Source organism: Streptomyces sp. NPDC091287 (assembly GCF_044768525.1).
In the GTDB taxonomy this organism is placed as follows: domain Bacteria; phylum Actinomycetota; class Actinomycetes; order Streptomycetales; family Streptomycetaceae; genus Streptomyces.
Map to the genome: position 1 here is coordinate 402,404 of NZ_JBIVUV010000003.1, position 57,671 is coordinate 460,074.

The 57,671-nt window shown below is 71.9% G+C and carries 40 protein-coding genes (2 of these 40 running past the window's edge); 11 read left to right on the top strand and 29 right to left on the bottom strand.

The features are described 5' to 3' along the window. Positions 1-1,765, bottom strand: the 5' portion of a protein-coding gene (locus tag ACIQRW_RS06435; RefSeq protein ID WP_403755208.1) for a type IIA DNA topoisomerase subunit B. It extends 362 nt beyond the left edge of the window; only the first 1,765 of its 2,127 coding nucleotides appear in the window; its start codon is at positions 1,763-1,765; the stop codon falls past the left edge of the window. A gap of 446 nt (positions 1,766-2,211) precedes the next feature. Here ACIQRW_RS06435 and ACIQRW_RS06440 point away from each other — a divergent pair, with 446 nt between their 5' ends. Further along, on the top strand, positions 2,212-2,445 hold the full coding sequence (locus ACIQRW_RS06440) for a hypothetical protein (protein WP_365547082.1): 234 nt from the start codon (positions 2,212-2,214) through the stop codon (positions 2,443-2,445). Positions 2,446-2,592: 147 nt separating this feature from the next. Here ACIQRW_RS06440 and ACIQRW_RS06445 read toward each other — a convergent pair whose 3' ends face one another. From ACIQRW_RS06445 to ACIQRW_RS06470, 6 genes are all read right to left on the bottom strand, one after another. Next, positions 2,593-3,423, bottom strand: a complete 831-nt coding sequence (locus ACIQRW_RS06445) for a S1 family peptidase (protein WP_403755211.1) — start codon at positions 3,421-3,423, stop codon at positions 2,593-2,595. A gap of 135 nt (positions 3,424-3,558) precedes the next feature. After that, the gene (locus ACIQRW_RS06450) at positions 3,559-5,106 is read right to left on the bottom strand and encodes an RNA polymerase sigma factor (RefSeq protein ID WP_403755214.1); all 1,548 of its coding nucleotides are present in this window, start codon (positions 5,104-5,106) and stop codon (positions 3,559-3,561) included. A gap of 323 nt (positions 5,107-5,429) precedes the next feature. Next, positions 5,430-6,296 carry a FadR/GntR family transcriptional regulator gene (locus ACIQRW_RS06455; protein WP_403755362.1) on the bottom strand — a complete coding sequence of 289 codons (867 nt, stop codon included), beginning with the start codon at positions 6,294-6,296 and terminating at the stop codon, positions 5,430-5,432. 181 nt (positions 6,297-6,477) lie between these two features. Next, positions 6,478-8,214 carry an ATP-binding cassette domain-containing protein gene (locus tag ACIQRW_RS06460; RefSeq protein WP_403755217.1) on the bottom strand — a complete coding sequence of 579 codons (1,737 nt, stop codon included), beginning with the start codon at positions 8,212-8,214 and terminating at the stop codon, positions 6,478-6,480. Between the two features lie 143 nt (positions 8,215-8,357). Next, positions 8,358-9,116, bottom strand: a complete 759-nt coding sequence (locus ACIQRW_RS06465) for an NUDIX domain-containing protein (RefSeq protein WP_403755219.1) — start codon at positions 9,114-9,116, stop codon at positions 8,358-8,360. A 192-nt stretch (positions 9,117-9,308) separates the two neighbouring features. Then, complete coding sequence (locus tag ACIQRW_RS06470; protein ID WP_403755221.1) at positions 9,309-10,682, bottom strand: DUF4192 domain-containing protein; 1,374 nt, start codon at positions 10,680-10,682, stop codon at positions 9,309-9,311. A 228-nt stretch (positions 10,683-10,910) separates the two neighbouring features. On the opposite strand from ACIQRW_RS06470, the gene ACIQRW_RS06475 reads away from it, so the two are divergent. Then, positions 10,911-11,807: an alpha/beta fold hydrolase gene (locus tag ACIQRW_RS06475; protein ID WP_403755224.1), complete on the top strand. Its 897-nt coding sequence runs from the start codon at positions 10,911-10,913 to the stop codon at positions 11,805-11,807. A gap of 17 nt (positions 11,808-11,824) precedes the next feature. Here the strand turns inward: ACIQRW_RS06475 and ACIQRW_RS06480 are convergent, their stop codons facing one another. Next, positions 11,825-13,984 (bottom strand): RecQ family ATP-dependent DNA helicase, encoded by a 2,160-nt coding sequence (locus tag ACIQRW_RS06480; RefSeq protein WP_403755227.1) that lies wholly within the window; start codon positions 13,982-13,984, stop codon positions 11,825-11,827. Between the two features lie 305 nt (positions 13,985-14,289). Here ACIQRW_RS06480 and ACIQRW_RS06485 point away from each other — a divergent pair, with 305 nt between their 5' ends. Further along, a complete protein-coding gene (locus ACIQRW_RS06485; RefSeq protein WP_403755229.1) occupies positions 14,290-14,931 on the top strand; it encodes a hypothetical protein in 642 nt (213 codons plus the stop codon). Between the two features lie 100 nt (positions 14,932-15,031). On the opposite strand, the gene ACIQRW_RS06490 is transcribed toward ACIQRW_RS06485, so the two are convergent. The 6 genes from ACIQRW_RS06490 to ACIQRW_RS06515 all read right to left on the bottom strand — a co-directional run bounded on the left by ACIQRW_RS06490 (position 15,032) and on the right by ACIQRW_RS06515 (position 20,933). Further along, positions 15,032-15,676: a hypothetical protein gene (locus ACIQRW_RS06490; protein WP_403755232.1), complete on the bottom strand. Its 645-nt coding sequence runs from the start codon at positions 15,674-15,676 to the stop codon at positions 15,032-15,034. A gap of 62 nt (positions 15,677-15,738) precedes the next feature. Then, positions 15,739-16,449 carry a ribonuclease HII gene (locus ACIQRW_RS06495; protein WP_403755235.1) on the bottom strand — a complete coding sequence of 237 codons (711 nt, stop codon included), beginning with the start codon at positions 16,447-16,449 and terminating at the stop codon, positions 15,739-15,741. Positions 16,450-16,628: 179 nt separating this feature from the next. Beyond that, on the bottom strand, positions 16,629-18,452 hold the full coding sequence (locus ACIQRW_RS06500) for a DUF4153 domain-containing protein (protein WP_403755238.1): 1,824 nt from the start codon (positions 18,450-18,452) through the stop codon (positions 16,629-16,631). A gap of 225 nt (positions 18,453-18,677) precedes the next feature. Further along, complete coding sequence (locus tag ACIQRW_RS06505; RefSeq protein ID WP_403755241.1) at positions 18,678-19,586, bottom strand: ADP-ribosylglycohydrolase family protein; 909 nt, start codon at positions 19,584-19,586, stop codon at positions 18,678-18,680. A gap of 12 nt (positions 19,587-19,598) precedes the next feature. Further along, a complete protein-coding gene (locus ACIQRW_RS06510; protein ID WP_403755244.1) occupies positions 19,599-20,258 on the bottom strand; it encodes a histidine phosphatase family protein in 660 nt (219 codons plus the stop codon). 69 nt (positions 20,259-20,327) lie between these two features. Beyond that, positions 20,328-20,933: a YdbC family protein gene (locus ACIQRW_RS06515; protein ID WP_403755247.1), complete on the bottom strand. Its 606-nt coding sequence runs from the start codon at positions 20,931-20,933 to the stop codon at positions 20,328-20,330. Between the two features lie 257 nt (positions 20,934-21,190). Between ACIQRW_RS06515 and ACIQRW_RS06520 the strand changes: the two genes are divergently transcribed. Next, the gene (locus ACIQRW_RS06520; RefSeq protein ID WP_403755249.1) at positions 21,191-21,727 is read left to right on the top strand and encodes a TerD family protein; all 537 of its coding nucleotides are present in this window, start codon (positions 21,191-21,193) and stop codon (positions 21,725-21,727) included. 142 nt (positions 21,728-21,869) lie between these two features. Here the strand turns inward: ACIQRW_RS06520 and ACIQRW_RS06525 are convergent, their stop codons facing one another. Then, entirely contained in the window at positions 21,870-24,767 is a 2,898-nt protein-coding gene (locus ACIQRW_RS06525; protein WP_403755251.1) for a vitamin B12-dependent ribonucleotide reductase, read from the bottom strand. Positions 24,768-24,941: 174 nt separating this feature from the next. Further along, positions 24,942-25,454, bottom strand: a complete 513-nt coding sequence (gene nrdR / locus ACIQRW_RS06530) for a transcriptional regulator NrdR (protein WP_018962021.1) — start codon at positions 25,452-25,454, stop codon at positions 24,942-24,944. A gap of 489 nt (positions 25,455-25,943) precedes the next feature. Here nrdR and lexA point away from each other — a divergent pair, with 489 nt between their 5' ends. Beyond that, complete coding sequence (lexA, locus tag ACIQRW_RS06535; protein ID WP_403755254.1) at positions 25,944-26,741, top strand: transcriptional repressor LexA; 798 nt, start codon at positions 25,944-25,946, stop codon at positions 26,739-26,741. A 125-nt stretch (positions 26,742-26,866) separates the two neighbouring features. Here lexA and ACIQRW_RS06540 read toward each other — a convergent pair whose 3' ends face one another. The 5 genes from ACIQRW_RS06540 to ACIQRW_RS06560 all read right to left on the bottom strand — a co-directional run bounded on the left by ACIQRW_RS06540 (position 26,867) and on the right by ACIQRW_RS06560 (position 35,068). Then, a complete protein-coding gene (locus ACIQRW_RS06540; RefSeq protein WP_403755257.1) occupies positions 26,867-28,837 on the bottom strand; it encodes an ATP-dependent DNA helicase in 1,971 nt (656 codons plus the stop codon). A gap of 38 nt (positions 28,838-28,875) precedes the next feature. After that, positions 28,876-30,783, bottom strand: a complete 1,908-nt coding sequence (locus tag ACIQRW_RS06545; protein ID WP_403755260.1) for an IucA/IucC family protein — start codon at positions 30,781-30,783, stop codon at positions 28,876-28,878. A 60-nt stretch (positions 30,784-30,843) separates the two neighbouring features. Then, positions 30,844-31,653, bottom strand: coding sequence for a GNAT family N-acetyltransferase (locus tag ACIQRW_RS06550; protein WP_403755263.1), 810 nt, complete (start codon positions 31,651-31,653; stop codon positions 30,844-30,846). 87 nt (positions 31,654-31,740) lie between these two features. After that, positions 31,741-33,645 carry an IucA/IucC family protein gene (locus ACIQRW_RS06555; protein ID WP_403755266.1) on the bottom strand — a complete coding sequence of 635 codons (1,905 nt, stop codon included), beginning with the start codon at positions 33,643-33,645 and terminating at the stop codon, positions 31,741-31,743. Between the two features lie 28 nt (positions 33,646-33,673). After that, entirely contained in the window at positions 33,674-35,068 is a 1,395-nt protein-coding gene (locus ACIQRW_RS06560; RefSeq protein ID WP_403755269.1) for a diaminobutyrate--2-oxoglutarate transaminase family protein, read from the bottom strand. A gap of 355 nt (positions 35,069-35,423) precedes the next feature. On the opposite strand from ACIQRW_RS06560, the gene ACIQRW_RS06565 reads away from it, so the two are divergent. Beyond that, the gene (locus ACIQRW_RS06565; protein ID WP_403755272.1) at positions 35,424-36,593 is read left to right on the top strand and encodes a trypsin-like serine peptidase; all 1,170 of its coding nucleotides are present in this window, start codon (positions 35,424-35,426) and stop codon (positions 36,591-36,593) included. 258 nt (positions 36,594-36,851) lie between these two features. Continuing rightward, positions 36,852-38,024 carry a trypsin-like serine peptidase gene (locus ACIQRW_RS06570; RefSeq protein WP_403755275.1) on the top strand — a complete coding sequence of 391 codons (1,173 nt, stop codon included), beginning with the start codon at positions 36,852-36,854 and terminating at the stop codon, positions 38,022-38,024. Between the two features lie 90 nt (positions 38,025-38,114). Here the strand turns inward: ACIQRW_RS06570 and hflX are convergent, their stop codons facing one another. The 8 genes from hflX to ACIQRW_RS06610 form a co-directional block, all read right to left on the bottom strand. After that, the gene (hflX, locus tag ACIQRW_RS06575) at positions 38,115-39,635 is read right to left on the bottom strand and encodes a GTPase HflX (protein WP_403755278.1); all 1,521 of its coding nucleotides are present in this window, start codon (positions 39,633-39,635) and stop codon (positions 38,115-38,117) included. A gap of 131 nt (positions 39,636-39,766) precedes the next feature. Beyond that, positions 39,767-41,212: a M1 family metallopeptidase gene (locus tag ACIQRW_RS06580; RefSeq protein WP_403755281.1), complete on the bottom strand. Its 1,446-nt coding sequence runs from the start codon at positions 41,210-41,212 to the stop codon at positions 39,767-39,769. Between the two features lie 195 nt (positions 41,213-41,407). Next, positions 41,408-43,576: a RelA/SpoT family protein gene (locus ACIQRW_RS06585; protein ID WP_403755285.1), complete on the bottom strand. Its 2,169-nt coding sequence runs from the start codon at positions 43,574-43,576 to the stop codon at positions 41,408-41,410. 171 nt (positions 43,577-43,747) lie between these two features. Beyond that, positions 43,748-44,614: a diaminopimelate epimerase gene (gene dapF, locus ACIQRW_RS06590; RefSeq protein WP_403755287.1), complete on the bottom strand. Its 867-nt coding sequence runs from the start codon at positions 44,612-44,614 to the stop codon at positions 43,748-43,750. 136 nt (positions 44,615-44,750) lie between these two features. Then, positions 44,751-45,203 carry a hypothetical protein gene (locus tag ACIQRW_RS06595; protein WP_403755365.1) on the bottom strand — a complete coding sequence of 151 codons (453 nt, stop codon included), beginning with the start codon at positions 45,201-45,203 and terminating at the stop codon, positions 44,751-44,753. 431 nt (positions 45,204-45,634) lie between these two features. Beyond that, positions 45,635-46,987 carry a lanthionine synthetase C family protein gene (locus ACIQRW_RS06600; protein ID WP_403755290.1) on the bottom strand — a complete coding sequence of 451 codons (1,353 nt, stop codon included), beginning with the start codon at positions 46,985-46,987 and terminating at the stop codon, positions 45,635-45,637. After that, a complete protein-coding gene (locus ACIQRW_RS06605) occupies positions 46,984-50,250 on the bottom strand; it encodes a lantibiotic dehydratase (protein ID WP_403755293.1) in 3,267 nt (1,088 codons plus the stop codon). Before ACIQRW_RS06605 ends, ACIQRW_RS06600 begins: the two co-directional genes overlap by 4 nt. Positions 50,251-50,380: 130 nt before the next feature. Then, the gene (locus ACIQRW_RS06610; RefSeq protein ID WP_403755296.1) at positions 50,381-50,527 is read right to left on the bottom strand and encodes a hypothetical protein; all 147 of its coding nucleotides are present in this window, start codon (positions 50,525-50,527) and stop codon (positions 50,381-50,383) included. A gap of 462 nt (positions 50,528-50,989) precedes the next feature. Here ACIQRW_RS06610 and ACIQRW_RS06615 point away from each other — a divergent pair, with 462 nt between their 5' ends. The 4 genes from ACIQRW_RS06615 to ACIQRW_RS06630 form a co-directional block, all read left to right on the top strand. After that, a complete protein-coding gene (locus ACIQRW_RS06615) occupies positions 50,990-52,882 on the top strand; it encodes an HAD-IIIC family phosphatase (protein ID WP_403755299.1) in 1,893 nt (630 codons plus the stop codon). Next, positions 52,879-53,115, top strand: coding sequence for an acyl carrier protein (locus ACIQRW_RS06620; RefSeq protein WP_403755302.1), 237 nt, complete (start codon positions 52,879-52,881; stop codon positions 53,113-53,115). Before ACIQRW_RS06615 ends, ACIQRW_RS06620 begins: the two co-directional genes overlap by 4 nt. Further along, positions 53,112-54,032, top strand: coding sequence for a thioesterase II family protein (locus ACIQRW_RS06625; RefSeq protein WP_403755305.1), 921 nt, complete (start codon positions 53,112-53,114; stop codon positions 54,030-54,032). The genes ACIQRW_RS06620 and ACIQRW_RS06625 overlap by 4 nt, the downstream gene beginning before the upstream one ends. Before the next feature lie 136 nt (positions 54,033-54,168). Then, on the top strand, positions 54,169-57,671 hold part of the coding region annotated (locus ACIQRW_RS06630; protein WP_403755308.1) for an acyltransferase domain-containing protein (this coding region is incomplete at its 3' end). The annotated region continues 635 nt past the right edge of the window; 3,503 of 4,138 annotated nt are visible.

The following is a 57,671-nucleotide window of genomic DNA, read 5'->3' on the forward strand; positions in this document are numbered from 1 at the left end:
CCCGCCCCGCCTCGACCATCGGGCGCATGTAGCGCTGGAAGAGGGTCAGCAGCAGGCAGCGGATGTGGGCACCGTCGACGTCGGCGTCCACCAGCAGGACGATCTTCCCGTAACGCGCGGCGTCGATGTCGAAGGTCCGCCCGGACCCGGCTCCTATGACCTGGATGATCGCCCCGCACTCGGCGTTCTTCAACATGTCCGAGACGGACGACTTCTGTACGTTGAGGATCTTTCCGCGGATCGGCAGCAGCGCCTGGAACTCACTGTTCCGGGCCAGCTTGGCGGTGCCGAGCGCCGAGTCCCCCTCGACGATGAACAGCTCGCTGCGCTCGACGTCGTCGCTGCGGCAGTCGGCGAGCTTGGCGGGCAGCGAGGAGGACTCCAGCGCGGTCTTGCGGCGCTGGGCGTCCTTGTGCTGCCGGGCTGCGATCCGGGTGCGGGCGGCGGCGACGGCCTTCTCCAGCACCGCCCTGGCCTGGGCCTTGGCGTCCCGCTTCGTCGAGGTCAGGAAGGCCTTGAGCTCCTTGGCGACCACGCCTGCCACGATGCGGTTGGCCGCGGAGGTGCCGAGCACCTCCTTGGTCTGCCCCTCGAACTGCGGCTCGGCGAGCCGTACGGTGACGACGGCGGTGAGCCCTTCGAGGGCGTCGTCCTTGACGACGTCGTCCTCGGCGACCCGCAGCATCTTGGCGGAGCGCAGCGCCTCGTTCACGGTCTTGGTCAGGGAGCGCTCGAACCCGCTGACGTGGGTGCCGCCCTTGGGGGTGGCGATGATGTTCACGAACGACCGTACGGTCGTGTCGTAGCCCGTGCCCCAGCGCAGGGCGATGTCGACGGCCAGCTCGCGGGTGACCTCGGTGGCGGTCATGTGACCGCGGTCGTCGAGGACGGGCACGGTCTCCTTGAAGGTGCCGGTGCCGCTGAGGCGCTGGACGTCGCAGACGGCCTTGTCCTGGGCCAGGTACTCGCAGAACTCGCTGATGCCGCCGTCGAAACGGAACGTCTCTTCGGTCTTGCCCTCGCCGTCCAGCCCCCGCTCGTCGCGGACGACGATCGTCAGGCCGGGGACGAGGAAGGCCGTCTGGCGGGCGCGCTGGTAGAGCGTGTCCAGGTTGAGCTTGGCGTCCTTGAGGAAGATCTGGCGGTCCGCCCAGTACCGCACCCGGGTACCGGTACGGGTCTTGGGGACGCGCTTGCCCTTGCGCAGGCCGTTGGCCGGGTCGAAGGGGCTGTCCGGCCCCTGCTCGGTGAACATGCCGGGGACGCCGCGCCGGAAGCTGATGGAGTGGGTCGCGCTGTTGCGGTCGACCTCGACGTCCAGGCGGGCGGAGAGGGCGTTGACCACGGAGGCGCCGACGCCGTGGAGACCGCCCGAGGCGGCGTAGGAGCCGCCGCCGAACTTTCCTCCGGCGTGCAGCTTGGTCATGACGACCTCGATGCCGGAGAGGCCCGTCTTGGGCTCGACGTCGACCGGGATGCCACGGCCGTTGTCCCGGACCTCGACGGAGGCGTCGTCGTGGAGGATGACCTCGATCAGGTCGCAGTGGCCGCCGAGGGCTTCGTCGACGGAGTTGTCGATGATCTCCCAGAGGCAGTGCATCAGGCCACGGCTGTCGGTGGACCCGATGTACATGCCGGGGCGCTTGCGGACCGCCTCCAGCCCTTCGAGGACGAGAAGGTGCCGCGCGGTGTAGTTGGAGCTGTCCCGGTCGCCGCCTGCTCCGGTCAGCATCGCGGTGGACGGCACGGACGTTTCGGCGGTCACGCGGTTCGCTCCTCGCTGAATTTCATCTGGGGCCCCCGTGGGTACAGGGCTGGTCTTCGGTTGCCGCTGAGAGCCTACAGAGGCCTGGTAGAGCGGTTGTAACGCCACCCTCGGGGAATCCTCATGCTAGTCGAGCTTCTTCCGGGCTCGCATAGGTGTTCGATCATTCGTTGGAGTGACGTGCACATCACGTTCCCTTCGGCGCATGAACCATTTAGGCTCCGGGCACGTCCTCATGAACAAACCGGCAAGCCGGCCGGCGGGACCCACCCCTAGACAAGCAATGCGAAACCGTAGCGCTCCGCATACGGCACATTCGCCGCCAACCGGCGACAGACAGCCACACCGAGAAGAAGTTTCGAAGAAAAGCCACGAGCGGGAACGTTTTCGGCCTGGTTGGATGTTGACCCTGGTACGACAGCTCGTCGAGCTAGAGAAGAGGCGACGTGACTACTGTTCTGACCCCCGCGAGCCCGCTGACCGCAGCAGACCGCTGTGACCGTTGCGGCGCCCAGGCATATCTGCGCGTCGTCCTGACCAGCGGCGGTGAACTGCTCTTCTGCGCCCACCACGGGCGCAAGTTCGAGCCGGAACTCAAGAAGATCGCCGCGGAAATACAGGATGAGACGGATCGGCTCACCGCCGTGCAGACGGCTGCTGCCGACGAGGAACAACACTGATACCTCGCATCCACGACGAGCCAGGGGCCGGTCCAGGACCGGCCGACGGGCGGCTCCCCCACCGGGGGAGCCGCCCGTTCTCGTCGGCGAGGACCCCGCACGGACACAGTGCGGGGAATCACCGCCCGCACATGACCCTGCCGCGGGTCAGATGCGGCCCTCGGCCCACTCCAGTGCGGCGGAGACCCGTGTGTACACCCCCGGGCTGCCCGCACGCCCGCAGCCGCTGCCCCAGGACACCAGGCCGATGAGCCGCCCACGGGCCACCAGCGGCCCGCCGCTGTCTCCCTGGCACGCGTCCCTGCCACCCGCCGGATCGCCCGCACAGAGCATCGCCGAGGCTCTGTACGTGCCCTCCTGGCCGCCCGGGTAGGCCTGCGCGCAGTCGCTGTCCGGCAGCACCTGGACCCGCGCGGAGCGCAGCACGGAGGCGTACGCGCCGCTCCCCGTCGTGTCGCCCCACCCGTAGACGGCCGCCGCGGTACCGGCCCGGTAGGCGGTGTCCCCGCCCTTGGCCGGCGGGATGACGCCCCCCTTCGGCATCGCCCGGGACAGGGTCAGCACCGCGAGGTCGCCGGCGTTGGTGTCGGGGTCGTACGCGGGGTTCACCCAGATGGACCGGACCGGGATCTCCTGGCCGCCGGAGTCACTCAGCCGCTCCCGGCCGGCGATGACCAGCAGATCCCTCACCCGCTCCGCCGGTCCACCGAGCGCCTCGTCACTCAGACAGTGGGCGGCCGTCAGGATCTTCGTGGGCGCCACGGCGACGCCGCCGCAGAACTGTCCCGAGCGCGCCCCTCCGAACCGGTCCCGGCTCGACAGCGCCACCGCCCAGGGGCTGTCCGCCACCGGAGCGGGCTGTCCGCCGACGATGATGCTGTCCGCTACCGCCGCGGAGGGCGAGGAGAGGGGCACCACGGTCGCGGCGGCGGTCAGGGCGAGCACCCCGGTCAGGGCACGGACGACGGAACGGGGCATGGAGGCTCCTGACGCTGAGGCGGTAACGGTCCACCCAGCGTGATCCAGCCGGTCACCGTCCGCACCCGAGGACACGCCGGAGGGCCCGGATCCCCTGGGGGGTTCCGGGCCCTCGGCCGGTGAATCTTCCGCGATCTAGTCGAGGTAGTCGCGCAGCACCTGCGAGCGCGACGGGTGACGAAGCTTCGACATCGTCTTCGACTCGATCTGACGGATGCGCTCACGCGTCACGCCGTAGACCTTGCCGATCTCGTCGAGCGTCTTCGGCTGACCGTCGGTGAGACCGAAGCGCATGGAGACCACGCCGGCCTCACGCTCGGAGAGCGTGTCGAGCACGGAGTGGAGCTGCTCCTGGAGGAGCGTGAAGCTGACCGCGTCCGCCGGGACGACGGCCTCGGAGTCCTCGATCAGGTCACCGAACTCGCTGTCACCGTCCTCACCGAGCGGGGTGTGCAGCGAGATCGGCTCGCGACCGTACTTCTGGACCTCGATGACCTTCTCGGGGGTCATGTCGAGTTCCTTGGCCAGCTCCTCCGGGGTGGGCTCGCGGCCCAGGTCCTGGAGCATCTGGCGCTGCACGCGCGCGAGCTTGTTGATGACCTCGACCATGTGCACCGGGATACGGATGGTGCGGGCCTGGTCGGCCATCGCGCGGGTGATCGCCTGACGGATCCACCAGGTGGCGTACGTGGAGAACTTGTAGCCCTTGGTGTAGTCGAACTTCTCGACCGCGCGGATCAGGCCGAGGTTGCCCTCCTGGATCAGGTCCAGGAAGAGCATGCCGCGACCGGTGTAGCGCTTGGCCAGGGAGACCACCAGGCGGAGGTTGGCCTCCAGAAGGTGGTTCTTGGCCCGCCGGCCGTCCTCGGCGATGATCTCCAGCTCGCGCTTGAGCTTCGGTGCGAGCTTGTCGGCGTTCGCCAGCTTGTCCTCGGCGAAGAGACCGGCCTCGATGCGCTTGGCGAGCTCGACCTCCTGCTCGGCGTTGAGGAGGGGAACCTTGCCGATCTGCTTCAGGTAGTCCTTGACCGGGTCGGCGGTGGCGCCGGCGACGGCGACCTGCTGCGCAGGTGCGTCGTCCTCGTCGTCGTCGGAGAGGACGAAGCCCTTGTTCTCGCCCTCGCCCTCCTCTTCCTCGCCCTTGCCGGCCTTGACTTCCTCGGCCGCGTCGTCGCCGTCGAGGATCTCGTCGTCCTGCTTGCCGGACTTCTTGGCCGCTGTCTTCTTGGCCGCCGTCTTCTTCGCGGCGGTCTTCTTGGCCGCTGTCTTCTTGGCAGCCGTCTTCTTGGCGGGAGCGGCCGCGACGGCGTCGTCGGCCACCGCGTCAGCACTCTCGACCGCCGGGGCGGCGGTGGCCGCGACGGTCCTGGTCACGGTGGTCTTCGCCGCGACAGTCTTGGTGGCGGTGCGCTTGACCGGGCTCTTCGCTGCGACGCTCTTGCGGGCGCGCTTCGGCGACTCCGCGGCACTGACCATCAGCGTCACACCCTCTTCCTCGAGGATCTGGTTGAGGCTGCGCAGAACGTTCTTCCACTGGGTTGGCGGAATCTGGTCAGCCTCGAAGGCCCGACGCACGTCATCGCCGGCGATCTGCCCATCAGCCTTTCCCCGCTCGATGAGCGCCATCACAGACTCGGACTCGGCGATCTCCGGCGGGAGCGTACGGGATGTGCTGGCCGACACGAACAACCTCTCGGAACGATGGAAACGGCTTCCGGCCCTGCCCTGGAGAGGGCTGGAGCCGACGACCGTCGACTGGGGATGTCGCCGACGGCGCGGGTTTGGCCTCAGAACTGCACAGCGCACCCGAGGGTTGCTGTATTCCTTCCGCGACGCTCACCTCTTAGGTCATCGCGCTGCTTCGAGGAGTGTTACGGCCAATCCGCGTGGCCCGAGTCACACCTCATACACGACGAAATGGGCCAAGGGTGCCATCCCCCCACAATTATGCCGCCGGACCCGTGCGGTCCGGCGGCACCGGGCCCAGGCACCCGGCCGCGCCCCGGTCAGTGCTCGCGCGGCGCGGGAACCACACGCTCGACGTCGGGGTGGACGACGAGCAGTTGGCGCATGGCCGTCTCGGCTGCCCCGGAATCACCGGAGGCGAGGGCGTCGGCGATGCGCGCGTGGTGCGCGAGCGAGGTCTCGCCCGGACGGTCACAGCCGGTGACCGGGCCACCGGAGACATGAAGGGCGGCCGAGACGATGCCGGAAAGGTGTTCGAGCATCCGATTGCCCGCCGCCTGGATGAGCAGGGCGTGGAACTCCGCGTCGGCACGGGTGAAGGTGATCGCGTCCCCCTGCCCCATCGCGTGCCCCATGATCTCCACCATGTCGCCGAGCCGCTGCTGAAGGTCGTCCCGGCCGTGCCCGGCCGCGAGCCGGGCCGCGAGCGGCTCGATGGTCCACCGGAGCTCGGCCAGCTCACGGCGCTGGTCGTCGCGCTGCGGACCGAAGGCCCGCCATTCGATGATGTCGGGATCCAGCAGATTCCAGTCACTGACCGGGCGGACCCTCGTACCCACATTGGGGCGCGCGCTGACCAGCCCCTTGGCTTCGAGGACACGCAGGGATTCGCGTACGACGGTGCGGGACACCTCGAACCGCTGGCCGATCTCCTCGGGAACGAGGGGGCGGTCCGCGCCGAGGTCACCGGAAACGATCATCTGGCCGAGTTGTTGGACGAGTTGGCCGTGGAGACCGCGCCCCCGGCTGGCAGACCCGCGTCGGCTCGCCCGCCCCAGCTCGGAATCGGAACCGCCCCAGGCCCGGGAAGCGGCACGCTCGCCGGCCGGCGCCTCCGTATAGGGATAACGGTCGAGTTCGCCCGAGCCGGCCAGGCCGGAATCGGCGGTGCGGGCGGCGGTCATCATGGTGTGCGCAAGGGTACTCACGCATCCTTTGTCGGCGCGGCTCGCCCACCCCTTGAGGTCTTTGGTGAAAAGCACACGAAAGGGTGATCGGCGCTCGCTCCGCAATTGACGCCATATCCCTACAAATCGGTCATTTCTCAGGGAGTTGCGGGCCTCTGTCCTCGATGCGGGGCGACGGCGATCACCAACGCGCCTTTCCCCGAAGGCTGGTGACCAGATACGCGCAGATCAGGGCTGACAACGACAGGGCGAGTGCGGTGCCGACGGGCTGCGCCACCACCCGCGCGACGGCCAGGACCCAGTGGTCCGCCTGCTGCGGCAGCTGCCACCCGGCCAGTTCGCGCAGTCGGCCCGGAAGCCCGGCGACCGAACGCGCGGACGGCGCCGCGAAGAGCTTCTGCACCAGCGGAACGACGAGTACCGGAACGGCCAGCACCGCGGCGATCCCCGCCCCGGCCACCCGGAAGACACCGGCGGCCAACAGCCCCGCCCAGGCACAGCCGACCGTCAGACCGGCCCAACTCGCACCGAGCGCGACGGCGTTCGAGGGGATCTCGACCAAGTCCGGCCCGTACACGAGCCGGAGGCTCTGCGCTCCGCACACCACGGCGAGACCGGCGAGCAGCAGGGCGAAGCTCGCGGTCACGGTGAGCTTGGCCAGCAGCAGACCGAGCCGCCGGGGCACGGTGCCGCGCGCGGCGGCGAGTGCCGGATATCGGAACTCGTCCCCGAAGGACAGCGCCCCGAGCAGACCCGCGCCGAGCGCGGCGGGAGGGAGCGGCAGCAGAGCGGGCCAGGCGGCGAGCACACGGGGCAACGCGGTGCCGTCCGTGCGGGCGAGCAGGACGGACACCGCGGCCGACACCACCAGAACGGCCGCCATGATCATGGTCGTTGTCCGGACGCCCAGGGAGCGTCGCAGTTCGTACCGGAGCGGGCGCAGGGGGCCGCGCGCGGGGCGCACCCGAATCGGGGGTGGCAGCTCGGACAGCGCGACGGCCGAGTCGCCCCGCTCCTCGCTCCCGGCCCCCGCCGGGGCGGCCGGCCCGGTGTCGCCGATCTCGTCGGCGAGCCGGTGCACGGGGACGCCGTGCCGATACGCGGTGTCGCCGATCTCCGCGCAGCTGCTGCCGTACACCGTCAGTCGGCCGCTCGCTTCCTCGACCACCTCGACGGAGCGCCGCGCGGCTCGGGCCTCCCGGCTGACCACGGCCGCCAGCCGGGCCGCGTGCGGGGTGCGGACGGCGACCCGGGCCCGGAGCCGGGTGCGGGCGAAGTCGGAGACGTCCTGGTCGGCGACGAGACGCCCGCCGCCGATGGTGACGACGCGGTCGGCCGTACGGGCCGCCTCCTTGGGGTCGCCGGTGGTGTAGAGGACCGTGCCGCCCTGGGCCGCGTGCGCACGCAACAGCCCGTACAGCCAACTGTTCTCCCGCGGAGACAGCCCCTCCGCAGGTTCGTCCAGGATCAGGGTGTGGGGGTCCCCGAGCAGCGCGGAGGCGAGGCCGAGCCGCCGGTCCATCCCCACCGAGAGGGTGCCCAGGCGCTGGTCCCCGAGCCCGGCGAGGCCGACGACTTCGAGGACCTCGTCGGCCCTGGTCGCGGGCGTGCCCGCGGCCGCGCAGAGCATACGGAGCTGCCCTCGGGCGGTCCGGGCGGGATGACCCGGTACGTCGCCGAGCAGTACGCCCACCTCCCGTGCCGGGTGGGCGATGCGGTGCAGCGGCCGCCCCCGGAAGTAGGCGACGCCTCGCCCCGCGTCCAGTTCGAGCATCAGTCGCAGGGCGGTGGTCCTGCCCGAGCGGGGGGCGCCCAGCAGGGCCGTGACACGGCCGGGGGGAGCCTCGAAGGTCAGATCGTTCACGGCGGGCGGAGCGTCGCGACGGGGGGTGCTGGTGAGTCCGATGGCCTGGAGCATCGCTTCTCTCGCGTCTCTCGCGGAAGGTGAGACCGCTCGGCGGCAGGGGGTACCGCAGCAACATAACGCGACATTTCAGACTTTTGGTGCAGGGGGGGCCGACAGGCGTTCCGCGGGGCCATCCCGGCGGAACGCCCGGTGGCTCAGACCTCGGGTCGCAGCATCGGCGGATTGAGCACCGTGGCCGCCCCGGCCCGGAACAACTGCGCGGGCCGGCCTCCCTGACGCGTGGTCGTTCCACCGGAAGGCACCAGGAATCCGGGCGTTCCGGTGACCTTGCGGTGGAAGTTGCGGGGGTCGAGGACCACACCCCACACCGCTTCGTACACCCGGCGCAGCTCGCCGACCGTGAATTCCGGCGGGCAGAACGCGGTGGCCAGGGAGGAGTACTCGATCTTGGAGCGGGCGCGCTCCACGCCGTCGGCCAGGATCCGCGCATGGTCGAAGGCCAGCGACGCCGCCTGCTCGCCCTCCCGCCCGGCGCCGGGATGCAGCAGATCCTCGACCGGCGCCCAGCGCGCGCTGTTGGCATCGCCGCCCGCCCGGGGCGCGGGCAGGTCCGGCGCGAGGGCGAGGTGGGCGACGCTGACCACCCGCATCCGGGGGTCGCGCGCCGGATCTCCGTACGTGGCCAACTGCTCCAGATGTGCCCCGTTGCCCGCGGCCGGTTTCGCCGGGTCGTGCGCGCTGAGGCCGGTTTCCTCGACGAGTTCACGCGCCGCCGCGGACCCCAGGTCCTCGTCCATCCTGACGAATCCACCGGGCAGCGCCCATCTGCCCTGGAACGGGGTCTCTCCGCGGCGGACGACCAGCGCGCAGAGCGCGTGACGGCGCACCGTGAGCACGACCAGGTCGACGGTGACAGCGAAGGGCGGGAAGGTCGACGGGTCGTAGGGCGGCATGCCGCGATCATAGTCGTCTGCCTGACGATAAACACTCCCTTCGGCATGCTCGTGATCAGTCGGGACGCCACGATTTCGGATGCGTAGCGATCAGTCGGGCGGTAGCCCGGATTCCGGATGGTCGGCAGGCCGGGCGGCCGGACGGCAGGCCGGGCGGACTTGCCCCGGCGGTTCCTCGGCTCGCACCCTGGGTCACCTCCGCGTCCTGCTGCCACGTCGCCCGTACCGCCGGGCCTCGCGCGACCGCCGGCCGGCCACCGAGGTCCAGGGACGGGCCGAAGCGGGTGACGGCTTCACCCGCCCCGCACCCGGGCGCCGGTGAGCGCTCCCCCGCCGCCGGCCCCCGTCGGCCAGCGGGCGGACCTTGTGGACGCGCGAGGTGGCGCCCCGGTCGGCGGCGGTGTCCATCACCGCCCCCACGGCCCGGGCGTCGGGGCTCGCCCCGTCCGCGGCCTCGCGCAAGCAACGGCGCAGGGCCTCCGGGTCGAGCCCTTCGTTGCAGGCCCGATGCAGCAGCTGGGCGAACGTGTAGCCGGGATCTGCGCGCAGCGCCAGCGTCAGGGCGACCCGCGCGCCCGGCTCGTCTCCCGTGGACCAGGAGACCCAGCCCGCCAGGGTGAGCGGAGCGGCGGCATGCTCCCCGTACGGTCCGACGCAACGCCGTGCCAGCGTCCGCCAGAGCCGCAGGGCCGCTTGCGCTTCCGCCCCCTCCATCCAGGCGGCGGCCTTGTCCCGGGTCTCCCGGTCCTGGAGCCCGAGGATGACGGCCGCGGCCTCGTCGGAGCCGATCAACTGGTCGTCCCCGGCGTCCGAGAGCGCGGGCGGCGCGGGCTGTGTCTCCTCGATGCGGTCCATGAGGGTGCGCGCCAGCCGGAGGGTCTCCGCCGCGACCTCTCCCCGGGCCCGCTCGTCGAGGAGCCTCGGGATCAGCGCCGGCCCTGCCCTGTCCAGGGCCTCCTCCTGCGCGGTCACGACTGCCGGGGCCCGCCAGGGCTGGAGCCGCGCCTCCATGTCGCGCAGCGTGCCCCGCACATGGACGCCCGCGTAGGCGGCGGCCGCGGCCATCACCGTGGTGCCGGGCATGACCAGGGGATTTCCCTGGTCGGGGCAGCACCGGGGGTCGGGGCAACAGTAGGACCAGTAGCGGCCGTCGGAGATGCAGAGCGCTTCGAGGACGGGAACGTCGAGTGCTCCGCACGCCGTGCGCAGGCGTTGCGCGAAAGGCCTGAGCCGCTCCATCGTGAGCCTGCCTCCCGACCCGTCCGGAGAGTCCTGGCAGAGGAAGATCACGATCGCGTCGGGCCGTCCTTCGCGGCGCTCACTCCCCGATACCAGGCAATCCGCCAACTGGTCGGCGACCGGCCCCCATTCGCCGGGCGCCTGCGGAATTCCGAGGCGGAGCCGGCCGCCGAACCGGCCCCGGCCGCCGTGCAGGGCGACCATCACGACACTGTCGTTGGGATAGAAGCCCATCAGATAAGGGAGCGCGTCGGCGAGCTCGGCGGGGCCGCGCAGGGTGATCTGCTGCTCCGCGGCCGGGCCGGTGGATTCATGGTGCTTGTTCATGCCTTGACGGTCCCTCAGTCCGCCTCGCCCCGCGACCCCTGTGGATAACGTTATCCACAGGGGTCGCTCCTGTCGCTCGGGGCTCGCTATCGTGCTGTGTTCGCGCCGCTCGCTGTATCACACCTTGACACGCCCCCGCGCGGCCCATGTAATCAGCGACTACCCGCATGTATTCGCTGATCACATCGGAGTGTTCATGGACCCGCGTCGCGGCCGGTGGGACCACACGTGACGGCCCGGCTCAGCACCGACGGGCGGCTGACGTCGTTCGGCCGCGACGGTCTGGTCTTCGACGTCGTGGACCAGGGACCGCTCGCCGGGGAGGTCGTCGTGCTCCTGCACGGGTTTCCCCAGAGGTCCAGCTCCTGGGACCTGCTCGCACCGCTGTTGCACGCGTCGGGATACCGCACTCTGGCACCCGACCAGCGGGGGTACTCACCCCGGGCCCGGCCACGCGGCAGGATCTCCTACCGCATGTCCCAGCTCACCGAGGATGTCGTCGCCCTCATCGAGGCAGCCGAACCCCGCGGCGGCAAGGTGCACGTCGTCGGGCACGACTGGGGAGCCGCGGTCGCCTGGACACTGGCCGCGGCCCGGCCGGACGTGGTGGCCACCCTGACCGCACTCTCCGTCCCGCACCCCGCCGCCTTCATGCGGGCCGTCTTCACCAGCCGCCAGTTCCTCATGTCCTGGTACATGTTCGCCTTCCAACTGCCCTGGATTCCAGAGCTGTTGATACGCCGCCTCGATCCGTCCGCTCCACCGCGCGCCACCGCGCGCATGGCGGCCGGGCAGACCGCGGCACGTCTCGCCCGGGACCTGGAGTTCCTGGTGGCATCGGGGGCTCTCACCCCTGCCCTCAACTGGTATCGGGCGATGCCCTTCAGCACATCGAGCCAGCTGGCCGAGGTCACCGTCCCGACGCTGTTCATCAACAGCGACAGCGATCCGGTCCTCGGCCGGACAGGCAGCGAGCACACCCGCAGGCTCGTGACCGGCCCGTACACCTTCCACACCCTGACCGGAGTCGGGCACTGGATTCCGGAGCAGGCCGCTCCAGAAGTGGCAGAACTCCTGCGCGTTCACCTTTCGAGCTCGCTCCCGGGGCCGGAACGGGGACGGTAAAGCGGTCGGGGCTCGGCCTATCCCGCCACGGCCAGGACCAGCGGGAGCACCTGATCGGCGCCGGCCCGGCGGAGCAGGCGCGCGCCCACGGCGAGGGTCCAGCCGGAGTCGGTGGAGTCGTCGACGAGCAGAACCGGGCCATGGGCTTCGGCCAGCGCGGCGGCGAGTTCGTCGGGCACCGTGAAGGAGTCGGCCAGGGCGCGCAGCCGCTGGGCGGAGTTGCTGCGGTGCGCGGCGTGCTCGTCGGCATGCGGGGTGAGGGCCAGGCTGCCCAGGAGCGGGAGCCTCCCGACCCGGGCCACGCCCTCGGCCAGGGAGGTGACCAGTTGGGGACGGGTGCGTGACGGCACGACGACCACCCCCACGGGGCGCGCCACCGCATCGGGAGATCCGCCGGCCCAGCCGCCCGGCGAGCGGGCCCAGTCGGCCAGCACCGTCACCACGGCGTTCAGTACGTCGTCAGGGACCGGCCCGTCCGCCGCCTGCGCCGACAGGAGCGGGCGCAGACGGTTGCCCCAGCCGATGTCGGACAGCCTCCCCAGCGCACGTCCCGTCATCGCCTGCTGCCCCGCGGGGATTCGGCCCTTGAGGTCCATGCCCACCGAGGCCAGGCCCGTCGGCCACATCTTGCGGGGCTCGACCTCGACGCCCGGCCGGTCCAGCTCACCCGTCGCCGCCGAGAGGGCCGAGGAGGAGACGGCCGGGTCCAGCCAGGGGCCGGCGCAGTTGTCGCAGCGGCCGCACGGCACCGCCTTCTCGTCGTCGAGCTGCCGCTGCAGGAACTCCATGCGGCACGCCGTGGTCGCCACGTAGTCCCGCATCGCCTGCTGCTCCGCCGCCCGCTGCTTCGCGACCCACGCGTACCGCTCCGCGTCGTACGCCCAGGGCTGTCCTGTCGCGGTCCAGCCGCCCTTCACGCGCTTGACCGCACCGTCCACGTCCAGGACCTTCAGCATCGTCTCCAGACGCGAGCGCCGAAGGTCCACCAACGGCTCCAGCGCCGGCAGCGACAACGGACGGCCCGCCTGTCCCAGCACGTCCAGGGTGCGCCGCACCTGCTCCTCGGGCGGGAATCCCACCGAAGCGAAATACGCCCAGATCGCCTCGTCCTCCTTGCCCGGCAGCAGCAGGACGTCGGCATGGTCCACGCCGCGCCCGGCACGCCCCACCTGCTGGTAATAGGCGATCGGCGACGAGGGTGATCCCAGGTGCACCACGAAGCCGAGGTCCGGCTTGTCGAAGCCCATTCCCAGTGCGGAGGTCGCCACCAGGGCCTTCACCCGATTCGCCAGCAGATCCTCCTCCGCCTGCAACCGGTCGGCGTTCTCCGTCTTCCCGGTGTACGAGGCCACCGGATATCCGCGCTGCCGCAGGAAAGCTGCGACCTCCTCCGCCGCCGCGACCGTCAACGTGTAGATGATCCCCGAACCCTGCAGATCGCCCAGCCGCTCCCCCAGCCACGCGAGCCGGTGCGCCGCGTTCGGCAGCTCCAGCACGCCCAGCCGTAGGCTCTCGCGGTCCAGCGGCCCGCGCAGCACCAACGCGTCCCCGCCCCCGGTGCCCAATTGCTCCGCCACGTCCGCGGTCACCCGCGCGTTCGCCGTGGCGGTGGTGGCGAGCACCGGCACTCCCGCCGGCAGCTCCGCGAGCATCGTGCGCAGCCGACGGTAGTCGGGCCGGAAGTCATGCCCCCAGTCGGAAATGCAGTGCGCCTCGTCGACCACCAGCAGGCCGGTCGTCGCCGCGAGTTTCGGCAGCACCTGATCACGGAAGTCCACGGAATTGAGGCGCTCCGGGCTCACCAGGAGAACGTCGGTCTCGCCGCGCTCCACCTCTCCGTAGATCGTTTCCCATTCCTCGGGGTTGGCAGAGTTGATGGTGCGCGCCTGGATGCCTGCCCGCGCCGCCGACTCGACCTGGTTGCGCATCAACGCCAACAGCGGCGAGATGATCACCGTCGGGCCGGCTCCGCGCCGACGCAGCAGCGCGGTGGCCACGAAATACACCGCGGACTTCCCCCACCCCGTGCGCTGGACCACCAGCGCACGACGGCGCTCCTGCACCAAGGCCGCCACCGCCTGCCACTGGTCCTCCCGCAACCGCGCCGAGCCTCCGGGCGCACCGACCAGCTCAGCGAGGATGGCGTCGGCTTCGGTGCGGAGCTCCAGGGTGTCCATGCCCCCATGCAACCCGATGGGACTGACAATCAGCGAATCCACCCACCGCGACGACGGTGTTTCTGCTGGTCCTCGCGATTCAGGGGTGACGGAGGGAGTCATCCCGGGTGGGTATGGGCAGGGATATCAGTGTCATTCCGGCTGATTCCCGTCAGCCACAGCAATTGCTCGTTGCCGCCTGCCGGTAGGCCAGGGAGAATTGGAGCTGCCCCCGCACAGTTCCTCATCGGGCCCGGAAGGGCTGTGCCGCGGCGCGCCCTCATTCGACCCTGCCCGCACCGTGGGCGCGTAGCGAAGGGAGGACCGTGACCTTCGGATTCGCCCCGTCCACAGCCACTTCGACAGCGGCGTCCTCGGTTTCCGCAGACTCCGACAACCGCCTTGCCCGGATGCTCGAACCAGCGGAGTGGGCCTCGGCGGGCATACCCCTGCTCCGGAGCCCCCGGGAGGTCGTCAGCGGACTGCATTCCCGGCACCGACCGACTCCGGCCACCGCCGTGGTCGCGGTCCTCGATCATGAGGAACGGCTCACGGCGAGCGCCTCGTTCGCCCGCCGGGCGACGGTGGCCGCGGACGGCTGGGAGTTTCGCAACGCCCTGCTGGCGCAGCTGCGGCGCGTCGTCCCGCACGATCTGCGACGCCGTACTCCGGTCCGTACGGCCGTGCTTCTGTACTGCCGTGACGGCGACGAACGCTGGACCGAGGAGGACGGTGCGTGGATGTGGGGCCTGCGGGACGCCTGCACCCTGCACGGCCTCCGCTGCGGCGCCTACATCACGCTCACCCGCGGGGGCTGGCAGGTGCTCGGCGAGGGAAGGGGCGGGCGGCGGCCCAGTTCGCTGTCGGAGCCGGCGCTCCTGGCCGACGCCGTCGTCGAGCACCGGACCACGCCGACGCGGTCGGGCGGCGGAGCGGCGGAGGCGCTGCGGCGCACCGCGGCCCGCTGAGCGGGTACGGCGCACCTGCCGGTCGGCCCCTGTCGTGACCGGGCGACCGGCGGTGGTGCTCCCGCCCGCCCGTGGGGGCGGGAGCACCGGTGGGGTGTGTTCAGACCCCGGCGCCGAGTGCGGAGTTGATCGTCTGCGGGTCCCCGCAGACGATCAGCAGCGCGGCGGCGCGGTCACGCGCGGCGGGCAGAGTACGGGCCACGGCCGGGTCCGCGTCGTCGTTGACGGCGACGACGACCACGGGCCGGGATGTGGCCCGGTCCGCCGCGGAGATGTCGGCGAAGAAGACGTCGTCGCCCGCGTCGTGCTGGGCCCAGTACGCGGCTTCGCCGAAGGACAGCTCGTGGGCGGCCCACGGGTGCTGTTCGCCGGTGGTGAGCACCAGGATGTCGCCCGGTGCGCGACCGGACTCCAGCAGCAGGTCGACGGCTTCCTCGGCCGCGTCGAGTGCTCCGGCCGCCGGGGCCGGGATCAGCTGGATCTGCGGCGCGGAACGATTCTCCGTCGGCTCCGGGCGGGCGGGGGTCGGCGCCGGAGCGGCGGGTGCCGCAGGGGCGGGGTGGGCGCGCTGCGCCGGGGGCGCGGGGCGCGCGGGGCCGGGACCCGGACGGCCGGGACGCGGGGTGGCCGCGGAACGCGGACCGGGTACGGGACGGGGGGTCGGCGCGGTGCGGCCGGCGGCCGGAGTGACGCGGGGACCCTGGGCGCTCTCGGGAATCTGAGGCTCCTCGGAGATCAGAGGCATGAAGGTGGTCTGTGGCGAACGCCGATGTCGTCGGCGTCGGTAAGAGGGGCGCGTGTGCGCGATCAGAATTCGAAGCCGAGCTGGCCCCCGCTTTCGAGTGCGGCCGCCTCGGCGGAAAAACGGACCTTCTTCAGGTGCTGCCACCGGGGCAGCGCGTCCAGATACGCCCAGGAGAGGCGGTGATGGGCCGTGGGCCCCCGCTCCTCCAGCGCGGCCCGGTGCACGGGCGAGGGATACCCCGCGTTGGCACCGAAGGCGAAGTCGGCGCAGTCCTCGGACGCGGCGCCCAGCTCGGCCATCATCCGGTCACGGTGCACCTTGGCGATCACCGAGGCGGCCGCGACCGCGATACAGGACTGATCGCCCTTGATCACGGTGCGGACCATCCAGGGAACGCCCAGATAGTCGTGCTTGCCGTCGAGTATCACCGCGTCGGGGCGCACCGGCAGCCCCTCCAGGGCGCGCACGGCGGCGAGCCGGAGGGCGGCGGTCATTCCGAGGTCGTCGATCTCCTGCGGCGAGGCGTCGCCCAGCGCGTAGGCGGTGACCCAGCTCCGCAGCACGGGAGCGAGCTCGGCGCGCCGCCGGGGGGTCAACAGCTTGGAATCGGTGAGGCCTTCGGGCGGTCGGCGCAGACCGGTGACCGCCGCGCACACGGTGACGGGTCCGGCCCACGCTCCGCGTCCGACCTCATCGACACCGGCGACGGTCCTGGCACCGGTGGTAGCGCGAAGTGAGCGCTCGACGGTGTGCGTGGGTGGTTCGTACGGCATGGCGCCAGCCAGCGTACGCCGAGAGCCACGGCAACAACACCCCGGGGCGCCGTGCGTCCTGCGAATCAGTCGGCGGAGGCGGGTTCGAGGTCCTGCCGACCCTCTGGCCCCGTGGGTGTGGACCCCCTGGCCGCATGGTCGTGGCCCCCTGAACCCGTGGGCTCAAGGGGCCCGTCGGCTCAGTACGGGTCGTAGCCGTCGTCGTCCGGCTCGTATCCGTCCCGGGTCCCTTCCCTGCCCGCGCTGTAGCAGTCACGCGCGTCGCCCTTCACCGGGCGCTTCTCCAGGATCTCCTTCGCCCGCGCCTCTCCCCAGCTGGTCGCGTACCAGGGGGTGTCGGCGTCGAGGACGTCGTTCTGGATGATCCGCAGCGCACAGGAGCGTTCCGGTTCGGGCAGTCGGTCCAGGGCAGGTACGGCGTCGGCGGACAGGTCCTTGACGTAGTCGATGTCGATGGCGGTCGACCGGCTGTCCTCGAAGCGCTGGACGTTCTGCTCGGCGATCAATCCGTCCGGTGAGAGCAGCCCGAAGGCCAGGACGCCGGCCGCCGCGCTCACCGCGATGGCCCGGGGCAGGAACCGGGCCCCGAAGACGCCTGCCGCCAGGATGAGGACCAGCACCACCCCGAGCCAGAGCTCCATCGCGGCCACGGATATCCGGAGCCTGGTCAGGCCGTACTCGTCGACGTACAGGTCCATGCGGCGCAGCGCGGAGGCGACCACGACGAGGGTGAGCACGCAGAGGGGGCCGAGGACCGACCGCACCAGGGTGCGGTCCCCGGTGCCGCCGCGCGGTGCCCAGCGCAGGGCCAGGGCGATCACGAGAAGGGTGAGCAGCGTGGCCCACAACAGCTGCCAGAAGCCCTGGCGGGCGTACTCGGCGTGGTTGAGCCCCGTCACGTCCCGCACCTTGTCGTAACCGCCGAAGAGCACGACGAGCTGGAGGGTGATGAACGCGGCGAAGAGCAGGTTGAGGACGATCAGCGGAAGGGCCCATTCGGCCCGTCCCCGGGGTTTGCCGGGCCGTACGGTGATCCCGTCCCAGCGCACCGGGGCGGCCGCGGCGTGCGCGGCGGCGAGTGCGCCGGCCAGCCCGAGGGCGAAGAGGAAGATCCGCCACGGCCCCTCGCCGACCGAGGCGTCGGGCATGAGGCTGCCCAGCAGTTCGGCGAACGCGGCGTCCGCGCTGGCGAAGAGGGTTCCGAACACCACCAGCAGCACGAGGGCCACCACCGTGGTGCGCAGGGCGGCGCCCCAGCGCGCCCGGGACCCGTCAGCCCGTGCGCGAACCCCCCGCACGCCCCAGATGATGCCGGGGACGACCGAGTCGAACAGCCCCAGCGAGCCGATCAGCACCCCCAGCCAGCTGCGGCTGCCGTGCAGCGCGAGCGAGCCGAGCGCGAAGGCGGACACCACGGCGAGGAAGGTGGGCCAGCCCGCGTCCCGGAGTGCCGGCACCGCGAGCAGCGCGAGTCCTCCCACCGCCCAGGTCGCGGTCCAGGGGCGTAGCCGGCGGCCTGCCGCCCGGGCGGCGAAGAACGCGGCCAGGGCGGCGGGCACGGCCACGATCAGGAGGTTCACCCCGAGTCCGTCGCCCAGGAAGAGCGCGCTCAGGAGGGCGGTGGCCAGGACCGCGCCGAGCACAGCGGGGCGGATCAGGGGCGGTGCGGGGGGTCGGAGCCGGGCCGTCACACCATCGTCCTTGGCAGCGGGTGCCCCGGCTCCGTACTGCCAGGGGCTGCCCGTCGGCCCGTTCGCTCCAGCCGCCTGGGCCCGTTGGCGCGGGTCGCCGGAGACCTGCGCCGGGGCGGGATCCCACACCGCGGAGGGCGGCGCGGCATCGGCGGCCTGCGCACCGGCGGACCTCGCCGCGGTCGGATCCGGTTGATTCGCTGTCGGTGCGCCTGCGGCCTCGGAGGCCGCAGGCGGTTCCGGTGGCCGGGGCGCGCCGGCTTCCTTCGGATTCTCGGGCGGTCTGGACGCCTCGGACGGCTGATCGGACATGGGACCCCTCCCCCACCGGGTCCACGCGCGGCCCTGGGCCGTACGCCTGTCCCGGCGTCTCATTCGGCGCACGCCCTCAAGATCAATGAGGGGCGGCGTGGCCGAAAGATTAGTCCCGAACTCTCGTTCGCAGACACGCAGAGTGATCCTGTGGCAGGACCGTGACAGAGGGCCGCAGCACCGTTCAGGGGCGGTCGGCGGTGAGACGGGACGGTTGCGGAGCGGTCAGCGCGGGAGCGGCGTCAGCCACGCCGGGGGTTCCTCCGTCTGTGCCAGCCAGTCGGCCGGGGGCGCTCCGGCCTCGCCCGACGCGACGACACCGCCGACGATGGCGCACGTCGTGTCGACGTCACCGCCGACCTGGGCCGTGCCCCAGAAGGCCTGCTCGTAGTCCCCGAGGCTCCTCGCGGCCGACCAGAGCGCGAACGGCACGGTGTCGTGGGCGCTGGTCCGGCGGCCGTTGCCGAGGACCGCCGCGACCGTCCCGGCGTCCCGGTAGTCCAGCATGTCGCGGGCCCGGCGCAGCCCCGCGCCGACGGCGCTGCGGGGCACGAGCGCGATGACACCGTCGAGGAGATCCTCCGGGCTCGGCGGCCCGCCGGGGGCGGCGGCGAGCGACGCGGCGGCGGCCACGGCCATGGCGCCGACGACGGCCTCGCGGTGCTGGTGCGTGGTGTACGAGGAGATCTCCGCCTGGTGCGTGGCCTGTTCCGGATCGTCCGCGTACCAGGCGCCGAGCGGGGCGATACGCATTGCCGAACCGTTGCCCCAGGAGCCCTGGCCCTGGAACAGCGCCGAAGACAGCTCCCGCCAGTCGCCGCCCTCCCGCACGAGCCTGAGGAGCCGGTTGACGGCGGGACCGTAGCCCCGGTCGAAGTCGTGGTGCTCGGCGAAGGAGCGGGCGAGCGCGTCCTGGTCGACGCGGCCGTGCGCGGTGAGCACGGCCAGGACCGAGCAGGCCATCTCGGTGTCGTCGGTCCACTGCCAGGGCCCGGGCGGCAGGGCCCGCTGTTTCAGCAGGGGATAGTTGGCCGGAACGAAGAACTGGGAGCCCAGGGCGTCTCCCACGGACAGCCCACGCAGGCTGGCCAGGGCGCGTTCGAGGCGCCGCGCGGAAGCAGAATCAGCGGTCATCGCCCTGCCACTCTATCCGGTGCGGCCGTACGGCTCAGGGGTCCGCCAGCTCTGGAAGGGCCGGTCGAGGGTGTAGCGGCCGTTCTCACCCAGCAGCAGGGTCCGGGTCTCGCCGTTGCCCGGGTTGGACAGCGACTCGAACTCCGCGACCGACCAGTGAAACCAGCGCATGCAGAACAGCCGCATCGTCAGCCCATGGGTGACCAGCAGGACGTTCTCCGGGTGGTCCGGCTCCTCGAAGCTCCGGTGCAGGCTCTCCAGGAACGCCCCGACCCGGTCGTAGACGTCGGCGCCGGACTCGCCCTGGGCGAAACGGTAGAAGAAGTGCCCGTAGGCGTCCCGGTAGGCCTTCTGCAGCCGTACGTCGTCCCGGTCCTGCCAGTTGCCCCAGTCCTGCTCGCGCAGCCGGGGCTCCTCACGGACACGGACGCGTTCCGGGTCGAGGCCGAAGGCCCGGAACGTCTCGTGGGTGCGGCGGTACGGCGAGATGTAGACGCTCACCCGTTCCTCGCCGAACAGCCGGCGCAGCCCCTCCCCGGTCTCCCGGGCCTGCCGCAGACCCATGGGGGTGAGCCGGAGCGCGTGGTCGGGCTCCCGCTCGTACACCGTGTCGTCGGCGTTGCCCTCGGACTCGCCGTGCCGGACGAGGACAATGCGCTGCGGTCGTGCCATGCCCCGACCATAGATCGGGCCGGGCCGGCACGAGTGGTCGGGGCCCGCGGAGCGCGGACGCGGACCGGGTCACACCGTCCAGGACGGTTCCAGCTCCACGACGTCTCCCGTCAGGGCGATCACGTCCGTCTCGGTCTGTGCGCGGGCCGCCAGCCGCTCGGCCCCCGCCGCGCGGTACTTGCCGCGCTCGGCGCTCGACTTCCACAGGGACAGCGCCAGGAACTCGTTCCCGGGCGCCTCGCCGAACACGCCGCGCACCATGCCGGGCGATCCGGCCATGGCGGGGTTCCACACCTGCTGCTGCATCAGCACGAAGTGCTCGGCGCGCTCCTCGTGCACCCTGCTGTGCGCGACCCTGACGACGTCCGCCTCCGCGAAGTGGGGCTCGAAGCCCGTCTTCACGTCGAAGCGGCGCTCGAAGAGCGTGACCTGCATGTCGCGGAACATGCCGGACTGCCCGGCCGCCAGCCGGTCGTGCCCGCGGGCCATGAAGGAGTCGTAGAAGACGCGGTTCTCCCAGAACGCGAAGACGTGGGCGACGTCGGGGCGCGTTCGGCTCCACCCGCCGCTCTGTCCTTGGAACCCCGGCTCGCCGAGCAGCCCCGCCCACTTCCGCTGTCCCCGCTCGAAACCATGACGGTCCACCACGGAGCAGCGAATCCACTTCACCAGCACCGCGCCATCGTACGGCGCGGAACGTGGCACGCGTCACGGTCCCGGGGAGTGCGCCCCGGCCGGCCGTTGCGCCCGCGCACCCGGGGCGCGGGGGGCCCAAGGAGGCCGCAACACCCGTGCCGGGGCCGGGCAGTGGCCCGAATCCGCCGCCCGTGGCCGGGGCAGTTGGTTCCGCGGCCGGTTCCGTACATGATCGGGTGAATCGTGAATCAGGTGATGGGAACGGTCCATGGGCCGTCGGCCGGGAGGGAAGTCCCTTGAGCACTCCGAACAAGGACATCGAAAAGGTCGAGGTGCGGGTCAAATGGGACCCCAGTGGGCACGGGGCGGCCGCCAACGACCTCGACATCATCGCGGCGACCTACCCGGCCGGCGAGCCGTACGGCGCCCCCGCCTATCTGGTGCACTTCGACAGCCGCTCGCCGGACGGCACCATCACGCTGAACCGGGACAGCCGGACCGGCCAGGGTTTCGGCTTCGACGAGGTCATGACCATCGAGCTCAACCGGCTGGCCGAGGCGTACGGGCGGGTGGTGGTCGGTGTCGCCATCCAGCAGCGCGACGGTCACAAGACCTTCGGCGACATAGGGAACACGGCGATGGAGATCCGCGAGGGCTACACCAGCCTGACCGAGAGCGACTTCTCCGACGTGGCGTGGGCGACCGCGGCGGTCGTCGGGGAGTTCACCCGGGACGGCTCGGGGCTCTGGGGGTTCCGGTCGGCCGTACGCGGCTTCGACGGCGACCCCGACGCGTTCGCCGCTGTGATGGGAAGCCGGGCCGCCGAAGGGTGACGTCGCTCAGTTCCGGCCAACCCGGCGCGGGCGACGGCGACCCGCCGAAAGGGGCCGGAGACATGCCGAAGGGGACCGGCCGATGGCCGGTCCCCTTCGTGAACAGCGGGTCAGCCGCGCGTCGGCGCGGTTCCGCGTCCGGTCAGCTGCAGCCGCTCGTCGAGCCGCAGCCCTCGCAGATGTAGCAGGAGCCGGCGCGCTGCATCTTCGTACCGCAGGAGAAGCAGAGCGGGGCGTCGGCGCTGATGCCGAGCTGCATCTCGACCAGTTCGGCCGAGGTGTGCGCCGTCTTCGGTGCGGGCTTCACGGCGGACTCCTCGGGAGCCGCCACCACCTTCAGAGGCTCGGCGCGGACCGGCGCGGACTGGGCCAGGCTGTCCGCGTCCAGGCCGTCCGCCTCGAACGACGGCTCGTAGCTGCCGGTGTCCAGGTGACGCTGGCGCTCGTCGGCGGAGTGGATGCCGAGTGCCGAGCGGGTCTCGAAGGGCAGGAAGTCGAGCGCCAGGCGACGGAAGATGTAGTCGACGATCGACTGCGCCATCCGCACGTCCGGGTCGTCCGTCATACCGGCCGGCTCGAAGCGCATGTTGGTGAACTTCGAGACGTACGTCTCCAGCGGGACGCCGTACTGCAGACCGACCGAGACGGCGATGGAGAAGGCGTCCATCATGCCCGCGAGGGTCGAACCCTGCTTGGACATCTTCAGGAAGACCTCGCCGAGACCGTCGTCCGGGTAGGAGTTGGCGGTCATGTAGCCCTCGGCGCCACCCACCGTGAAGGAGGTGGTGATGCCGGGACGGCCCTTCGGGAGGCGCTTGCGGACCGGGCGGTACTCGACGACCTTCTCGACCGCCGTGCGGATGGTCTCCTCCGCCTTCGCGGTGACCTCTTCCTTCTCCTTGTCCTTCGTCTTGGCGGAGAGGGGCTGGCCGACCTTGCAGTTGTCGCGGTAGATCGCGAGCGCCTTGACGCCCAGCTTCCACGCCTCGAAGTAGACCTCCTCGACGTCCTCGACGGTGGCCGTCTCGGGGAGGTTCACCGTCTTGGAGAGCGCGCCGGAGATCCACGGCTGGATGGCCGCCATCATCCGTACGTGGCCCATCGCGGAGATGGAGCGCTCGCCCATCGCGCAGTCGAAGACGCTGTAGTGCTCGGTCTTCAGGCCGGGGGCGTCGACCACGTTGCCGTTCTCGGCGATGTGGGCGACGATCGCCTCGATCTGCTCAGGCTGGTAGCCGAGGCGGCGCAGCGCCTGCGGCACGGTGCCGTTGACGATCTGCATCGAGCCGCCGCCGACCAGCTTCTTGAACTTGACCAGGGCGAGGTCGGGCTCCAGACCGGTGGTGTCGCAGGACATCGCGAGACCGATGGTGCCGGTGGGCGCGATGACCGAGGCCTGCGCGTTGCGGAAGCCGTTCTTCGCTCCGAGCCGGATCACGTCCTGCCAGGCCTCCGTCGCGGCGGCCCAGACCGGCGAGTCGAGGTCATCGACGTGGACGGCCTTGGCGTTGGCGTCGGAGTGCTGCTTCATGACGCGCTGGTGCGGCTCGGCGTTACGGGCGTAGCCGTCGTACGGGCCGACGACCGCGGCCAGTTCGGCGGAGCGGCGGTAGGAGGTGCCGGTCATCAGCGAGGTGATGGCGCCGGCCAGCGCGCGGCCGCCGTCGCTGTCGTACGCGTGACCGGTCGCCATCAGCAGGGCGCCGAGGTTGGCGTAGCCGATGCCCAGCTGACGGTAGGCGCGGGTGTTCTCGCCGATCTTCTGCGTGGGGAAGTCCGCGAAGCAGATCGAGATGTCCATCGCGGTGATGACCAGCTCGACGACCTTGGCGAAGCGCTCGGCCTCGAAGGACTGGTGACCCAGGCCGTCGTCCTTGAGGAACTTCATCAGGTTCAGCGAGGCGAGGTTGCACGAGGTGTTGTCCAGGTGCATGTACTCGCTGCACGGGTTCGAGCCGTTGATCCGGCCGGACTCCGGGCAGGTGTGCCAGGCGTTGATGGTGTCGTCGTACTGGATGCCCGGGTCGGCGCACGCCCAGGCGGCCTCGGCCATCTTGCGGAAGAGAGACTTGGCCTCGACCTCTTCGATGACGTCGCCGGTCATCCGGGCGCGCAGCCCGAACTTGCCGCCCGCCTCGACGGCCTTCATGAACTCGTCGTTCACCCGGACCGAGTTGTTGGCGTTCTGGTACTGGACGGACGTGATGTCGTCGCCGCCCAGGTCCATGTCGAAGCCCGCGTCGCGGAGGGCGCGGATCTTCTCCTCCTCCTTGACCTTGGTCTCGATGAAGTCCTCGATGTCGGGGTGGTCGACGTCGAGGATGACCATCTTGGCCGCGCGGCGGGTGGCGCCGCCCGACTTGATCGTTCCGGCGGACGCGTCGGCGCCGCGCATGAACGAGACCGGGCCGGAGGCGTTGCCGCCGGAGGAGAGGAGCTCCTTGGAGGAGCGGATACGGGAGAGGTTCAGGCCGGCGCCGGAGCCGCCCTTGAAGATCATGCCCTCTTCCTTGTACCAGTCGAGGATCGACTCCATGGAGTCGTCGACGGCCAGGATGAAGCAGGCGGAGACCTGCTGCGGCTGGGGCGTGCCGACGTTGAACCAGACCGGGGAGTTGAAGCTGAAGACCTGGTGCAGGAGGGCGTACGCCAGCTCGTGCTCGAAGATCTCCGCGTCCGCGGGAGAGGCGAAGTAGCTGTTGTCCTCGCCGGCCTTCCGGTACGTCCGCACGATCCGGTCGATCAGCTGCTTGAGGCCGGTCTCGCGCTGCGGCGTGCCGACGGCCCCGCGGAAGTACTTGCTGGTGACGATGTTGACCGCGTTCACCGACCAGAAGTCGGGGAACTCGACGCCACGCTGCTCGAAGTTGATCGAGCCGTCGCGCCAATTGGTCATGACGACGTCACGGCGCTCCCACGCCACCTCGTCGTACGGGTGCACGCCGGGGTTGGTGTGGATGCGCTCGATACGCAGACCCTTGCTCGCCTTGGCGCCCTTGGTGCGGGAACCTCGTGCCGGGCCGCTCGCCGTCTCTGTCATGCCGCCTCCCATATGTGGGCGAAAACGCCCTGAAGTGCCCAGATCTTCCCAGGCACAATGTGTGTCCGATGCTCCGGAAGCCGGACTCGGCAGCCGGAAGCACATCTCATGTCGCCCTGCCGCCGGTCCGCAGTCATTACGTCTGCGGGCACGGGCGTCCCGGGCGGGTACCGCTCAGTCGGCGGCAATGGCGGGCGCGGGGACCTCAAGGGTCTCTCCGCTCCCGCGGTCCTCTGCGGAAGGCCGCTGCGTACGCAGTTCCACGATGGCGGCCTCGAAGTCTTCCAGGGAATCGAACGCCCGGTAGACGGACGCGAAGCGCAGGTACGCGACGAGGTCGAGTTCCTGCAGCGGGCCGAGGATGGCCAGTCCCACGTCGTGGGTGGTCAGCTCGGCACTGCCGGTGGCGCGCACCGCCTCCTCGACCCGCTGGCCGAGCTTGGCGAGGGCGTCCTCCGTGACGGGTCGCCCCTGGCATGCCTTGCGGACGCCGGAGATGACCTTGGTGCGGCTGAAGGGCTCGGTCACGCCGCTGCGCTTGACCACCATCAGCGAGCAGGTCTCCACCGTGGTGAAACGGCGGGAACAGTCGGGGCACTGCCGACGGCGACGGATCGACGTCCCGTCGTCGGTGGTGCGACTGTCGACGACCCTGCTGTCGGGGTGCCTGCAGAAGGGGCAGTGCATGGCTCCCAACCCTCCCTCGCACGCACGACTGAATAGCCTCTTCAGGCCCTTGTCCGGGCCCTTGGAAGCAGTCCCCAGCATAGGCGATGACCACGGTGCGGTTGAACCGCGACCACAACTTCTGGGCGACTGGAGCAATCCAACCACTAGATCTAGGGTTGAGTCGCGTTTTCGGCCCCATCGCGTGTCGCGCGTCGGACCTCGCGCGGAGGCCGCCCGGGGGGAGCGTGGGCCAGAGAAGAGGGTACGGGAGACGCGGGACCGCCGAGCCGCCGGGGCTCCGGCGCGCGGGCCCGGGTGAAAGACTTGGCCGGGCACCGCGACGGGCCTCCGCGAAGCGTTCGCGCGGCCTCTATTCTGTTGCTCATACACCTGTCGGTAGCGGTGCCGCACCCCTTTATTCGTTTTTCACTCGAACGTGTGTTTGGCGCAACCTTTCGAAAGCTACTACCGTTGTCCAGCTAGGGAGAACATTCGAGAGGGGCCGACGTGACCACCACCGCAGACAGTGCCACCATCACCGCCCGGGATCACCGCTCCCAGAGCCGAGTTGAGCCGGTGCATGCAATGAATGACTCAGTCACGAACACGGACGGGCCCGAGCCCGCACGCCCGGGACGTTCCATGCCCGGCAGGCCCCCCGGTATCCGGGCGGACAGCTCGGGGCTCACGGACCGGCAACGGCGGGTCATCGAGGTCATCCGCGACTCCGTGCAGCGGCGGGGATACCCACCCTCCATGCGGGAGATCGGCCAGGCGGTGGGCCTGTCCAGCACCTCGTCCGTCGCCCATCAGCTGATGGCGCTGGAGCGCAAGGGCTTCCTCCGCCGGGACCCGCACCGGCCCCGCGCCTACGAGGTGCGCGGATCGGACCAGCCCAGCACCCAGCCGACCGACACGACGGGCAAGCCCGCCGCGTCCTACGTGCCGCTGGTGGGCCGGATCGCCGCCGGTGGCCCGATCCTCGCGGAGGAGTCCGTCGAGGACGTCTTCCCGCTCCCCCGCCAGCTCGTCGGCGACGGTGAGCTGTTCGTCCTGAAGGTCGTCGGCGACTCGATGATCGAGGCCGCGATCTGTGACGGCGACTGGGTCACCGTCCGCCGCCAGCCCGTCGCGGAGAACGGGGACATCGTCGCCGCCATGCTCGACGGCGAGGCGACGGTCAAGCGCTTCCGCCGCGAGGACGGTCACGTATGGCTGCTCCCTCACAACGCCGCGTACCAGCCGATCCCCGGCGACGAGGCCACCATCCTGGGCAAGGTGGTGGCGGTGCTGCGCCGGGTCTGAGGAAAGCGTCGGTCACGGCTGCCCGCCCCGGGATCCCTACCTAGGACGTCGATCACGACGTCGGTCCCGGGGCTTTGCCTTGCCCGGCCGCCCGGAGTCGGGAGGCCGGGCGAGTCACCGGCGGATCACGCCCCGTCCGCCTTGGCCTGTGCGTCGATGGCGGCCAGTGAGCGGCGCGCCTGGTTCCGGTCGGTGGTGTACCAGAAGTCCGGCAGCGAGGCGCGCAGATAGCTTCCGTACCGTGCGTTCGCGAGCCTCGGGTCCAGCACGGCGACGACACCCTTGTCGCCCGTGGCCCGGACCAGTCGGCCGGCGCCCTGGGCCATCAGCAGCGCGGCGTGCGTCGCCGCCACCGCCATGAAGCCGTTGCCGCCCGCCTCCTCGACCGCCTTCTGCCGTGCGCTCATCAGCGGATCGTCGGGCCGGGGGAACGGAATCCGGTCCATGACCACCAGCTGACAGCTGGCTCCTGGGACGTCCACGCCCTGCCAGAGCGACAGCGTGCCGAAGAGGCAGGTCTCCGGGTCGGCGGCGAAGTTCTTGATCAGCTCGCCGAGCGTCTCCTCGCCCTGGAGCAGGATCGGCCTGTCCATCCGCCCCCGCAGCTCCTCGGCCGCCGCCTTGGCTCCCCGCATGGAGGAGAACAGCCCCAGCGTGCGGCCGCCGGCCGCCTCCACCAGCTCGGCGAGCTCGTCCAGCATGTCCGTACGCGATCCCTCGCGCCCCGGAGTGTTCAGATGCCGGGCGACGTAGAGGATGCCCTGCTTCGGGTAGTCGAACGGGGAGCCGACGTCCAGCCCCTTCCACTGGGGGACGTCCTCCCCCGCCGTGCCCTCGGGGGCCAGCCCGAGGGACGCGCCCACCCCGTTGAAATCTCCGCCGAGCTTGAGGGTGGCCGAGGTCAGCACCACGGATCGCTCGGCGAAGAGCTTCTCGCGCAGCAGCCCGGAGACGGAGAGCGGGGCGACCCGGACGGAGGCTCCGAACCGGTCGTGCTGCTCGTACCAGACGACGTCGTACTCGGAGCCCTGGGTGATGCGCTCGGCGACGCCGTGGATCGACTCGACCGAGGCCAGGGCCTGCTTGCGGACGGCGTTCTCGTCCTCGACCGACTTGTCCCGGGTGGCGCCGATGGCGGAGATCACCGTGCGTGCCGCGTCGCGCAGCGCCATCAGCGCGTACCCGAGGTCCTCGGGCACCTCCTCCAGGCGCCCCGGGAGCGCCAGCTCCATCACTCGTTCGAAGCCCTCGGCGGCGGTCTGGAGGGCGTCGGCGGCCTTCTCGTTGACCAGCTTCGCCGCCCGGCGGACCGCGCGGTTGACCTGGGCGGGGGTGAGCTCGCCGGTGGCGACGCCGGTGACCCGGGAGACCAGCTCATGGGCCTCGTCGACGATCAGCACCTCGTGCGACGGCAGCACCGGCGCGCCCTCGATGGCGTCGATCGCGAGCAGCGCGTGGTTGGTGACGACCACGTCCGCGAGCTTCGCGCGCTCGCGGGCCGCCTCCGCGAAGCACTCCGCGCCGTACGCGCACTTCGTCGCGCCCAGACACTCGCGCGAGGAGACCGAGATCTGCGCCCAGGCCCGGTCCGATACGCCGGGGGTCAGATCGTCCCGGTCGCCCGTCTCCGTCTCGTCCGACCAGTCCCGCAGTCGCATCAGGTCCTGGCCGAGCTTGCTGGACGGGGCCGCCGCCTCGAACTGGTCGAACAGCCCCTCCTCCTCGTCCTGCGGAACCCCTTCGTGGAGCCGGTGCAGGCACAGGTAGTTCGACCGGCCCTTGAGCATGGCGAACTGCGGGCGGCGGCGCAGCAGCGGATGCAGGGACTCGACCGTACGCGGCAGGTCCCGCTCCACCAGCTGCCGCTGGAGGGCGAGGGTCGCCGTGGCCACGACGACCCGCTCCCCGTGCGCCAGGGCCGGCACCAGATAGCCGAGCGACTTGCCCGTACCGGTGCCGGCCTGGACGAGCAGGTGGGATTGGTCGTCGACGGCCTCGGCGACGGCCTGGGCCATGGTGACCTGGCCGGGCCTTTCCGTACCGCCGACGGCGGTGACGGCGGCGTGCAGGAGCTCGGGGAGGGATGGCTTCGTCATAGCCCGACCACCCTACGGCGCGCCACTGACAACAGCGATCACTCCCGGACGCGGGCGGAGGGGTGCAACGGGTTGGGGACCGTGCCGTGGATCGCCGCGTGCGGCCGGCTGGCACGGTCCCGGTAGCCGTCGACGAGCAGGCGGTTGCGGTTCAGGCAGAGGCGCTCGATCTCGGGGGTGAGCATGTCGAACAGCTCGAACCTCTCCCTCAGCTCCGGGAAACGGGCGTGGTGGCGGACTATCTCCGCCCGGACGAGTGACCAGAACGCGTCCTCGGAGACGCCGAGCTGCTCCTCGCACAGGGGGGACAGATAGCGGAAGACGCCCACGAAGAGGCCGGAGTGGATGAACTGGGTGAGGAACGACGGCTCCTCGGTGAGGAGGACCGCGCGCACCTCGTCGGGCATGGTGGCGTGCTCCGGCAGCGGGTGGGCGCTGACGTTGACGTCGTCGACGAAGTCCTTGATGGCGAGCCGTACGGGCACGTCGTTCTCGTCGAACACGACGATGGCGTTCTCGCCGTGCGGGGAGAAGACGGTGCCGTAGCGGTAGAGGAAGTGCAGCAGGGGCGGCAGGAGCGCGGCGAAGAGCCGCTTCAGCCAGGCGTCCGGGGAGAGGCCGGAGCGCTCGACCAGCTCCGCGGTGAACGCACGGCCCGCCGGATCCGTATGGAGGAGGGAGGCGAGCGTGCGGGCCTTCTCGCCCGGGGCGAGGCAGGGCGGCAGGGGCTCCCGCCAGATCGCGCCGAGGATCTCCTTGTACTGGTAGGGCGCTTCGGGGAGGTGGTCGTACAGCGGGTGCTCGACGGCGACGGAGGCGACTTCGCCGAGGAGGACGACCCGGCAGGTGTCGCGCAGGAACGGGTCGTCCTCGCACAGCCCCTGGACCCAGGCGGTGACCGCGGGGGCCGCGAGGGTCCGCTCGGTCGGCAGGCCGCGCCAGACCAGGGTGTTGAGGATGGAGAGCGGGAGCTTCACGGTGTGCCGCTCGGGCCGTTCCACATTCGCGAACGTGCGGATGGACTGCTGCGGGAGGCGGGCGTCCCCGTCGGTGTGCAGGGCCACGATGTCGCCGTCGGCGATGGCCGGGGCGAAGAGTGGCACGATCCACTCGTCCCACTGCCAGGGGTGTACGGGGAGGTAGAGGTAGTCCCGCGGGTCGTGCCCCCGGGCCCGCAGCACCTCGGCGAAGGCGTCCCGGACGTCGTGGTCGAGCTCGCCGGCGTACAGCTGCTCGGGGGTGCCGACGCGGCCCACGCCCCGGTACTGCGCGATACGGGTGCTGACCGCGATCCACGGCAGCCGGAGCGGGCTGCGGGTCTCGGGGGTGAAGCGGGCGGCGTCGGCGGCGGAGAAGCCGAGCCGCCCCTTGCTCGCCACCAGCCAGGGGTGGCCGGTCTGATGCCCTTCCAGCTCCGCGTAGTCGAGCGCGGCGAGCCGGTCCGCGGTGAGCGCGGTGTGGTCGAGCCGGGCGTCGGCGGACAGGGTCAGGGTCAGCTCGCGGATGAGGTGGCCCAGCGTCGTGCCGTCGAGTCCGAGGAGGACCCGGGCGCGGGTGAGGAACGTCAGCGGGTCGCGGAACGGCCGGGGGCCGCCGGCCGAGCCGTTGGACTGCGCCTCGGCGGTCGCGGCGACGGGTGAGCCGTTGGCGTGGGCGGCCGGCGGTCCCGTCGTGACCTCGATCGAGTCGGGGTCGACGCGCCAGCTGCCGTAGACGCCGCGCCGGGCGGCGAAGGCGAGCACTCCCCCGTCGTCAAGGGTCAGCCGGTGGCGTCCGCCGGTCCCGGGCTCCGGGACGGGCTCGATGATCTTCTCGTAGGCGAACTCGCCGAGCATCTTGGCGAGGAGCCGTGCGGCGGCCCGGTCCCAGATCTGTCGGTTCAGCTCCGGAGGGCTGAACAGCTGCGGGGACTCGGCTGATTCACGGCTCGCGGGATATATCGGCACGGGGACTCCTCCGGATGGAACCTATGAGGTTCGAGCGGTGTGGAAAGTGCGGCGAGTAAGTCACAGCTGGGCTCGGTACGTTCGGTCGCGGATCATCAGCGCGGCGTGTTTGTCGGGGAGATCCACCTCGGCGGAGAAGCGGAAACCGGCGCTGAGGAACGCGGATACGGAGGGGGTGTTGCGCAGGTCCGGCTCGGCGACGACCCGACCGCACCGCGGAAGGTTGTCCAGGACGAGGTCGGCGACGGCGCGAAGCAGGGTGGTGCCCACGCCCCGGCCGCGGTTGTTCACGCCCCCGATGAGGAGATGGAGGCCGGTGTCGTGGGGGCGGGCGGGGTAGTAGCGGGCCAGGGGGTCGAGGTCGGCGCGGTAGATCTCCCAGTAGCTCATGGGCGTGCCGTCGAGCACGCCCAGGCACGGGATGCTGCGGCCGTCCCCTTCGAGCTGGGGCCTGAGGTGGTCGGCGGTGACGGACTCGGGTCCGGCGAGCTCCCAGAACGCCGCCACGGCAGGATCGTTCATCCAGCGGCTGACGACGGCGAGATCACGCTCCGGCCGGACGGGGACGAGGGCGAACTCTCCCGCCGCCGTGGTCGCGGGCTGCCAGGCCCCGGGGTCGCCCAGCAGCTCGTGGGTGACCCGGGTCCGGGCCGCCCCGGCGCTTCGCCCCTCGGCGATCAGGGCGAGGAGTTCCTCGGTGAGCTCCAGGTCGAGGGTGTCCTCGGCCCCGAACGGTCCGCCGTCCGCGCGGCTGCCGGACCGTTCGGGGCCGGACGGTTCGGGGCCGGACCGTTCGGGCCCGGACCGTTCGGCGGAGCCGTGGTCGGCCGGTACGGCGTCGGATTCCGCTGAGGGGTCGGCGGGAGGCACGGTGGCGCTCTCCTCTCTGGACCGGGTGCGGTCGGTGGGCGTCTCCGGAAGCGGGTGCGGTCGGAGTCTGCCCGGGACAGGTGGTGCTCAGCTGTGCAGCGGGTTGGCGATGGTGACGTACACGGACTGGGTGTCGACCGGTCCGACCAGCTCGTCGAGGCCGTGGAGCCGGGTCAGCAGGTTGGCCTTGCAGCGCAGTTGGCGGTTCTCCAGGAGATACGCGGGCAGGGGTGAGCCCAGTTCCGCGGTCTCGGTGAGGAATCGGCGCAGGACGGCGAGGAGTTCCTGCTCGTCGGCCAGGCGCTGGGCGCCGAACGCCCCGATCAGGCCGAGGACGTTGTTGATGCCGAGGTAGTAGGCGAACCGCTCGTCGGTGACCGGGTCGGAGACGAAGGTGTCGCTGACGGCGCCGATGCCGGGGAGCCGCTGTTCCAGCTCGTCGCGGCGGGAGTCGCGGAAGTAGTAGCCCTGGTTGTCCCGGTAGCGGCCGCCGACGGGCCAGCCGTGCGGGTCGAGGAGGACGAGGGTGTTCTGCTGGTGGGCTTCGAGGGCGACTCCGCCGTGGGCGTCGAGCCACAGGACGGGGCGCACGACGTGGTGCAGATAGCGGCGGAACCACTCCGTGGAGACGGCGTTGGCGCCGCGGCCGGAGCGGGCGGCCAGGCCGGAGACGACCTCGGCGAGCCGGGAGCGCATGCCGGGCCGGCCGGGGCGGGGGCGCTGCGCGGTGAGTCCCGCGATGCAGGCGGCGTCGTCGCCCGGACCGAAGGGGTTGTGGCGGAGCATGACGTCGAGCCCCATGACGGGTGCGCCCTCGGGGTCGTCGACGGCGAGCCAGGCGGGGTCCCGGACGATGTCGAAGCCGGGGTGCTCCCGCTGCCAGCGCTCGGCGAGCCCGGTCGACAGGAGGCGGTGGACCTCGACGCCCCGGTGCAGCTCCTTGCGGAGGTTCTCCCGGCGTGAGTTGGTGATGCGTACGCCGAGGGAGAGCTTGAGCATCACCCGTGCGCCGGGGCGGTGCACGGTGCGGATGGAGGAGGTGGGGTGCCAGTGCTCGCCGTGGGGGCCGAGGTCGTGGAGCAGGCCGGTGTCGGCGAGGGCGCGGACCTGGGGGCGGTGGAGCAGATCGGCGGCCTGCCAGGGGTGCACGGGGACGGCGACGGTGGAGGGGGGCAGGCTCAGCCCTTCGGCGTGCGGGGCGAGCAGTTCGTCGGCGGTGGCCGGACCGCCCTCGGTCCAGGCGGAGTCGGTGGCGATCAGCGACCGGTCGACGGCGAACCAGTGGAGCGGGAAGGACCCGTGGAGCTCGGGCGAATAGCGGCGGGACTCCGACTCGGAGAGGCCTTCGCGGCTCTTGGGCGTGGGGTGGAGGGGGTGGCCGAGCAGCAGGGACTGTTCGGCGGTGAGGAAGAGGTCGGCCTCGGCGGGGTCCGCCGGGTTGCGCCGCCGCTGGTCGATGAAGCCGGCGGTGTGGCGTACGGAGTCGGCGACCCGGGCGACCAGATCGCCCGCGCCGCTCTCGCCGCCCTCACGGCCGATGAGGACGGCGACGGTGGCGGCGTCGGCGTGCGGAGCACCGGCGGGGGCGTTCTCCAGGACGGGTGCGCCGAAGCGGTGGGCCCCGGTGGCGGACCAGTAGTGGACGGGGACGAGCAGGGCGGTGCCGCTGGCGGGGAAGGCGATGCGCAGGGTGTCGCCGTCGGGGCGGGGCAGGTCGCTCTCCCGGGTCCAGCACCGCAGGAGGCTCTCCGTGCCCGCCGCGTCGGCGGCCCGCAGCGGGTCCGGGTCGTCGAGGGCGTCGGGGCTCGGGCCCTGGTCCGCCCGGGCGTGGAGGTCCGGACCGGGCGCGTACGCGGCGGGGTCGGGATCGCGCGGGGATTTCTGGCGGGGCACGGTCGTCGCCTCGACCGTGCCGGGGGCGGCCGGTCCGTCCTGCCCTCGGTGCTGGGGGGTGCCGTGGCCGTCGGCCTCGGACGCGGGGGTGGGGTTCACGGCGTTCTTCCTTGTGGGGATTCCGGGTTCAGGTGGTCGGCCCGGCGGTGGTCCGACGGTGCGGGGAGCGTGTCGCGGCTGCCAGCGCGTCGGCGAGACGGTCGACGACGGCACTCGCCTGCTCGTCGGTGAGGGTGAGGGGCGGCAGGAGGCGGACCACTGCGTCGTGGCGGCCGCCCAGTTCGACGATGAGGCCGCGCCGCAGACATTCCTGCTGGACGGCGAGGGCGAGCGCCGGGTCGGGCGGTGGGGCGGGGTGGTCGTCGCCTGCCTCGGCGGGCAGGGGGGCGCGCTCGGGATCCACCAGCTCCATGCCGATCATCAGTCCACGCCCCCGTACGTCACCGATTCCCGGGTGATGTGCCCGCAGCTCCCTCAGACGGGCGAGCATCCGGGCCCCCAGGACCGCAGCGCGCTCCGCCAGTTGGTTCTCCCTGACGTACGCGAGCGTGGCCGCGCCCGCCGCCATGGCGAGCTGGTTCCCACGAAACGTACCCGCGTGAGCACCGGGCTGCCAAAGATCCAGTTCAGCGCGGTAGACGATCACGGCGAGGGGCAGCGAACCACCGATCGCCTTGGAGAGGACCATGACGTCGGGGACGACGCCGCTGTGCTCGACGGCCCAGAAGGCGCCGGTCCTGCCGACCCCGGTCTGCACCTCGTCGGCGATGAGGGGGATGGAGCGGTCCTCGGTGATCCGGCGCATGCGGCGCAGCCAGGCGTCGGGGGCGGGGTTGACGCCGCCCTCGCCCTGGACCGGCTCCACGATCATTCCCGCGGGGGCCGGGACCCCGCCCTTGCGGTCGTCCAGCAGGTGTTCGGTCCAGCGGGCGGCGAGCGCGGCGCCGCGCGCGCCGCCGGTCCCGAACGGACAGCGGTAGTCCTGCGGGAAGGGCAGCCGGGTCACCCGTACGTCGGTGGCGCCGCCGGATGCCTCCAGGGCCCCGGCGGTCATGCCGTGGTAGGCGCCGGTGAAGGTGAGCAGGCCGGTGCGCCCGGTCGCGTGGCGGACCAGTTTGAACGCGGCCTCGACCGCGTCCGTACCGGCGGGTCCGCAGAACTGGATGCGGGCGTTGTCGGCGAACTCCCGCGGCAGGGTGGCGAACAGCTCGGTGGTGAAGGCGTCCTTGACCGGGGTGGCGAGGTCCAGCACGTGCAGGGGCGCGCCGGAGTCGATGACCTTCCGGATGGCTTCGAGCACGACGGGGTGGTTGTGCCCGAGGGCCAGCGTGCCGGCGCCCGACAGACAGTCGAGGTAGCGCCGTCCGTCCGCGCCCTCGATGGTGAGTCCGCGGGCGCGCACCGGGACGATCGGCAGGGACCGCGCGTAGGTGCGGGCCGCCGATTCGCGCAGGGTCTGGCGACGGAGGATGCCCTCGTGTGCGGAGGGCGGCGCCACCGGTGCGGGTTCGGTCACGGACACGGCTCTTGATCCTCCTGCGGTAACAGTTGCGTTGCACGTCGGTACGTTTTCGCGTGGACGCACCGAGGGCGTGAACGCTGTCCTGGTGTCCCCCGTACGTACCAACGACGCCGTCCGCGATGGATCACGGGTAAATCGGAACAGCCTCGCGGCGACGGAACCGCGGACCTGCCGCATACCGTCACCATCGGCACCGGCATAGTGGGGGCCGCACAACGGCGCGGAAGCACCTGCTCCGACGCCCGAAGTGTCCGCAATGCAGCACGAGTACCGAGTGACGAAGTCCCAGGGGGATCACGAGATGCGACCCATTCGCCCGACCGATACCGCACGGCGCGGGAGGCGCGCACGGCGCATGCCCTCCACCGCGCTCGCCGCGACCGCCGTCGCCGCCGTACTGGCTCTCACCGCCACGGCGTGCGGTCCGGAGGAGGACAACGCGGGCGGTACGCCCAGCGCCTCGGCCGACCAGTCGTCCGACGGCAAGGTCGCCATCCCGGACGACCTCAAGAACCGTCTCAAGGAGCACGGGATCGACCCCGACAAGTGGCGGGACGGGGAGTGGAAGAACTGGGACAAGGACAAGTGGCTGCGTGAGGCCAAGGACTTCGTCAACCCGATCATCGACGGTCTGTGGGATCCGGACCGGATGCGGGAGGCCGACAAGCCCCCGGAGAACCCGGTCGACGACGACATCTCGGGCGACGACGGCGTGACGGACCCGACGCCGGCTCCGGTCCAGGCCGCCGGAGTCGCGACGCCGTACCACGACAACGCCCCGGAGTCCGGGAAGCTGCTCTTCGACGGCCCGCAGGGCTCGATGGTCTGTTCCGCGACCGTGGTGAAGGACCCGGCGAACCCCGGCAAGTCCAACATGGTGTGGACCGCCGGGCACTGTGTGCACGCGGGCAAGAAGGGCGGTTGGTACCGCAACATCGCCTTCGTCCCGGCGTACAACAACGACGGCCTGTCGCTGGCCGAGCTGGAGACCGCACCCAAGGAGAAGATCGCTCCCTACGGTGTGTGGTGGGGCCAGTGGGCCCAGACCTCCGAGCAGTGGATCGCCCAGGGCGCGGCCGTCGGCGGTCAGGGCGCCCCGTACGACTTCGCGGTGCTGCACGTGACGCCGGAGAAGGGCGCGGGCGGCAAGTCGCTGGAGGAGACGGTCGGTTCGGCGCTGCCGGTCGAGTTCAACGCTCCCGCGGTGCCGGAGATCGACGCCATGACGGCCACGGGTTACCCGGCAGCGCCGCCGTTCGACGGTCAGAAGCTGCTCCAGTGCAAGGACAAGCCGGGTCGGCTCTCCGTCTTCCAGGACCAGCCCACGATGTACCGCGTCGGCTGCACGATGACCGGCGGTTCCTCCGGCGGCGGCTGGGTCGCGGCCGGGCAGGACGGCAAGCCCGCCCTGGTCTCGAACACCTCGATCGGCCCGGTCACCGCGGGCTGGCTGGCAGGGCCCCGGCTCGGCAAGGAGGCCGAGGGCATCTACCGCGCGGTGAGCGAGAAGTACGCGGGCCAGTAGGTCCCGGCTTTCGGCGACGAACCCGCCGCACGGGATCACAGAAGCACGGGATCACGGATATCGTCCGCGGCCCCCGGTACGGCAGTAGCCGGCCGGGGGCCGCGGTCGATCCGCGGCGGGCCCCGGAATCAAGCATGACAAGCGCATGACAGAATGCACGACCGCGCGCGCGTACGACCGCACGACCGCTCCGCGTTCAACCGCACGTCCGCGTCGGCGCACAACCGCACGACTCAGGTTTTCAGGGGGATCTCTTCCATGCGATCGATACGTCCGCTGCTGGCCGCGACCGGCCTCGTCGCGGCGCTCACACTGACGGCCACGGCCTGCGGGCCGGACGAGGACGCCGCCGCCGCCAAGCCGTCGGCAAGCGATCCGGCGGCGGAGAAGGACCCCGCCGCCGGACTTCCCGGTGATCTGGGCGACGCCCTGGAGAAGCACGGGGTGGACCCGGAGAAGTGGAAGGACGGGGAGTGGAAGAACTGGGACAAGGACAAGTGGCTCCGCAAGGCCGAGGACTTCGTCAACCCGGTCATCGACGGCCTGTGGCAGCCGGACCGGATGGCCGCGGCCGACGAGCCCGCCAAGACGATGGCGGCCGGTGATCTCACCGCCGGGCAGGACGTCAGCGATCCGGAGCCCGCGCCGGTGCGTGCCAAGCCGGAGAAGACGCCGTACCACCGGCACGCCGCCCCGGTCGGCAAGGTCTTCTTCGACTCCCCCGAGGGCTCCATGGTCTGTTCGGGCACGGTCGTGAAGGACCCGAAGAACCCCGGGAAGTCCAACCTCGTGTGGACCGCCGGACACTGCGTGCACGCGGGCGCGGGTGGCGGCTGGTACCGCAACATCGTCTTCGTTCCCTCGTACAACGACCAGGGCAAGAACGCGGCGCAGCTGCGGACCGCGCAGCCGCAGGAGATCGCACCCTACGGCACCTACTGGGCCGACTGGGCCGCGTCCTCCGGCGCATGGATCTCCGGCGGCGGCCCGACGGGCGGAGCGGGCGCGCCGTACGACTACGCGATCCTGCACGTGAAGCCCGAGAACGGTACGAAGTCCCTGGAGGAGACGGTGGGCAACGCGCTGCCGGTCTCCTTCGACGCTCCGGAGATCCAGCAGATCAGCGGCATGGGTGCCTGGGGCTACCCGGCCGGTCCGCCGTACGACGGTCTGCTGATGCACCAGTGCGTCGACCGGCCCGGCCGGCTCTCGATCGCCCCGGGGACCCCGACCATGTACCGGATCGGCTGCACGATGACCGGCGGTTCCTCCGGCGGCGGCTGGTTCGTCGCCGGACCGGACGGGAAGTCGACGCTGGTGTCCAACACCTCGATCGGCCCGGTCACTTCGGGCTGGCTGGCCGGCCCCCGGCTCGATGACGACGCCCGGCGCACCTTCACGATGATGAGCGACAGGTTCGCCGGCCGGTAACCCCGACCGCCGACCGTACGCCGAAGGCCCGGCCCCCTCTCCCGGAAGAGAGGGGGCCGGGCCTTCGGCTGTCGTGCGGTTCCGCGGACGTCAGTGCGCGGCGGGGACGAAGGTCCCGAGCTCCGCGGCCAGCTCCTCGTGGACCTGGGCCTTGAGCAGGGTGCCCTCGGCGGTGTGCTCCTCGGAGAGCACCTCGCCCTCGGCGTGCACCCGGGAGACCAGAGCCCCCTGGATGTACGGCACGAGCACCTCGATCTCGACGGACGGCCGGGGCAGCTCGGCGTCGATGAGCGCGAGCAGCTCGTCGATTCCGGCGCCGGTCCTGGCCGAGACCGCGATGGCGTGCTTCTCGTTGCGCAGCAGCCGCTGGAGGACCAGGGGGTCCGCCGCGTCCGCCTTGTTGATCACGACGATCTCGCGTACGTCCACCGCGCCGACGTCCCGGATCACCTCGCGCACCGCGGCGAGCTGCTCCTCCGGCACCGGGTGGGAGCCGTCCACCACGTGGAGGATGAGGTCGGACTCGCCGACCTCCTCCATGGTGGAGCGGAACGCCTCGACCAGGTGGTGCGGCAGATGCCGGACGAACCCGACGGTGTCGGCCAGGGTGTAGATGCGGCCGCTCGGCGTCTCGGCCCGGCGGACGGTCGGGTCCAGGGTGGCGAACAGGGAGTTCTCCACCAGGACACCGGCCCCGGTCAGGCGGTTGAGCAGCGAGGACTTGCCAGCGTTGGTGTATCCGGCGATGGCGACGGAGGGCACCTTGTTGCGTTTGCGCTCCTGCCGCTTGATCTCGCGGCCGGTCTTCATCTCCGCGATCTCCCGGCGCATCTTCGCCATCTTCTCGCGGATCCGTCGCCGGTCCGTCTCGATCTTGGTCTCACCGGGACCACGGGTGGCCATGCCGCCACCGCCGCTGGAACCACCGCCGCCCATCTGACGGGAGAGCGACTGACCCCAGCCGCGCAGTCGCGGCAGCATGTACTGCATCTGGGCCAGCGACACCTGCGCCTTGCCCTCACGGGACTTGGCGTGCTGGGCGAAGATGTCGAGGATCAGGGCGGTCCGGTCGACCACCTTCACCTTGACGACGTCTTCCAGGTGGATCAGCTGGCCGGGGCTCAGCTCACCGTCGCAGACGACGGTGTCGGCACCGGATTCGAGCACCATGTCCCGCAGCTCCAGCGCCTTGCCCGAGCCGATGTAGGTGGCCGGGTCCGGCTTGTCGCGCCGCTGGTACACCGCGTCCAGCACCTGGGCGCCCGCCGTCTCGGCGAGTGCGGCGAGCTCCGCGAGGGAGATCTCCGCGTCGCGCACCGTCCCCGAGGTCCAGACGCCCACCAGCACCACGCGCTCCAGGCGCAGCTGGCGGTACTCGACCTCGGTGACGTCCTCGAGCTCCGTGGAGAGACCGGCCACGCGTCGCAGCGCGGCACGCTCGGAGCGGTCCAGCTGATCGCCGTCCCGCGCTCCGTCGATCTCCTGGCTCCAGGCGACGTCCTCTTCCATCAGGGCGTCGGCCCGAAGGCTCTCGGTGAGGCTCTCGGTGGTGTTCTCCGTGGCGCTCTGCGCGTTCTGCGCGTCCTGGGGAAGGGAAGAAGAGGAGGTCATTGGATCCTTACGTCGATAGAAGTCTTTACGTCAGTCACAACGTGTGATCTTCCCGGATGATTCCCTGCCGGGAACTCCGGTACGGTCCGCCGCGCCGACGCGTCGATAGTGGCACGGCCCCACCGGGCCCGTCACGCGGGTTTCGCGCTGCTCCAGTCGGGGTGGCCCGGCATCGGAGGGGTCTTCTCGCCGTACAGCCAGCCGTCGAAGAAGGCGGACAGATCCCGTCCCGCGATACCGGACGCCAGCCGGGTGAAGTCCGCGGTGGTCGCCGTGGAGTCCCGGTGCACCCTGACCCAGGTGCGCTCCAGCCGGTCGAAGGCGGCCTCGCCGATCTCCTGGCGCAGGGCGTAGAGGACCAGCGCGCTGCCGTCGTACATGACCGGCCGGAACAGGCTGAGCTTCTGCCCCGGGGCCGGGCCGTCCGGATGTGCCGGAGGGCCGCCGTCCGCGCGCCAGCCGTCGGAGAGCCTGTACGCCTCGCGCATCCGCCGCTCCAGGGTCCCGCCGCCGTTCTCCTCGGCGTACCGGGCCTCGTACCAACTGGCGTGTCCTTCGTTGAGCCACAGGTCGGACCAGCTCGCGGGCGAGACGCTGTCGCCGAACCACTGGTGGGCCAGCTCGTGGATCATCACCGAGTCGACGTACCACTCCGGGTAGCCGGGCTCGGTGAAGAAGGACTTCCCGAACAGGGACAGCGTCTGGGTCTCCAGGGCGAAGCCGATGGGGCTGTCGGCGATGAGCACCCCGTACGTCTCGAAGGGATAGCGGCCGACCTGCTTCTCCATCCACTCAAGCTGAGCCGGGGTCTTCTTCAACCAGGGCTCCAGCTTCTTCCGGTCGGCGGCCGGGACGACGTCGCGCACCGGCAGTCCGTGCGGGCCGGTGCGGTGCAGCACGGCGGAGCTGCCGATGGAGACCTGGGCCAGCTCGGTCGCCATGGGGTGCTCGGTGCGGTAGGTCCAGGTGGTCGTGGCCCCGCGCCGGGTCTTTCCGGCGGGCAGGCCGGCCGCGACCGCCGTCAGCTTCTCGGGGGCGGTGATCCGGAAGGTGAAGTACGCCTTGTCGGAGGGGTGGTCGTTGCCGGGGAAGACGCGGTGGGCGGCGTCGGCCTGGTTGGCCATGGCGAGGCCGTCGGCGGTACGGACCCAGCCGCCGTCGTCCCCGGATCCGCTCGGGTCGCTGGTGTGCCGGACGGTGATGTTCAGCTGTACGCCCGCGGGGAGGCGGCGGGGGGCCTGGACGACGAGGTCCTCGCGGCTGCTGCCGAAGTCGGCGGCCAGTCCGTTGACCTCGACCCCGTGGACGGCGCCCCGGGCGAAGTCGAGGTTGATCCGGTCCAGCGGGGCGGTGGTGCGTGCCCTGATCTTCGTGACCGCGTCCAGGGGCTCGGTGTTGCGGCCGTGGTACGTGAAGGCGATGTCGTACGCGAGGACGTCGTATCCGGGGTTGCCCAGCTCGGGGAAGAGCCGGTCGCCGATGCCCAGGGGTTCGGGGGCGGGCAGGGCGGCGGCGACGAGGGTGGCCGAGGCGGTCGCCAGCAGGGCGGCGCGCAGGCGGCGGGTGAGGAGCGGCATGGACTACCGCTATCAGCGCATCGCCGCCCGGCCGGGGAGCCGCGCGCCGCACCACTCGAACGAGAACGACCCACGTGTGGGAGGAGCGGTTCGGCCGGCCGGTACGCGCCGCTTCGGGCCGGGCCGCTTCCGATGCGCGCCGCTCCCGTGGGGCGGCTCAGCCGGCCGGGGCCGCCTGTGAGGGTTCCGGGCAGCTCAGCCGGCGGGGGCCGGGTGCTGGGCGCGGCTGACGTCGTAGACCCCGGGGACCTCGCGCATGGCGCGCATCAGGGCGGGAAGGCCCGCGGCGTCGGGGAGCTGGAGGGTGTAGGTGTGGCGGACGCGCTGCTCGCTGGGCGGTTCCACGGTGGCGGAGACGATCGCCGCCTCGGCGGTGGCGATGGCCTCGGTGAGGTCGGCGAGGAGCCGGGGGCGGCCGAAGGACTCGGCGACCAGGGTGACCCGGCAGCCCGCGTCGGACTCCCGGCCCTCCACGTCGGTCCAGCGGGCCCCGACCGGGGCGCGGCCGATCTCCTGCATGGCGGCCACGGCGGGGCACGCGCGGCGGTGCACGGTGACGGTGCCACCGCGGACGACGAAGCCGGTCAGCTCGTCGGGGGGCACCGGCGTACAGCAGCCGGCGAGGCGCACCGGCGCGTCCGGCCCGTCGACGACGACGCCGGTGGCGCGGGGGCCGGACCGGGTGCGCGCCGGCGCGGTGGGCTGGGCGTCGCGCTCCGGGGCGGCGGGCTCGGCCGGGCCGGGTCCGCCCGCGTCCACGGACGTCATTGTCGAGGGGGTGGGCTTCGCCTCGTCGGGGTGGTCGGTGAGCCAGCCGGTGATCGCGATCCGGGCGGTGGGGGTGCGCGCGTGGTCGAGCCAGTCGGGCGAGGGGCCGGATGCGGTGTCCTGGGCGAGCAGCAGCTGCACGGTGTCGCCGTCGCTGAGGACGGTGCTCAGGGTGGCGAGGCGGCCGTTGACCCGGGCTCCGATGGAGGTGTGCGCCCGGTCGCCGTACTGCGCGTAGGCGGCGTCGACGCAGCTGGCCCCGGCGGGCAGCCCGAGGGTGCCTCCGTCGGTGCGGAACACGGTGATCTCGCGGTCCTGGGCGAGGTCGGCGCGGAGGGTGGTCCAGAAGGTGTCGGGGTCGGTGGCGGACTCCTGCCAGTCCAGCAGCCGGGAGAGCCAGCCGGGCCGGGTCGGGTCGGCGCGCTCGTCGGGCGGCTCGCTCTGCGGGGTGGCGGCGTGGTCCTGGGCGTACGGGTTGCCCAGCGCGACGACCCCCGCCTCGGCGACCTTGTGCATCCGGTGCGTGCGGATGAGGACTTCGGCGACGGCGCCCCCGGGGCCGACGACCGCGGTGTGCAGCGACTGGTACAGGTTGAACTTGGGGGCGGCGATGAAGTCCTTGAACTCGGAGATCACCGGGGTGAAGCAGGTGTGCAGTTCACCGAGGACGGCGTAGCAGTCGGCGTCCTCGGTGACGAGGACGAGCAGCCGGCCGAAGTCGGTGCCGCGCAGTTCGCCGCGTTTCCTGCGGACCCGGTTCACCGAGACGAAGTGGCGGGGCCTGATGAGGACTTCGGCACTGATGCCCGCGTCGCGCAGGGTGCCCCGTACGTTGTCGGCGATGGTGTCGAGGGGGGCGTCCGGGCCTGCCGCGGCGGCGATCAGGGCGCGGGTGTGCTCGTACTCCTCGGGGTGCAGGATCGCGAAGACCAGGTCCTCCAGCTCGGTCTTGAGCGCCTGCACGCCGAGCCGTTCGGCGAGCGGGATGAGGACGTCCCGGGTGACCTTGGCGATCCTGGCCTGCTTCTCGGGGCGCATCACACCGAGGGTGCGCATGTTGTGCAGCCGGTCCGCGAGCTTGATCGACATGACCCGGACATCATTGCCGGTGGCGACGAGCATCTTGCGGAAGGTCTCCGGTTCGGCGGCGGCACCGTAGTCGACCTTCTCCAGCTTCGTCACGCCGTCGACGAGATAGCAGACCTCGTCGCCGAACTGCTCGCGTACCTGGTCGAGCGTCACTTCCGTGTCCTCGACGGTGTCGTGGAGCAGGGAGGCGGTGAGGGTGGTGGTCTCGGCGCCGAGCTCGGCGAGGATCAGGGTGACGGCCAGCGGATGCGTGATGTACGGCTCGCCGCTCTTGCGCATCTGGCCGCGGTGCGAGGACTCAGCGAGGACGTAGGCCCGGCGCAGGATGGTCAGGTCGGCGTCGGGGTGGTGGGCGCGGTGCGCCTCGGCGACATGTCCGATGGCGTCGGGCAGCCGGTCGCGGGAGACCGGGCCGCGCAGTGCCACCCGGCCCAGTCTGCGCAGATCGATCCGGGGGCGGCTCCGCCTGCGAAGGGGAGCGCCCGGATCGGCGGCCTCTGCACTCATGGGCACCTCCGGCGACGTCGACCGGCGCTGGGGAGGAGCGGATGCCCCTCGGGGCCGGTGCTTGATGCTATCGACCCCACCACGTGGCGCAGTCCAGCTCTCGCCCAGCGTGAAACGGATCACCCATTCGAGCGAAGCTCGGGCCGGTCATCGTTTCGAGCGAGCCATTCCTCAGGAGGTTTCGAGCCAGATCGGGTCGATGACGCCCTCGGCGACGATCACCGCGGGTCCGGTCATGTCGATCCCGCCGTCGGGGTGCTCGGTGATGACGAGGGTGCCGCCGGGGAGGTCCACCCGGTAGGTGGCGGGGAGGCCGGTCGTCGCGGGGTCGGAGCCGTCCCGGCGGGCGGTGGCGACGGCCACCGCGCAGGCGCCGGTGCCGCAGGAGCGGGTCTCGCCGGAGCCGCGCTCGTGGACGCGCATGCCGACGTGGCGCGGGCCCCGGTCGACGACGAACTCGACGTTGACGCCGTCGGGGTAGACGGCCCCGGGGCTGACGGGCGGGGCGGTGAACAGGTCGCCGGCGTGGTCGAGGTCGTCGACGAAGGCGACCGCGTGCGGATTGCCCATGTTGACGTTGCGGGCGGGCCAGCTGCGGTCGCCGACGCTGACCGTGACGGTCTCCTCGGGCAGCAGGGCGCGTCCCATGGAGACCGTGATGTCGCCGTTCTTCGCGAGGTGCACGCGCTTGGGGCCGCCCCGGGTGGCGACGGTGAGGTCGCCCTCCTCGACGAGGCCGGCGCGCTGGAGGTAGTGGGCGAAGACGCGCACGCCGTTGCCGCACATCTCGGCGATCGAACCGTCCGCGTTGCGGTAGTCCATGAACCACTCGGCCGCGTCCGCCATGGAGCGCGCCTCGGGGTGTGCGGCGGACCGCACGACGTGCAGCAGGCCGTCCCCGCCGATGCCGGCCCGGCGGTCGCAGAGCCGCGCGACGACGGCGGCGGGCAGCGTGAGGGCGTTGTCCGGGTCCGGGACGATCACGAAGTCGTTCTCGGTGCCGTGACCCTTGAGGAAGGCGATCTGCGAGGTGCTCACAGGTCAACTGTACGAGGCGGCGCCGACAACCCGCACGAGCGGACCCGGCGGCCGGGTCCACGACCGGCCCAGGACCCCTGCGCCCGGGCCCGTGAGCCGCGCGGGCGGGCCCGGGTGCAGCGCCCGCGTCCGGCCGTCAGCGCAGCCGCGCCACGCGCCAGACGGCGAGGGCGACCAGGGCGGCGCCGGTCGCCACGTACAGCGCGATCACCCGCCAGTCCGGGCGGTCGCCGGAACCGCGGGAGGGCAGTCCCGGCCAGGTGTGACCGACGCGGCGGGCGGCCATCATGCCCCAGCCGGCCGCGCAGCAGCTGATCAGGAGCCCCAGCATGGCGACGATGGCACCGCCGTCGCCGAACTCGAAGGCGAGGGGGAAGGCGAACATCAGCGAGCCGACCGCGGCCAGGACGACGATGGGGGCGAGCTGCCAGATCCGCAGCTTGCGGGTGGGACGCAGCTCGACCTCGACCTCGGGGGTCACGTCCTGCTCGTCGGGCCCGTCAGGACTCAGCCGTCCCGCGGTCTCCCGCGATGACGGCACGTCGTGCTCCGTGCCGCGCTGCTCCGTGTCGCGAGGGCCGGCCTCCATCGCCACGCGCCCTCCCAACTCGGACTCCACTGGTGGATCGATGCTCGATGATGGCACGATCACGGGTGCCGAATTGACGGGCGGGGCTTCCCGATGCCATCACGTGATCAGGCTGTTATAGCCCCGCTTTGGGGTTTATGCAGGTCAGGCGTTTGCCGCTGGTCGGCGAGTCAGCAAGAGGTCAGCAATAGCTCCAGGTCAGGGCCGGATTTGGCGGTCGCGACCAGTCCGCAGAAGGAATCATCCCGATCGAGTCGAACAAGCTTGCGCAGGGTAGGGGCGGCTTCTTCGTACCCTGCGCGCGTCGCCGGCCCTCAAGCTGCCCGCACCTCTGCACGCTCCGTCTCCGCCGCGTGACCAGGCCCGGTCACCGGGCCCGGACCACACGGCGTTCCCGTGCGTGAGGCCGCACGTGCGAGTGAGCCGGTGGTTCACGAGGTCAGGAGGACCGCGTCCCAGAGCGGGACCGACGAGCCCGTGGGGCCTTGGCCGCGGGTTTTCGCATAGGTGAGGAGTGCGAGGGCCACACCTGCGGCGCCGTCGATGAGCGCGGGGCTCTCACAGCGCACCGGACCAGCGGGCCCACGGACCAACTGCCGGTATCCGAAGGCGGATTCGGGGTCGTACAGCGAGATGAGCGCTGTCGCCAGGCGGTCGGCGCCCCGCCACAGTTCCTCGTCGCCCGTGCGTGCCGCCAGCCGGACCCCGGCGTGGAGGACGCCCGCGAGGCCGTGGCAGAAACCCGGGTCGTCACCGCCTAGTTCGGCGACCGGACGGCGCAGCGCGGCCGAGAGGGCGGTGACGGCCTGCCTCGACGTCGTCCCGTCGGCCAGGGCCGTGCCCGCCAGGTGGAGGGCACCGGCGATGCCGGCGGTGCCGTAGCACCAGCCGGGCCGCGTCCCGGTGTCCCCGCCGGCCGCCGCGACGCCGGTCTCCTCGTCGAACGCGACCCGGCCGGGCCACGAGACGCCGCCCTGCCCGTCGTCGTACGCGTGTCCCCGCAGCCAGTCGGTGATCCGCCGGACAGCGTCCGGGATGCCGGGCACCCGGTGACCTGCCAGGTGCGCGAGGGACAGCAGGGCGAGCGGGCCGCAGATGCCGTGGGCGACACCCGTGTTGAAGTCGCCGCGCGGGTAGGCGGCCCGGTCCTGGGGCACGACGTAGCGGTCCGGGGCGCACCACCACCCGGGGACGTCCACGCCGTCGACCCGCAGTGGCTCGGTGAGCTCGACCAGCAGGGCGAGGACGCCTGTCAGCGCGTCCCTCGCGCGTCCGACGCCCCGTCCGGCCGCCGCGAGAAGGACCCGGCCCTGGCCGGTGAGACCCGCGACGACGTCGTAGTCCAGGTACGAGAGCCCCTCGGCGCGCCGGCCACGCAGGGCGGCGACCCTGGATCCGGTGTGTCCGGCGAGCACGCCGACGCTCCGGTCGAGCAGCCGGGCGTAACCTCCGGTGTCCTGGGCGCGCAGCAGCGCGGGCAGGACGAGGTTGCCGACGGCGGACGGCCCCGCCTGCGGGGCCGCGGCGACCGCGGCGGCGAGATGGGCGTGAGCCACCGCGGACCACTGCTCGTCGTCGCGTGCGCAGGCCGTGTGCAGCAGGCTCACGCCGGGGTGACCGAGAAGCACGGACGCCGGCTGCCAGCCGGGCAGCATCAGTTCGGCGGGCACCTCGGCGCATGCGGCCGCCGTGATCCGGGCCACCCGCGCCGGGTCACGGAGCCGCTCCGCGACGGTGAACGCGATGTCCAGCGCCGCCGTACGGGGGGCGTGGGCCAGGCTCATCGGCCGTGCCTCTTCCTGCTGAGGCTGAGGGCGAGGCCTTCGCGGGCCGTCACATGGGCGAGGATCTCCTCCTCGCGGCGGGGGCCGAGGAGCCGGTTGCAGTGCATGTGGGCGAGGCTCATCGCCACCGGGGCCCGCCGGTCCCCGGCCTCGGCGAGTCCGGTGGGGCCGGACGTGCCCGCGGGGTCGGCGGCCTCAGCGGTGAGGACCTCTCGAAGGCCGGCCAGGGCGGCGCCGCGCGCGGCCAGGGCGGCGGCGAGGCCCGGTGGCTCGGAACCACCCGCGAGACTCCCCCCGAGCCGTTCGGCGATCGCCTCCTTCGTCGCCCGCGCCACCTCGGAGCGCCGGACGAGGAACCCGGGGTCCCCGAGCCAGGCGAGGGCCTCCTCCGGTGTGCCGAGCCCGGTGAGGAGGTCGAGGATCCCGAGCGCCGCCTGGGTCACCGGCTCCGGCTCAGGGTCGGTCCGCGGGGCGAGCCGGGCCAGGACGACGGCGCTGTCGGCGCGGAAGACCCGCTCGGCGTGGTGGAGGGCTGCGGGCCCTCCGTACCGCTCGACCTCCGGCTCGTACGTGTCGAGCACCAGCCGGTCGGTGAGCCCCGCGTCCCGCAGCTCTTCGCCCCACTCCCGTACGGCGGGCAGCAGCACCGGCCACAGGCCCTCCGGCTTCCCGTGGAAGCGCACGCGCAGATGGGGGTCGGGGTCGGCGTACCGCAGGAAGAACCAGCTGTCGACACCGGCCGCGCGCACCGCGGCGGAGTCGACGAGTCGCCCCAAGTGCCGTGCCAGAACGTGGTGCTGGAGCGCGTCGGGGACGTAGAGCTTGGCGTACAGCCACTCGCCACCGGGCATGGCCGCCCACCGCACTCGCTCCTGGGCGTCGACCGGGGCGGCCGGTTTCGGGGCCACGGCCGGTGCCGGACGCGGGTGGCGGGCGAAGAGAGGAACGACCAGTTCGGCGGCGTGGGGGCCGTCGGCGGCGGTGAACCAGCGGGCACCGGCCGGGCCGCCGTACCACTCGGTGATCACCAGCCGCTGGGGCCGTTTCACCTCGTCGTGCAGGACCAGAAGGTGACGCGGATCGTCGAGATCGACCGTCACGCGGTTGTCCACCCGGGTGAGCAACGTATACCGGGGCACTCGCAGGCGCCGGCGCCATGCGGCGACCGCTTCGTGCCAGCCCACGTCGGCGCCGTCGGTCTCCGCGGCCCGTTCCAGCAGCGCGGTGTCGGGGAGCCAGCGAGCCGGAGCCAGCACCGTGCGGCCCAGGCGGACCCTGGGCAGGGCGGGCGCGGAGGTCCAGGAGCCCCAGTTCCAGGGGGTGCACCAGTCCTGGCCCTCGTATCCGAGGTCGAGCAGGAAGCGTGCCACGTACGGGAGATGGCCGCTGGCGGGGTTGAGCATCGAGTGCGAGACAGGCCGCACCGGCCGGCCGGTGGGTGTGTGCACGACCCGCAGCCCGTCCAGGTCCGCGTGGACGGCGAGTTCCTCGGGGCGCAGGTCGGTGACATCGTCACGGGCGGCCCGCGGGACGCCCAGCGGGATCCGGTACGGGAGCCACTGCGGCACGGTGGCCACGTTCGCGGAGCGGGCCACCCGGGGGCGGTAGGCCACCGCGGCCGTGATCTCTCCGGGCACGGCGGCCGCGGCCGACTCCTCGGCGCGCGCGACGACCGAGGCGAGCGGACCGCTTTCCCCGCCCAGGGCCGGAGCGAAACGGCTGAAGGTGGCACCGGCCCGGGGCGAGCCGGGGTTCGCGCCGAGGACGAGACGGAACTCCCCCGCGCACAGCTCGTCCCAGCCTTCGGCGACGATCTCGACTCCCAGTTCGAGGGAGCCCGGGACCCGGCGGGGAGGACGGACGGTGCCGGACGGGTCCGCCCCGCCGGAAGCGGCGGGCCCGGCTTCCGTGGCCGCGAGGGCGTCGAGCGTCTTCTCGTCGAGCACGATCTCGCCGACGCCCGTCTGTCCTGAGGCACCGAGCATCAGCTCCCCGAGACGCTGGTCGCGGCGCCGCTCCGCCGCCGACGGCTCGGGCGACGACGCGCCGCCCGCGCCGCCGGGCCCCCGGTAGGTCTCCGGGAGGCCGAGGCCCCGGGCGTCGTCGAGGAGTTCGAGAAGCGGTACGGCACGGCCCGTGCCGTACCGCTCCAGGAAGGCCAGGTGGTAGGCGCGCAGATGCGGCATTCCCGGCCGGGCGACCGTCGTCCGCCACAGGGCGGAAGCGGCCCGCGCGGCCTCACGGGTGACCTCGACCGGCAGGACGAGACGCGTGTCGAGCCCCAGGTCGGTCTGGATCACGTCGTCGGCCCCGCGCAGCTCCCGCATCCGGGCGGTGACCTCGGCGAGCTCCCGGCCCCGGTCGGCCGGTGGGGCGGCGTCCAGGGCGGTGAGACCGGCGCGGACGCCGGCGAGGGCGTGGGTCACGGGATGGCCGGTGTCGACCAGTCGCTCCAGCACGTGGTCGAGCGGGGCCGTGTGGTCGGGCGGTGGCACGAGGTCGCTCACCAGGAAGCCACTGCCCACCAGTTGCCGCACGGTCCGCTCAATGGTCGCGGCGGGAGCCTGGGGGAACCGCTCGGCCAGCGCCTGGACAAGCTCGGGCCAGGCGACCGGGTCGGCGGCCCGTTCCAGGACGTACGCGACGACCGCGGTGAGCCGGACCGAGTGCGCCAACTGCTGATTCCCCGTGGGGTCGTGGTGATCGACGAGGACCACGCGGCCGTCCCGGACGGTACGCAGCGGGTTGGCGGTCAGTGCGGCGCGTTCGCACAGTCCCGGCGTGGTGACGACCTGGTCCGTGAGGACTCCGGACAGCCAGGCCGCGTCGGGGCGGCTCAGCGTCCGGTGCCCGCCGCCCCCCGGCCGTACGGGGGCGGGGCCCGTCGCGGCGAGCGCCACGCCCGCGAAGAGGCCGAAGGGGGTGGGCCGGTACGTCGTGCGGAGCCGGTACTTGGTCAGCGAGACGAGTGCCCGGGTGAGGCGCTTGCGCTTGAGCGGGACGCCCGACCGTACCTTCTCGACCTCGTCGGCGAGGCTCGGGCTGGCCAGTCGGACGGCCGTCAGGAAGGCGGGGTCCGCGGCGAGCCGGCCGATCTCGGCCCGCGTCGCGGCCTCGGAGGCGAAGCCGCCGGAAGGGGCGGTGGGTGGGGCCGCGGGCGCTTCTGCGGACGAGTCGGTCCCGGGCGCCGCGGGAGGCAGGGGGCCGACCGCCACACGCAGCAGCACCACATCGGCGGCGTCGAAGAGGTCTCTGTCCGTCATGTGTCCGTCCCCGGTCCGTTCTGTGCGTAGTGGTGACGTGGGAGTGCCGGGCGGCACGGCCCGCGAGGGCCGCGCCGCCCGGCACCCGGTCAGCCGGTGGGCTCGTCAGCCCTGTCGGCTTCCGGGCCGATCAGCAGTGCCAGGAGGTGACCGGGCAGGAGAGACAGGTGCCGGTGCCGGTGAAGGACTTGGCCTCCATCGCGGGCGAGTCCTGGACCACGACCTCCAGGTCGAGGTCGAGGTCGAACTCCAGTTCTGCGGCGAGGGCGGTTGCCATGTGTTCCTCCGAAGAGTCGCGGTCGTGCGGTGGCCGGTTCGGCCGGTCACCGATCACGCCGTGGTGCAGGAGGAAGATCTAGGCGAGCTCTCCAAACCACCGCTTAAGAGCTCCTAATCTCCGCCTCGGCCCGTCCCCGACGAACCCGCCGCACAGGTTAAAGATCAAGCTTGGGCGTGTATCGAAAGTCCCGCCTGCTCGGCGGCGTCTGGCACTTCCCCAAGCTCTCGGCTTCGCTCGAGCAGGGGAGACCCCATTCCTCGCCGCGTTGTCGGGATCACGCCGATACATCCAGTATCGGGGCGACCCTCCGCCTTGCGGTCGCGCGCACCAGACGCCGCCGAGCCCGCCCTCCGGGCGGACGGCGCTACTTTCGAACACGCCCTAGACGGCTGTTAGGGCCGCTTTAGACCGCTCGCCAAGCATGGCCGCGTCGTACCTGACGTACGGGGAGAGCTGGGAATGGTCGAGAAGACGGACGAGAAACCGCAGTCGCTGCGATCGCTGCACGAGCAGGGCCGCGTGGCCGCCGAATACCCACTGGTACGCGGTCTGATCGGCGCGGGTGACGCGGTCGAGAGGCGCTGGGCGGGAAACCTGCTGGCCCGTCTCGGCGCGGACGCAGTGCTGGCCGAACACCCGGACACGCCGGTCCTGTCGGTGGCGTTCACCGGGCACAGCACCGTATCCGGACTCGTCGCACCGGTCACGGCCGAACTGGCCCGACACGGTCTGCTGCTGCGCCCGCACGTCTCCGACTTCGACGGCTACGTCTTCGACCTGTCGGACGCCGCGAGCGAGCTGTACGCGGCGCGGCCCGACGCGGTCGTCTGCCTCCTGGACGCCTCCCTGGTCTTCGACGAGGTCCCCGTTCCCTGGCGTCCGGAGGACGTGCACCGGGTGTTCGACGAGAAGCTGACGCTGCTCGACGGACTGGCGAAGGCCTTCGACGGCACGGGGCGGGGCACGCTGGTGTTCAACACTCTCCCGCTGCCCCGCGAATGGCCTGCGCAGCTGGTCGGCGTACACGACCGGGCCAGGCTCGGCGCCGTGTGGCGGGAGGCCAACGCGCGGCTGCTGCGGCTGATGGACTCCCACCCCTCCCTGACCGTGCTCGACTTCGACCCGCTGCTCGGCGCGGCGCTGCCGCTCCGTGACGACCGGCTCGGTGTCTACACGCACACGGAGCTCTCACCCGAGGTGCAGGCGGCGTACGCGGGCGAGGTGGCTCACCTGCTCCGCGCGTCCACCGGCGGCGCGAAGAAGGTCCTGGTCCTCGACCTGGACAACACGGTCTGGGGCGGGATCCTCGGCGACGACGGGATCGAGGGCATCGAGGTCGCGGGCTCCTACCGGGGCGAGGCGTTCCGCCGGTTCCAGCGGACCGCCCGCCAGGTCGCCTCGCAGGGGGTGCTGCTCGCCGCGGTCAGCAAGAACGACCTGGACCCGGTGCGCGAGGTGCTGCGGTCCCACCCCGACATGACGCTGCGCGAGGACGACTTCGTCCGTGTCATCGCCAACTGGCGTCCCAAGCACGACAATCTGCGCGCGTTGGCCTCCGAGCTCAATCTCGGGGTGGACAGCTTCGTCTTCGCCGACGACAGCCCGTACGAGTGCGGGCTCGTCAGCCGCGAGCTTCCGGACGTCGCCGTGGTGGCCCTGGACGACGAGCCGGCACTGCACGTCGAGAAACTGCTGCGGGACGGCTGGTTCGACGTACGGGACATCACATCCGACGACCGGCAGCGCCCGGAGCGGTACCGGGAGGAGCTGGACCGCAAGGACTTCCTGCACAGTTTCTCCTCGCTCGACGACTACCTGCGCGAGCTGGACGTCCAGGTGCGGTTCGCCGACGCCTCCCCGGCGGAGCTGACGCGGGTGTCTCAACTGACCTTGCGTACCAACCAGTTCAATATGACCACCGAGCGGCTCCAGCAGTCCGAGGTGGCCGAGCGGGCCGGCGCGCCGGGCTCCCTGGTTCTCACCATCCGCTCCGCCGACCGGTTCGGCGACAACGGAGTCGTCGGCGCCGTCCTCGCCCACCGCGAGGACGAGACGCTCGTCATCGACAACTTCCTGCTCAGCTGCCGGGTATTCGCCCGCGGCATCGAACAAGCCTGCCTGTCGGCGATCCTCAGCCACGCCCGGGACGAGGGCCTGCGCTCGGTGCGGGCCGGCTACCGGCCGTCGGCCAAGAACGGCAAGGTCCAGGACTTCTACCCCGGCAACGGCTTCGGCCTGGCCGACGGAGGCGCCGACGGCGCCCCCACCCTCTACCGCCACGACCTGGCGGAGATCCCCGCGCCGCCGGAGCACATCCGGCTCACCCTGAGCCTGGGAGGGCTGCACCAGTGAAGAATCTCGACGATTTCCTGTCCCTCGTCCACCGCGAGGTCGGACTGTCCCTCACACCTGAGACGGTGGGCGCCAGTTTCGACGAACTGCCCGGCTGGGATTCGCTGAACCTGCTGACGCTGCTCACCGCGATCGAACGGGAGACCGGGCGGCGGATACCGATGACGCAGGTGCTGGAGTCGACCAGCCTGGGTGACATCTACGCGCTGACGGCGCAGACGGTGGAGTCGTGAACGGCGGTCCGGGCCCGGCCTCAGTGGCCGACGAGTCCCGCACGGGCCACCCGGCGGCCGACCGTGCGGAATCCCCGGTGGCCGGGGGCCGTACGGCGTTGCCCGCCGCCTCGGCCGCCGGGAGCGCCGGCCGGGTCAACAGCGATGCCGGCCGGGTCCGTTCGGCGTATCTGCTGCCCCGGCAGGCCGAGCCCGCCACTGCGCGGTTGCGGCTGTTCTGCTTCCACCACGCCGGCGGGGCGGCCTCCTCGTTCTCCGGCTGGCAGCCCCGCCTGGGCAACGCGATCTCCGTCGTGCCGGTGCAGCTGCCCGGCCGCGAGCACCGGGCACGCGAACCCCGGCTGCACGACTTCGCGCGGCTCGTCGACGAGCTGGACGAGGCGCTCTCCCCGCTGATGGACGTGCCGTACGCCTTCTACGGGCACAGCATGGGCGGCATCGTCGCCTACGAGCTGGCCCGGCGCCGGATCGCCCAGGGCCGCACACCACCGCGCCAACTGCTGGTCGGCGCCTGCGCCCCGCCGCACACTCCCCCTGGCGACGTCTCGCCGGACCGGCTCACGGACGAGGAGCTGGCGGCCTGGATGACCAGCCTGGACGGGCTGCCCGAGCTGGTGCTCCGCTACCCGGAGTGGCTGCGGCTCGCCGTCTCCGTGCTCCGTGACGACCTGCGCGTGGCGCACAGCCGCGTCCCGGGCGCCGACGTCGAACCGCTGCCCGTCCCGGTCCGGGTGTTCGCCGGGTCGAACGACCCGCTGGTGCCACCCCGGATCGCCGCGGGCTGGGCCGGCCACACCTCTGCGGACTTCAGGGCGTTCACCGTGCCCGGCGGGCACTTCTTCCACCGGTCGGCGTCCGCCCTCGCGCTCCGGCTGGTCTTCTCGCTCCTCAGCGCCGAACACGCCGTCCGGTCCTGAGGGGCCGCGCCCCGGCTCGTGGCTCTCCTCCCCCTCTCACTCCCTGGTCCACCTGAATCCCGCGCGATGTTGCACCTGAGTCCCGCGCGATGTTGCACCTGAATCCCGCGCAACCGAAATTCGGAGACGGTAGACGATGACTGCTGCACCCCACCCCGTCGTACTGTGGCCGGTCTCGGCGCCCGGACCGGCCTCGCTGCGTGCGCGCGCCGCCGCCGCCGCGGAGCTGCTCGCCGCCCTCCCCGGCCTGTCGCCCGCTTCGGCCGGCGCCGCACTGACCGCCGCCGACGGTGCGGCCGCGCACCGTGCCGTCCTGGTCGGTCGCGACCGCGGCGAACTGCTCGCGGGACTCCGCGCGCTGGCGGCCGGACGGATCGAGGAGGCCGTCTCCGAGGTGCTGCGCGAGGGGCGGGTGCCAAAGGCGGGTGGCGCACCCGGAGCCGTGTTCGTCTACCCCGGTTTCGGCGCGCACTGGGACGGGATGGCGGTCGATCTGCTCGATGAGTCCGAGGTTTTCCGGGCAAGCGTCGAGGCCTGCGCCGAGGAGCTGCGCCCGCTGGTGGGCTGGGATCTGGTCGAGGTCCTGCGGGGCGCCGAGGGCGCGCCGGCGCTGGAGTCCGCGGCAGTGGTGATGCCGGCGCTGGTCGCCGTGATGATCTCGCTCACCGCCGAGTGGCGTTCCCGGGGGGTCGAGCCGGTCGCGGTGGTGGGGCACAGCATCGGCGAGATGGCAGCCGCGCACGCGTGCGGGGCACTGCCCCGGCCCGAGGCGCTGCGGATCGCGGCCGTGTGGGGCGAGGCGCTGACCGAGGAGCTGTCGGGCCGGTGTGGCATCGTGGCGGTGCTGCTGCCCGCCGAGGAGATGCGGGGACGGCTGGCCCCCTGGGGTGACCGGCTGGGTCTGGCCGCGGTCAACGGGCCGGGTTCGGTGACCGTGTCGGGTGACGAGGACGCGCTGGCCGAGTTGGAGGCGGCCCTCGCGACGGAAGGGATACGGACCCGGCGGATCCTGGCCGACTTCCCCGTCCACGTCGGCCAGGTCGACGCGATCATGGACCGGCTCCGCGACGGGCTGCGGTTCGTACGCCCGACCGCGTCCCGGATTCCGTTCTACTCGTCGGCGCGCGGCGCCCTGCTGGACACCCTGGAGTTGGACGGGCCGTACTGGGCAGGGCAGCTGCGCCGCCCGGTGCTCTTCGAGTCGGCGGTGCGCGCACTGCTCGCCGATGGCCACGGGGCGTTCCTGGAGGCGGGCCCGCACCCGGTGCTGAAGATGGCCATGGAGGAGATCGTCGAGGACACCGGCCAGGCGGCGGACACCGTCGTCACGGGGACGCTGGTACGTGGCCGGGACAGCCACCGGGCCCTCGCGGCGGCGTTCACCGACCTGTGGGCGCACGGCCTCCCCGTCGTTCTGGCCCGGGCGAACGGTGCGGCCGAGGCGGACGACGACGCGGACGTGGGCGAGCCGGTGCGACTGGAGCTGCCCGCGTACGACACCGCGGCCGACGCGGCCGAGGCCGCGGGTCCGGCCACCGAACTCCGGGCGGAACTGGACGCGCTGGCCCCCGACGAACGTCGTCCGCGCCTGGTGCGGTTCGTGAGGGAACAGACCGCGGGAGTACTCGGGGCCGGCCCCGGCGGTGCGCTCGGCGCACCCGGCGACACCTTTCGCGACCTCGGTCTGGAGTCCTCGACCGCCGTCGGACTGCGCAACCGTCTGACGCAGGCTCTGGGCGTATCCCTGCCGGTGGCCGTCGCCTTCGACCACCCCACCCCGGAAGCGCTCGCCACGCATCTGCACACGCTGCTCTACGAAACGGCGGCGGTGCCGGTGCCCGCCAGGCGGGCACCGGCCGATCCCGGCGAGCCGATCGCGATCATCGGCATGGCCTGCCGCTACCCGGGCGGGGTCGCCTCCCCCGAGGACCTGTGGCGCCTGGTGATCGAGGAAACGGACGCGATCGGGCCGTTCCCGGACAACCGAGGCTGGGACGAGGACCTGTACGACCCCGACCCGGAGGCCGTCGGCAAGTCGTCCACCGCACGGGGCGGGTTTCTGCACGAGGCCGGTGAGTTCGACGCCGGTTTCTTCGGGATCGGTCCGCGCGAGGCAACGGCGATGGACCCACAGCAGCGGCTACTGCTCGAAACGGCCTGGGAGACCTTCGAACGGGCCGGCATCGACCCGACGTCGCTGCGCGGCAGCGACACCGGTGTCTTCGCGGGCACGTACGGGCTTGAGTACGGTCCCCGGCTCGCCGAGGCCGCCGAAGGCGTCGACGGCTACCTGCTGACGGGCCAGCTGAGCAGCGTCGCCTCCGGCCGGATCGCCTACACCCTGGGCCTCGAAGGTCCTGCGATCACCGTGGACACGGCCTGCTCCTCGTCCCTGGTGGCCCTGCACCTGGCCGCGCGGGCCCTGCGGCAGGGCGAGTGCTCGCTGGCGCTGGCCGGCGGCGCGGCCGTCATGGCAAGCCCCGGCATGTTCGTGGAGTTCAGCCGGCAGCGGGGTCTGTCACCGGACGGCCGCTGCAAGGCGTTCGCCGCCGGGGCCGACGGGACCGGCTGGAGCGAGGGCGTGGGCCTGCTGCTCGTGGAGCGGCTCTCCGACGCGGTGCGCAACGGACACCCGGTCCTCGCGGTGGTACGGGGCTCGGCCATCAACCAGGACGGCGCGAGCAACGGTCTCACCGCGCCCAACGGCCCCTCCCAGGAGGCCGTGATCCGCCAGGCCCTGGCGGACGCGGACCTGACGCCCGCGGACGTCGACGCCGTGGAGGCGCACGGTACGGGCACCCGGCTCGGCGACCCGATCGAGGCGACGGCCCTGCTCAACACGTACGGCGATGCTCGCGACGCCGAGCGCCCGCTGTGGCTGGGGTCGTTGAAGTCCAACATCGGCCACGCGCAGGCGGCGGCCGGGGTCGGCGGTGTCATCAAGATGGTCATGGCTCTGCGCCATGGCCGGCTGCCGATGACCCTGCATGCCGAGCGGCCCACGGAGCACGTCGACTGGTCGGACGGCACGGTCCGGCTGCTGACCGAGGACCGCCCGTGGCACACGCAGGGCCGGCCGCGTCGTGCGGGTGTCTCGTCGTTCGGTATCAGCGGCACGAACGCGCACGTCGTGATCGAGGAAGCCCCTGCCGACCACACACCCGGCACCAGCGAACTCCCGGCACTGCCGTGGCTGTTGTCGGCCAAGAGCGAGAAAGCCCTGCACGAACAGGCCCGTTCACTCCACGCCTACACCCAGAGCCACCCGGACGTACCCCCCGAGCGGATCGCGGCCTCCCTGGCCGCCCGCACCCGCTTCGACCACCGCGCCGTCATCGACCCCGCCGACCGCACCACCCTCCTCACCGCACTCACCGCACTCGCCGACGGCACCGAAGCACCCGGCCTGACCACCGCGACCACCACCCCCGGCAAAACCGCGTTCCTCTTCACCGGCCAGGGCAGCCAACGACTCGGCATGGGCCGCGAACTCTACGAGAGCCACCCGGTGTTCGCCGCCGCGTTCTGCGAGGTGTGCGACCGTTTCGACGCGATCCTCGACCGGCCTTTGCACGAGGTGATGTGGGGGCAGGACGCGGAACTCCTCAACCGCACCGAGTACACCCAAGCCGCCCTCTT

What these genes read in the sequence shown, in the direction of transcription:
- ACIQRW_RS06445 (WP_403755211.1), bottom strand. Translation starts at nt 3,423, where the DNA reads ATGCCCCGTTCCGTCGTCCGTGCCCTGACCGGGGTGCTCGCCCTGACC.
- ACIQRW_RS06455 (WP_403755362.1), bottom strand. Translation starts at nt 6,296, where the DNA reads ATGATGACCGCCGCCCGCACCGCCGATTCCGGCCTGGCCGGCTCGGGC.
- ACIQRW_RS06460 (WP_403755217.1), bottom strand. Translation starts at nt 8,214, where the DNA reads ATGCTCCAGGCCATCGGACTCACCAGCACCCCCCGTCGCGACGCTCCG.
- ACIQRW_RS06465 (WP_403755219.1), bottom strand. Translation starts at nt 9,116, where the DNA reads ATGCCGCCCTACGACCCGTCGACCTTCCCGCCCTTCGCTGTCACCGTC.
- ACIQRW_RS06470 (WP_403755221.1), bottom strand. Translation starts at nt 10,682, where the DNA reads ATGAACAAGCACCATGAATCCACCGGCCCGGCCGCGGAGCAGCAGATC.
- ACIQRW_RS06480 (WP_403755227.1), bottom strand. Translation starts at nt 13,984, where the DNA reads ATGGACACCCTGGAGCTCCGCACCGAAGCCGACGCCATCCTCGCTGAG.
- ACIQRW_RS06490 (WP_403755232.1), bottom strand. Translation starts at nt 15,676, where the DNA reads ATGCCTCTGATCTCCGAGGAGCCTCAGATTCCCGAGAGCGCCCAGGGT.
- ACIQRW_RS06495 (WP_403755235.1), bottom strand. Translation starts at nt 16,449, where the DNA reads ATGCCGTACGAACCACCCACGCACACCGTCGAGCGCTCACTTCGCGCT.
- ACIQRW_RS06500 (WP_403755238.1), bottom strand. Translation starts at nt 18,452, where the DNA reads ATGTCCGATCAGCCGTCCGAGGCGTCCAGACCGCCCGAGAATCCGAAG.
- ACIQRW_RS06505 (WP_403755241.1), bottom strand. Translation starts at nt 19,586, where the DNA reads ATGACCGCTGATTCTGCTTCCGCGCGGCGCCTCGAACGCGCCCTGGCC.
- ACIQRW_RS06510 (WP_403755244.1), bottom strand. Translation starts at nt 20,258, where the DNA reads ATGGCACGACCGCAGCGCATTGTCCTCGTCCGGCACGGCGAGTCCGAG.
- ACIQRW_RS06525 (WP_403755251.1), bottom strand. Translation starts at nt 24,767, where the DNA reads ATGACAGAGACGGCGAGCGGCCCGGCACGAGGTTCCCGCACCAAGGGC.
- nrdR (WP_018962021.1), bottom strand. Translation starts at nt 25,454, where the DNA reads ATGCACTGCCCCTTCTGCAGGCACCCCGACAGCAGGGTCGTCGACAGT.
- ACIQRW_RS06540 (WP_403755257.1), bottom strand. Translation starts at nt 28,837, where the DNA reads ATGACGAAGCCATCCCTCCCCGAGCTCCTGCACGCCGCCGTCACCGCC.
- ACIQRW_RS06565 (WP_403755272.1), top strand. Translation starts at nt 35,424, where the DNA reads ATGCCCTCCACCGCGCTCGCCGCGACCGCCGTCGCCGCCGTACTGGCT.
- ACIQRW_RS06570 (WP_403755275.1), top strand. Translation starts at nt 36,852, where the DNA reads ATGCGATCGATACGTCCGCTGCTGGCCGCGACCGGCCTCGTCGCGGCG.
- hflX (WP_403755278.1), bottom strand. Translation starts at nt 39,635, where the DNA reads ATGACCTCCTCTTCTTCCCTTCCCCAGGACGCGCAGAACGCGCAGAGC.
- ACIQRW_RS06580 (WP_403755281.1), bottom strand. Translation starts at nt 41,212, where the DNA reads ATGCCGCTCCTCACCCGCCGCCTGCGCGCCGCCCTGCTGGCGACCGCC.
- ACIQRW_RS06585 (WP_403755285.1), bottom strand. Translation starts at nt 43,576, where the DNA reads ATGAGTGCAGAGGCCGCCGATCCGGGCGCTCCCCTTCGCAGGCGGAGC.
- ACIQRW_RS06595 (WP_403755365.1), bottom strand. Translation starts at nt 45,203, where the DNA reads ATGGAGGCCGGCCCTCGCGACACGGAGCAGCGCGGCACGGAGCACGAC.
- ACIQRW_RS06600 (WP_403755290.1), bottom strand. Translation starts at nt 46,987, where the DNA reads ATGAGCCTGGCCCACGCCCCCCGTACGGCGGCGCTGGACATCGCGTTC.
- ACIQRW_RS06605 (WP_403755293.1), bottom strand. Translation starts at nt 50,250, where the DNA reads ATGACGGACAGAGACCTCTTCGACGCCGCCGATGTGGTGCTGCTGCGT.
- ACIQRW_RS06610 (WP_403755296.1), bottom strand. Translation starts at nt 50,527, where the DNA reads ATGGCAACCGCCCTCGCCGCAGAACTGGAGTTCGACCTCGACCTCGAC.
- ACIQRW_RS06615 (WP_403755299.1), top strand. Translation starts at nt 50,990, where the DNA reads ATGGTCGAGAAGACGGACGAGAAACCGCAGTCGCTGCGATCGCTGCAC.